The 45,092-nt window shown below is 29.3% G+C and carries 36 protein-coding genes, 4 tRNA genes and 1 other annotated feature; all 40 genes read right to left on the minus strand.

Annotation, left to right across the window (positions count from 1 at the left end):
• A partial coding sequence (locus IC213_RS17955) for a GTP-binding protein (RefSeq protein ID WP_131072429.1) occupies positions 1-110 on the minus strand: 110 nt, incomplete at its 3' end.
• Positions 111-183: 73 nt separating this feature from the next.
• Positions 184-831, minus strand: a complete 648-nt coding sequence (gene sigH / locus IC213_RS17960; RefSeq protein ID WP_227437057.1) for an RNA polymerase sporulation sigma factor SigH — start codon at positions 829-831, stop codon at positions 184-186.
• Between the two features lie 64 nt (positions 832-895).
• Positions 896-1,423: an NYN domain-containing protein gene (locus IC213_RS17965; RefSeq protein WP_227437059.1), complete on the minus strand. Its 528-nt coding sequence runs from the start codon at positions 1,421-1,423 to the stop codon at positions 896-898.
• Between the two features lie 6 nt (positions 1,424-1,429).
• Positions 1,430-2,164 carry a 23S rRNA (guanosine(2251)-2'-O)-methyltransferase RlmB gene (gene rlmB, locus IC213_RS17970; protein ID WP_227437061.1) on the minus strand — a complete coding sequence of 245 codons (735 nt, stop codon included), beginning with the start codon at positions 2,162-2,164 and terminating at the stop codon, positions 1,430-1,432.
• A 12-nt stretch (positions 2,165-2,176) separates the two neighbouring features.
• Positions 2,177-2,935 carry an FAD-dependent thymidylate synthase gene (gene thyX, locus IC213_RS17975; RefSeq protein WP_227437063.1) on the minus strand — a complete coding sequence of 253 codons (759 nt, stop codon included), beginning with the start codon at positions 2,933-2,935 and terminating at the stop codon, positions 2,177-2,179.
• Between the two features lie 105 nt (positions 2,936-3,040).
• Positions 3,041-3,436, minus strand: coding sequence for a ribonuclease III domain-containing protein (locus tag IC213_RS17980; RefSeq protein ID WP_227863354.1), 396 nt, complete (start codon positions 3,434-3,436; stop codon positions 3,041-3,043).
• Between the two features lie 2 nt (positions 3,437-3,438).
• Entirely contained in the window at positions 3,439-4,836 is a 1,398-nt protein-coding gene (gene cysS, locus IC213_RS17985; RefSeq protein WP_227863355.1) for a cysteine--tRNA ligase, read from the minus strand.
• A 141-nt stretch (positions 4,837-4,977) separates the two neighbouring features.
• Positions 4,978-5,133 carry a hypothetical protein gene (locus tag IC213_RS17990; RefSeq protein ID WP_003421202.1) on the minus strand — a complete coding sequence of 52 codons (156 nt, stop codon included), beginning with the start codon at positions 5,131-5,133 and terminating at the stop codon, positions 4,978-4,980.
• A 221-nt stretch (positions 5,134-5,354) separates the two neighbouring features.
• Complete coding sequence (gene gltX / locus IC213_RS17995) at positions 5,355-6,836, minus strand: glutamate--tRNA ligase (RefSeq protein ID WP_227437069.1); 1,482 nt, start codon at positions 6,834-6,836, stop codon at positions 5,355-5,357.
• 441 nt (positions 6,837-7,277) lie between these two features.
• Positions 7,278-8,723: a proline--tRNA ligase gene (gene proS, locus IC213_RS18000; RefSeq protein ID WP_227437072.1), complete on the minus strand. Its 1,446-nt coding sequence runs from the start codon at positions 8,721-8,723 to the stop codon at positions 7,278-7,280.
• 122 nt (positions 8,724-8,845) lie between these two features.
• On the minus strand, positions 8,846-10,561 hold the full coding sequence (locus IC213_RS18005; RefSeq protein WP_227863356.1) for a proline--tRNA ligase: 1,716 nt from the start codon (positions 10,559-10,561) through the stop codon (positions 8,846-8,848).
• A 63-nt stretch (positions 10,562-10,624) separates the two neighbouring features.
• Positions 10,625-10,833, minus strand: a binding site (T-box leader).
• A gap of 94 nt (positions 10,834-10,927) precedes the next feature.
• Positions 10,928-11,413, minus strand: a complete 486-nt coding sequence (gene ispF, locus IC213_RS18010; RefSeq protein WP_227437075.1) for a 2-C-methyl-D-erythritol 2,4-cyclodiphosphate synthase — start codon at positions 11,411-11,413, stop codon at positions 10,928-10,930.
• Positions 11,410-12,123, minus strand: a complete 714-nt coding sequence (ispD, locus tag IC213_RS18015; protein WP_227437077.1) for a 2-C-methyl-D-erythritol 4-phosphate cytidylyltransferase — start codon at positions 12,121-12,123, stop codon at positions 11,410-11,412. The genes ispF and ispD overlap by 4 nt, the downstream gene beginning before the upstream one ends.
• A gap of 277 nt (positions 12,124-12,400) precedes the next feature.
• Entirely contained in the window at positions 12,401-13,333 is a 933-nt protein-coding gene (locus tag IC213_RS18020; protein WP_227863357.1) for a lipoate--protein ligase, read from the minus strand.
• A 177-nt stretch (positions 13,334-13,510) separates the two neighbouring features.
• Entirely contained in the window at positions 13,511-14,161 is a 651-nt protein-coding gene (locus IC213_RS18025) for a class II aldolase/adducin family protein (protein WP_227834975.1), read from the minus strand.
• 175 nt (positions 14,162-14,336) lie between these two features.
• Positions 14,337-14,810, minus strand: coding sequence for a hypothetical protein (locus IC213_RS18030; RefSeq protein WP_227437083.1), 474 nt, complete (start codon positions 14,808-14,810; stop codon positions 14,337-14,339).
• 29 nt (positions 14,811-14,839) lie between these two features.
• Complete coding sequence (locus tag IC213_RS18035) at positions 14,840-16,195, minus strand: PTS galactitol transporter subunit IIC (RefSeq protein ID WP_227437085.1); 1,356 nt, start codon at positions 16,193-16,195, stop codon at positions 14,840-14,842.
• A 77-nt stretch (positions 16,196-16,272) separates the two neighbouring features.
• Entirely contained in the window at positions 16,273-16,575 is a 303-nt protein-coding gene (locus IC213_RS18040) for a PTS sugar transporter subunit IIB (RefSeq protein ID WP_227437087.1), read from the minus strand.
• Between the two features lie 81 nt (positions 16,576-16,656).
• Positions 16,657-17,121 (minus strand): PTS sugar transporter subunit IIA, encoded by a 465-nt coding sequence (locus IC213_RS18045; protein ID WP_227483625.1) that lies wholly within the window; start codon positions 17,119-17,121, stop codon positions 16,657-16,659.
• Positions 17,096-20,047, minus strand: coding sequence for a sigma 54-interacting transcriptional regulator (locus IC213_RS18050; protein WP_227863358.1), 2,952 nt, complete (start codon positions 20,045-20,047; stop codon positions 17,096-17,098). The genes IC213_RS18045 and IC213_RS18050 overlap by 26 nt, the downstream gene beginning before the upstream one ends.
• A 389-nt stretch (positions 20,048-20,436) precedes the next feature.
• The gene (lpdA, locus tag IC213_RS18055) at positions 20,437-22,167 is read right to left on the minus strand and encodes a dihydrolipoyl dehydrogenase (RefSeq protein ID WP_227863359.1); all 1,731 of its coding nucleotides are present in this window, start codon (positions 22,165-22,167) and stop codon (positions 20,437-20,439) included.
• 157 nt (positions 22,168-22,324) lie between these two features.
• Positions 22,325-23,371: a 2-oxo acid dehydrogenase subunit E2 gene (locus IC213_RS18060; RefSeq protein WP_227834977.1), complete on the minus strand. Its 1,047-nt coding sequence runs from the start codon at positions 23,369-23,371 to the stop codon at positions 22,325-22,327.
• Between the two features lie 12 nt (positions 23,372-23,383).
• Positions 23,384-24,370, minus strand: coding sequence for an alpha-ketoacid dehydrogenase subunit beta (locus IC213_RS18065; RefSeq protein ID WP_227483621.1), 987 nt, complete (start codon positions 24,368-24,370; stop codon positions 23,384-23,386).
• A 24-nt stretch (positions 24,371-24,394) separates the two neighbouring features.
• On the minus strand, positions 24,395-25,357 hold the full coding sequence (locus IC213_RS18070; RefSeq protein ID WP_227437098.1) for a thiamine pyrophosphate-dependent dehydrogenase E1 component subunit alpha: 963 nt from the start codon (positions 25,355-25,357) through the stop codon (positions 24,395-24,397).
• 37 nt (positions 25,358-25,394) lie between these two features.
• A complete protein-coding gene (locus IC213_RS18075) occupies positions 25,395-26,348 on the minus strand; it encodes a sugar-binding transcriptional regulator (protein ID WP_227437100.1) in 954 nt (317 codons plus the stop codon).
• A gap of 932 nt (positions 26,349-27,280) precedes the next feature.
• Positions 27,281-29,458 carry a hypothetical protein gene (locus tag IC213_RS18080; RefSeq protein WP_227863360.1) on the minus strand — a complete coding sequence of 726 codons (2,178 nt, stop codon included), beginning with the start codon at positions 29,456-29,458 and terminating at the stop codon, positions 27,281-27,283.
• A 128-nt stretch (positions 29,459-29,586) separates the two neighbouring features.
• Positions 29,587-30,681 (minus strand): PIN/TRAM domain-containing protein, encoded by a 1,095-nt coding sequence (locus IC213_RS18085; RefSeq protein ID WP_227437104.1) that lies wholly within the window; start codon positions 30,679-30,681, stop codon positions 29,587-29,589.
• An 88-nt stretch (positions 30,682-30,769) separates the two neighbouring features.
• On the minus strand, positions 30,770-31,840 hold the full coding sequence (gene disA, locus IC213_RS18090; protein ID WP_227863361.1) for a DNA integrity scanning diadenylate cyclase DisA: 1,071 nt from the start codon (positions 31,838-31,840) through the stop codon (positions 30,770-30,772).
• A gap of 2 nt (positions 31,841-31,842) precedes the next feature.
• Positions 31,843-33,216 carry a DNA repair protein RadA gene (gene radA, locus IC213_RS18095; protein WP_227437108.1) on the minus strand — a complete coding sequence of 458 codons (1,374 nt, stop codon included), beginning with the start codon at positions 33,214-33,216 and terminating at the stop codon, positions 31,843-31,845.
• A gap of 179 nt (positions 33,217-33,395) precedes the next feature.
• The gene (locus tag IC213_RS18100) at positions 33,396-35,843 is read right to left on the minus strand and encodes an ATP-dependent Clp protease ATP-binding subunit (RefSeq protein WP_227834979.1); all 2,448 of its coding nucleotides are present in this window, start codon (positions 35,841-35,843) and stop codon (positions 33,396-33,398) included.
• Complete coding sequence (locus tag IC213_RS18105) at positions 35,830-36,855, minus strand: protein arginine kinase (RefSeq protein WP_227845180.1); 1,026 nt, start codon at positions 36,853-36,855, stop codon at positions 35,830-35,832. Before IC213_RS18105 ends, IC213_RS18100 begins: the two co-directional genes overlap by 14 nt.
• Positions 36,856-36,870: 15 nt before the next feature.
• The gene (locus IC213_RS18110; RefSeq protein WP_227437113.1) at positions 36,871-37,365 is read right to left on the minus strand and encodes a UvrB/UvrC motif-containing protein; all 495 of its coding nucleotides are present in this window, start codon (positions 37,363-37,365) and stop codon (positions 36,871-36,873) included.
• 6 nt (positions 37,366-37,371) lie between these two features.
• Positions 37,372-37,836, minus strand: a complete 465-nt coding sequence (locus IC213_RS18115; protein WP_227437114.1) for a CtsR family transcriptional regulator — start codon at positions 37,834-37,836, stop codon at positions 37,372-37,374.
• A gap of 491 nt (positions 37,837-38,327) precedes the next feature.
• Positions 38,328-40,256 (minus strand): elongation factor G, encoded by a 1,929-nt coding sequence (locus IC213_RS18120; RefSeq protein ID WP_227437116.1) that lies wholly within the window; start codon positions 40,254-40,256, stop codon positions 38,328-38,330.
• A gap of 239 nt (positions 40,257-40,495) precedes the next feature.
• Positions 40,496-43,927: a pyruvate carboxylase gene (locus IC213_RS18125; RefSeq protein ID WP_227863362.1), complete on the minus strand. Its 3,432-nt coding sequence runs from the start codon at positions 43,925-43,927 to the stop codon at positions 40,496-40,498.
• Between the two features lie 303 nt (positions 43,928-44,230).
• Positions 44,231-44,644 (minus strand): hypothetical protein, encoded by a 414-nt coding sequence (locus tag IC213_RS18130; RefSeq protein ID WP_227437120.1) that lies wholly within the window; start codon positions 44,642-44,644, stop codon positions 44,231-44,233.
• 74 nt (positions 44,645-44,718) lie between these two features.
• A tRNA-Val gene (locus IC213_RS18135) sits at positions 44,719-44,794 on the minus strand.
• 12 nt (positions 44,795-44,806) lie between these two features.
• A tRNA-Arg gene (locus IC213_RS18140) sits at positions 44,807-44,883 on the minus strand.
• A gap of 7 nt (positions 44,884-44,890) precedes the next feature.
• Positions 44,891-44,964: transfer RNA gene (locus IC213_RS18145), tRNA-Cys, on the minus strand.
• A 7-nt stretch (positions 44,965-44,971) separates the two neighbouring features.
• Positions 44,972-45,047, minus strand: a tRNA-Lys gene (locus IC213_RS18150).
• Positions 45,048-45,092: the final 45 nt, after the last annotated feature.

Below are 45,092 nucleotides of genomic sequence, written 5' to 3' on the forward strand. Positions count from 1 at the left end.
TATAATGTTTTTGTTATTGCTGCTGTTAATGTAGTTTTACCGTGGTCAACGTGTCCTATTGTCCCTATATTAACATGAGGTTTTGTTCTTTCGTATTTAGCTTTAGCCATTTTGAATTTCCTCCCTTATCTTTCGATATAAATTAATTTTGCTCACAATAAGCTTATGGTAAGTATTTTACTATTAATCATTTCTGTTTTCAAGATGTTTTTCTAATTTTCTCTTAACCCTTTGTAAAGCGTTATCTATTGACTTTACATCTCTTTTAAGTTTGTCCGCTATGAACTGGTATGACTTTCCATTCAAATACAATTCTAGGACTTCTAATTCCAAGTCGCTTAATAATTCGTTCATCTTTGATTCTATATTTTTTAATTCTTCTTTACTAATTATAAGTTCTTCTGGATCTGTTACTATACTTGTAGCTATTATATCTAAAAGTGTTCTGTCTGACTCTTCATCATATATTGGTTTATTCAAAGAAACATATGAATTTAAAGGTATATGTTTTTGTCTTGTTGCAGTTTTTATAGCAGTTATTATTTGTCTTGTTATACATATCTCTGCAAAACATTTAAATGAATTTGTCTTACTTCCATCAAAATCTCTAACTGCCTTATAAAGGCCTATCATTCCTTCTTGTATTATATCTTCTTTATCTGCTCCAATTAAAAAATATGACTTTGCTTTTGCCTTTACAAAATTTCTGTATTTGGTAATAATATACTCTAGTGCTATCTTATCCCCTTCACTTGCTTTTAATACAATGTTATACTCATCTTGCTGACAATTGTCTATTAACTCATAACTTTTTTCTTTTGCTACCAACATGTAAATCTCCCCCATATATAAAACAAATTTATAGGTATATTATAGTCTAAAGAACCTAGTAATTTCAACGCTTTCTACGAATGTTCTCAAGTTTCGACAATGTTTCTTCATCTAACCTTTCCTCCAACCAATTTCGCTGAATTTTTTTCCTTAAACCGCTATTTTTTTCCTTCATTTTATTCTTGGAACGATCTAATTCTAACTTTAATTCTCTAGCAGACATTCTCATAGCACCTTTTCCTAAAATCATTTGTTGCTCTGCATAGTCATTAGTAGCTACTTTTACATCATCATATTTTGATAGAGAAGTTATAAATTTTTCTATATAACTATCCGCTGTTTGGTGCTCTCTTGTATAAACTATTGTTATGTGTTTTCTTTTTTCAACTTTTTCTCGGGAATTCTTAACATTATAAGCATCAAAAACTATTATAGTCTTATATCCCATGAACTCAGAAAATTCTATAATATCATCAATAAGTTTTTCTCGAGAATCCTCTAAATCCTCTTTCGCCAGTTCTTTTAAATTATCCCACGCATTTATAATATTATAGCCATCTATTATTAAGTAGTGATTTATGTTTCTTCTCATGCTTATTTACTTTTTATCCAGTCTTTGTCTGAATATTTCATATAAAAGTATACCACCTGCTACAGATGCATTTAAAGATGTAACATTACCTATCATGGGCATTTTTACTATAAAGTCACAGTTTTGTTTAACCAATCTAGATATTCCAAAACCTTCACTTCCAATTACTACACCTAGAGGTCCTGTAAGATTTTGTTTATAAAAAGTTTCTCCATCCATATCAGCAGCTGCAATCCACAGCCCTTCATCTTTCAGTCTTTTTATTGTATTGACTATATTGGTTACCTTACAAACTGGCATATACTCTACAGCTCCAGCAGAAGCTTTTGTAACTACAGGAGTTATGTGCACAGACCTTCTTTTTGGGATAATAACTCCATGTGCTCCTACTGCATCTGCTGTCCTTATTATTGAACCTAAGTTATGTGGGTCTGTTATTTCATCTAGTATAATAAAAAATGGGTCTTCATTTTTACCTTTTACTGAGTCTATTAACTCATCTAATTCATAATACTTATATTCACTTGCATAAGCTATTACACCTTGATGCGAATGACTTGTGCTTACTTCATCTAACTTATGTTTATCAACATATTGTATAATTATATTCTTCTCTTTGGCCATTCCTATTATTTTCTTAATTGAACCTTCTTTAGCTGAGTTTGCAATTAATATTTTGTCTATTTCTCTATCACTCTTTATAGCTTCTATTACAGGATTTCTTCCTTCAATACTTGCCAAACTATTCACCACCTACAAGGATTTAAATTTTTCTCTAACTTGAACTATATCACCACAAGTCATAGTTCCTTCTGGACAACTTCCATTTACACAGCTTGGACCAGTCTTTTTAAATAATATAGGAGCAACTTTTTTAACTTCTCTTAACATTTCTACAGCTAAGTTTCTTATTTCCCATTGTGCTCTTTCACAACATCTATGTTCAAAGAAATTAAATAAACTTCTAGCGTTTATAGTAAATACCATTTTTGTTTCACATGCATTTGGAAATACATATCTAGCATCCTCTATTGCTTTTTTCTCAGCTTGTCTCTTTGCTGTTTTCTCATTTTTTCCTTCTTTTATTAGTTCATCATAATGCTTATCAAATAATATCTCCACTAATTTGTCATAATCTTCTTGGTCCTTTTTCATTGAGTTAACAAATAACTCTTTTGCTTTTTCTATTTTATCTATTTCAGGAGGAATTATGTACTCAAATTGGTCTAATTTAACATATCTTTGACTTTGTTGTGAAAAACTAGCTATACGATGTCTAACAATTTGATGCGAACAAGCTCTTGAAATACCTTCTATTGAAAACGTAAAAGATGCATGTTCTAATATTGAACCATGCCCTATATTTAATAACATATTTAAAAATTTTTCTATACTTTCTTCTGTTAAGTCTTTTTCTATTTCGTCTGTCCCAACTGGTGAATAACATAACTTAGCTGCCATAGCTATTACTTTTTCGGGTTCAGGTGTATGTGATATTAATTTTACTTTCATAAATTTTTGTCCTTTCTTATTACTAATTTCTATATATTTATTATACATTAGTTATAAAAAAAGTGTTGCCTTATTAATTATTATTAAGACAACACTCTTTAATATTTACATATCTCTTTCAATAATTTTAATTCCTTTATTGATAATATATTGAAGTCTCTCTATTTCATTATTCAAATACAAATATCCAATTAATGCTTCAAATCCAGTTGCATGTTTATAGTCTATAATATCTGCATTTTTAGGAGAAGTGTTTGATTTTTGATTTCTTCCCCTTTTATAAATTTTACTCTCTTCCTCTATTAATTCACTTTCGATTTCATGAATTATTGATGCTTGAGCTTTAGCCTTTACATACTTTATGGCTAACTTATGCAAATCATTAACTTTTCGCTGTGTATTTTGTCTAATCAAGTGTTCTCTTATATATGTCTCATACACTGTATCACCTAAATATGCTAAAACTAGTGGTGACATAGTAACTAATTCAGTTTTTTCCATTTTTATACCCTTTTCCACTTAACACCTTGTCTTGTGTCTTCTAGTACAATTCCCATATCTAATAATTGTTGTCTTATATCATCCGCTAATTGGAATTCTTTATTTTTCTTTGCGTCAGTTCTCTTTTGTATTAATTCTTCAATGTCTTTATCTAGCACAGTATCCTTTTTCTTATTTACAATATTCAATACTCCTGTAAGCTCATTAAATTCATCTAAACACTTCTTAGCTAACTCTAAAGAAGAATTTTCGTCTACATTAGAATTTATCAACTTAGCCAATTCAAATATAATACTTACTGCATCTGCTGTATTAACATCATCATCCATAGCATCTATAAATCTTTGTCTAAAGTTATCTAATTCTTTAACAAGCTCTACTTCTTTTTCTGTTAGAGATGATTCTTTTAAATTACTTAATGTAAACTCTAATTTTTCTTTGGTATTATACAATCTTTCAAGACCAGCTTTAGCTTGATTTAACATTTCATCACTAAAGTTTACTGGATTTCTATAATGTGCTGATAACATGAAAAATCTCACTATTTCTAAATCATATAGCTTTGATATATCTCTTACTGTAAAGAAATTCCCTTTTGATTTACTCATTTTTTCATCATTTATATTTATATATCCATTATGCATCCAATATTTTGAGAATGTTTTTCCACTTCTAGCTTCACTTTGTGCTATTTCGTTTTCATGGTGTGGGAATGTTAAATCTTGACCACCTGCATGTATATCAATTGTCTCACCTAAGTATCTCTTAGACATAACAGAACATTCTATATGCCACCCTGGTCTACCTTCTCCCCAAGGACTCTCCCATCCTGGTTCTCCTTCTTTTTTTGCTTTCCAAAGAACAAAATCCATAGGATGTCTTTTTTGGTCATTAACTTCAATTCTAGCTCCAGCCTCTAAGTCTTCTTGTTTTTGGCCTGAAAGTTTTCCATATCCTTCAAATTTATTTGTATCAAAATATACATCGCCATTTACTGCATATGCATATCCTTTATCTTCTAATTCTTTTATAAAATCTATAATTTGTTGTATATTATCTGTAACTTGAGGATGAACAGTAGCTCTCTTAATTCCTAATCCATCACAATCTACAAAATACTCTTTTATGTATTTAGTAGCAACTTCTTCTTGAGATATTCCTTCTTCGTGGCTTCTATTTATAATCTTGTCATCAACATCTGTAAAGTTTTGTACATAAGTTACGTCATATCCTCTATACTCTAAATACCTTCTTAGAGTATCAAATATTATAAATGGTCTTGCATTACCTATGTGGATATAGTTATAAACTGTTGGACCACACACATACATTTTTACCTTTCCTTCTTCTAATGGAACAAATTCTTCTTTTGCTCTAGTTAATGTATTATAAACTTTCACACTCATCACCTCACTGTATTTTTATAAATTATTTTCTTAACATCATATATTATATTATAGTTGAAAATTGCAATAAATAATAGTACTACTATCATTTTTCATACTATCCTTCAAATTACATAATAATACTATCACTATTTTCTATTGTTCCTCTAAAAATATCTTTTTTTGAGAAGAACATTTTTCAAAAGTCTCTTCTGTAATCATTTTTTCGTCTTTTAACTTTTCTAAAATTGTAACATATTCTAAGCATAGCTCCTTTAATTCCTTTTTAACATCATCAATATTACTATACATAGTAATTACCCCCTTAATAATTAAATCAAACTAAAATAATAGATTACCTTCTTCTATGCTTAATATTTTTATTAGTTTATTATTCATATTTTATTTATATTTTTGCTTTGCTTTTTATATATTAAATTTATTGACCTAAATACCTTCATTTTGTTAGCCATATCTTTTCACCAAATACTAACACAAAAAAAGTCCGCATCTAAATTAGCGGACTTTTATGACTATAATATATGATTTTTTACATAAGCTATTCTATTTAAGCAAGTTTCTTTTCCTAAAACTTCCATTACTTTTGGTAAATCTGGGCCATGCATTTGTCCTGTCAAAATTATTCTTGACCCCATAAATAAATTTTTCCCTTTTATTTTATACTCTTTTTGTATCTCTTTAAGCATTGTTTGACCAAACTCAGCATTTAATATTTCTGCTTTTTCTATTTTTTCTTGTAAGGCATCTATTAAAGTAGGTATATGTTCTAATTTTAGGAAGTCACTTCCTTCTTCAGTTTCTATCTCTACATTATCTCCAAAGAATATACTCGCATGCTCAGTAACTTCTTTTACATATTGTAATTTTTCTTTAAGCACTGATATCATACTCTTTAAAAATTCATACTTACTAGTAGCTTCTGCTTCTGTTATAAACCCATCTTCTATTAAAAATGGTATAGCTAAATCTGTTAGGTAAGCATCATCACCGTCTTTTATATAATGTTGATTAACCCAGTTTAACTTTTCAGTATCGAATACCCCTCCACTTTTAGATACTCTTTCAACAGAGAAAGCTTTTTCTAACTCTTCCATTGTAAATAACTCTTGATTATCTTCTGGAGACCAACCAACTAATGCTACATAGTTTACTAATCCTTCTGGTAAATATCCTTTTTTCTTAAAATCTTCAACTGCTACATCACCTTGTCTCTTACTTAATTTTTTCTTTTCTTTATTAAGTATATTTGGTAAATGTACAAATACTGGCGCTTCCCATCCAAATGCTTCATATAAATAAACATGTTTTGGAGTAGATGATACCCACTCTTCTCCTCTTATAACATGTGTAATTTTCATTAGATAATCATCTACCACTACTGCAAAATGATAAGTTGGGAATCCATCTGTTTTCATCAAAACTTGGTCATCTAAATCATTAGTATTGAATTCCATGTCTCCTCTAACTAAATCAGTAAATTTAATTATATGATTTTCTGGTAATTTTAATCTTATAACATATGGTACTCCTGCTTTTATATTAGCTTCTACCTCTTCTTTAGATAGGTTTTTGCAGTGACCATCATATTTAGCAGTTTCTCCTGCTGCCTTTTGAGCATCTCTTACTTCATCCAATCTTTCCTTTGTACAGAAACAATAATAAGCTTTTCCACTATCTAAAAGTTGTTTTATATATTCTTGATATATATCTAATCTTTGAGATTGAATATATGGTCCATATTCTCCTTTTTGTATTACTTTTTCATTATCATCTAATATAACTCCCTCATCATGATTGACGCCAGCCCATTTCATAGCATTAAGCATATTTTCTATAGCACCTTCTACCAATCTACTTTGGTCTGTATCTTCTACTCTTAATATATATTCTCCGCCCATTTTCTTTGCAAATAAATAGTTATATAAAGCAGTCCTTAAACTACCTATATGTACAAATCCTGTTGGACTTGGTGCAAACCTTACTCTTATATTCATTTTTACTTCCTCCTGATATTTTATTCAATATAACTATAATATTAAACTAGTACATTGTTTTGCAAGTTTATTTTTAATCAAACTTAATAATAATATCCTTTTTATTCAAAAATACACATGTTTATTATATCAGAAAATACTAGATTTAATTTCATAAATCTTTCTTTTAATCCATTTATTTTTCCAAAAATTAAAGGTATTATTTATAACTATTCATAAATGCTTCTTGTATATGTTTCTTGCGATTAGAATCGTCTTTAACATCATTTAAAGATAAAGTTTTACTTTTAAAATTTTTAATCTTCTCATTCATATTATTATCACCTATTAAAATTATTATTAATCTTAACAGAATAGTAAAAAATAAAAAACTGGGATGTAAAGTATTAAATACTTTACATCCCAACTAAATTATTTTTACATTTATTTAAATATATGATTCTAGTATGCTTTTGCCATTACTACCATATGCTCTGCTTCTTTTCCACAATATACACACTTGTGACCTAAGTTTTCTTGTTCAAAAGGTAAGCATCTTATAGTTGCCCCTGTTTCTTCCTTAATCTTCGCCTCACATTCAGCATCTCCACACCACATAGTTTTTATGAATCCTGGTTTTTCTTCCAAAGCTGTTCTAAATTCATCCATATTTTCAACTACAGATGTGTTATCTTCTCTATGTTTTCTTGCTCTTTCAAACATATCATTGTGTATAATATCAAATAAATCATATACAGCATCAGCTAATCCTTCTAAAGGCATAGCACTCTTTTCTAGAGTATCTCTTCTAAATATCATAGCTTGATTATTTTCTATATCTTTTGGTCCAATTTCAATTCTTATTGGTACACCTTTCATTTCCCACTCATTAAATTTCCATCCAGTTGTATAGTTATCTCTATCATCAACCTCTACTGTTACTCCTTTAGCTTTTAAATCTGCATATATTTTATCAACAGTTTCCATTACATTGCCTTTTTTAGCAGCTATAGGAACTATAACAACTTGTATTGGAGCTACTCTTGGTGGTAAGACTAATCCTCTATTATCACTATGAGTCATTATAAGCCCACCTATAAGTCTTGTAGATGCTCCCCAAGATGTATGATATGGATTAGCTAAGTTACCTTCTCTATCTGCAAAAGTAATATCAAACGCTTTTGTAAAGTGTTGTCCTAAGAAGTGACTTGTACCTGATTGTAATGCTTTCCCATCATGCATCATAGCTTCTATAGTATATGTTCTCTCACCACCTGCAAATTTTTCACTTTCACTTTTTTGACCAGATACAACTGGCATTGCAAGCAATTCCTCACATAAAGCTTTATATATTTCTAATTGTTGTATTGTTTCTTGTTGTGCTTCTTCTGCTGTTTCATGTAATGTATGACCTTCTTGCCATAAGAATTCAGATGTTCTTAAGAAAGGTCTAGTTGATTTTTCCCATCTAACAACTGAACACCATTGATTATAAAGATATGGCAACTCTCTATATGATTTTAGCCATTTAGCATACATTGTACATATTATAGTTTCTGAAGTAGGTCTTACACATAGTCTTTCTTCTAGTTTTTTATTTCCTCCATGTGTTACCCATGCAACTTCTGGAGCAAACCCCTCAACATGCTCTGCTTCTTTGTTTAATAAACTTTCTGGTATCAATAATGGAAAATAACAGTTTTTATGTCCAGTTTCTTTGAATTTTTTATCCATAAATTCTTGCATTTTTTCCCATAAAGCATATCCATATGGTTTTACAACCATAAATCCTTTTACTGGTGCATAATCAACTAAATCAGTCTTAGTTATAACATCTGTATACCATTGTGGAAAATCATCTTCCATCTTTGTTATTTCTTCAACAAATTGTTTTTCATTTTTTGCCATCTTAATTACCTCCTCATTTATTATGTTTTTATACAAAAACACCCTTTTATCTTTTTATATAGATAAAAGGGCATTTATAAAGTACAACTCTGATTATCTATACAGTAGCTTTCTTTAAATTATTATCCTAACTTAACATTGTTTTTGATAAATTCTGCTTTTACTTTTTCACTTATTTCTTCTATTTTAATTAATTCTTTATCTTCTTCATATCTAAGTTTAAATTCTACTTTACCTTCATCAATATTTTTACCTACTGTAATTCTCATAGGTATTCCTATTAATTCTGAATCATTGAATTTAACACCAATTCTTTCATCTCTATCGTCTAACAAGACTTCTACACCCATATCTTGTAAATCATTATATATCTTTTCAGCTAATGACATTTGTTCCTCATTTTTCATATTTGCTGGAACTATCACAACATGATATGGAGCTACTGATAAAGGCCAAATTATACCTTTTTCATCATTATGTTGCTCAATTATAGCTGCTGCTGTTCTTTCTACACCTATACCATAGCATCCCATTATTATAGGTTTTGATTTACCATCTCTATCAATAAAGTTTGCATTCATAGCTTCTGAGTATTTAGTTCCTAACTTAAATATATGTCCTACTTCAACACCTCTAGCTATTTCAAGAGGTTTACCACATACTATACATTTGTCACCTTCTTGAACATTTCTAAAGTCTCCAACTATACCCTCAAAATCTCTTCCATAGTTAGCATTTCTTATATGATACTCAGTCTTATTAGCTCCAACAACTATATTTCTTTGCTCAACAATTTCTTTATCTATAAAGACATAATCAGCATTTACTCCTATTGGTCCAGCAAACCCAACCTCTGCATTAGTTACTTTTCTTACAATGTCGTCTGTAGCAAGTGCAAATTCTATAACAGAACCTATTGCATTAGATACTTTAACTTCATTAACCTCTCTATCTCCTCTTACAACAACTACAACTGTTTTCCCATCTGCTTCATATACTAAAGTCTTAGCAAATTTATCTGGAGAAGCATTTAGGAATTCTTCTAATTCTTTTATTGTAGCTGCTCCTGGTGTATGAACTTCTTCTAATTCCTTCATTTCTTCTTTTTCTGATACTGCATTACAAGACTCTGCTCTTTCTACATTGGCTGCATAATCACATCCACTACAGAATACAACTTCATCTTCTCCAACTTCTGATTTAACCATAAATTCAGCTGATGTAGAACCTCCTATAGCTCCTGAATCTGCTTGAACTGGACTGTTATCTAATCCACATCTATCAAATATACTTACATATGCATCAAACATATCTTGATATGATTTATCTAATCCTGCTTCATCTACATCAAAACTGTATGCATCCTTCATTGTAAAAGTCTTAGTTCTCATAACACCAAATCTTGGTCTTCTCTCATCTCTATACTTAACTTGTATTTGATACAAATTAAGTGGTAATTGTTTATATGAAGTAATCTCTTGTCTTATTATGTCAGTAAAAGCTTCTTCATGTGTTGGCCCAAGGCAGTACTCTCTTTCTGTTCTATCTTTTAACCTAAACATTTCTGCACCCATAGCAGTCCATCTTCCAGATTCTTTCCACAATTCTGATGGAAGTAAAGCCGCACATAGTATTTCTTGACAATCTTTTTTATTTAATTCTTCTCTAATTATTTGCTCAATTTTTTTAAATACCCTTAACCCCATTGGTAATTGATTATAAACCCCTGAAGTCATTTTTTTTATCATTCCTGACCTTACCATTAATTGATGGCTTGTAATTTCAGCATCTGCTGGAATCTCCTTCAATGTTGGCATAAACATTTTAGACATTTTCATTAATAAATTCCTCCTGAATATTGTTTTCCTGAAAATATAAAAAACCTCTCATCTCTATACAAGTATAGAGACGAAAGGTTTGATTTCCGCGGTACCACTCTAGTTAGCTATATAAATAGCTCTCTTTAGGGAATGTAACGGTTCCTACCGTAAAGATTTTTATACCTTTAAGCTAAAAGACAGGTTCAAAGACTTCCTCTTGAAAACTCTCACCTCTGTTTTCTCTCTGTGAAGATTTCATCATTTTACTATTTCTTTATCATAGCTAATTTTATATTTATATTAATTTTACTTAAATTCACATATTATAGATATTCTATATAGGCCTATTATTTGATATCCATTAAACTTATTACTAATAATATATTAATTATTCTGACTTGTCAATAATAATAAACAAATACTTTGTGAAGCTATTCCTTGTTTTGCACCTGTAAAACCAAGACCTTCTTCTGTAGTTGCTTTTATATTTATGTTTTCAATATCTGTATTTAAAACTTTTGCTATATTTTTTCTCATATTCTCAATGTGGGGAGCCATCTTAGGACTTTGAGCAATTATAGTACTATCTATATTTCCAATTTTATACCCTTTGCTTGTTATTAGATTATATACATGTTCTAGTAATTTCATACTATCTATTCCCTTATATTTTTTATCTGTATCTGGGAAATGCTTACCTATATCGCCTAAAGCTAGTGCCCCCAAAATAGAATCCATTATTGCATGTATCAATACATCAGCATCAGAATGACCTAGTAAGCCCTTATCATGTGGTATCTCTACTCCACCAATTATAAGTTTTCTTTCTTCTGCCAATTTGTGTACATCATATCCCAATCCTATTCTCATATAATTCTCCTTCTACTATTCACTTCATCTCTTTTTTCCATGTTTAATATTTGTTCTGCTATATTTAAATCTTCTGGACTCGTTATTTTTATATTTTCATAAGAACCCATTACCATCGTAACACTTTGCCCTATATTTTCTACTAGCATTGAGTCATCTGTTCCATAATAATTAGTCTTATACGCTTGTTCGTAAGCATTTATTATAAGATTATATTCAAAAGTTTGAGGGGTTTGTGCCGCCCACAATAGTCTTCTTTCTGGAGTTTCTTGTACTGTACCATCAGATACTATTTTTATAGTATCACTTACTGGTACACCTACAACTACGGCCTTTTTTTCTTTAGCCATTTTTATAGATTCATTTATTATTCTGTGGTCTACAAAAGGTCTCGCTCCATCATGAATAAGTACTATATCACAATTTTTATCTAGTTTTTTTAATCCATTATATATTGAGTCTTGTCTTTCTTTTCCGCCATATGCTATTTTTATATTTTTAAAGTTATATTTATTTATTATATTTTCCTTAAAAAAATCTTCCTCTTCTTTTTTTATACATACCACAATTTCATCTATATTTATATTTTCGTAAAAAACTTGAATTGTATGCGCTATGATTTCTTTTTCTCTTAATTTTATGAACTGCTTATTTACGTCTAAGTTCATTCTCCTTCCACTTCCTGCCGCAACAATTATAACACTATACATGGTATCACCTCGTATTTTATTTTTACCTATCATTTATTAAAACTTTTAATGTTTTTATATTTTAACCATCTGATTAATTATATATTAAATTTTCAGTTGTATAAATAGGTAATATCCATTTTCTAACCTAAAATATGTGCATCTGTTGCAAATTATATTGATTTTTCAATAACTTCATCTTTTTATTTTACAACTTTGTAACAGTTTGTATATCTATAAAAAATGTTTAAACCTCTAGATTGATATAAAACAAGTTTATCAATCTAGAGGTTTTGTATTAGAATATTAAATTAATTAAATCTATGTAATTCGGATAATTTTCTAAAATATTGTTTTTTATTTCTTGTTTATCAAAATCTACTTCTATCAATTTATCCATATTGACTATACCATCTATAAAAGAAATAAAACATTTTGATATTTTCCATTTATTAACATGTAAATTGATTTTCCTTCTATTGTCAATTGGTAAAACTATTTGAAACTTAGGCGTTTTATTATATATCCATTCTGTTTTTTTATATTTATCTTCTACCAGATTGTATATACTTTTGATATCATCATCGTCTAATTCAATTTCTTTTATATTTTTTATATTATTTTTTATATAATCAACACAATAATCTAAAAAATAGTTTATATCTTTTTTGAGTAGAAAATTAATATTTGTAACTTTACTTGAAACAGACTTAGTTGCCTTTGATTCTGTTGATTTATCTGAATTTAAATACTTAGTTAATTTATTTAAATCTGAATCATAAAGAAGAGTTCCATGATAAAGAGAATTTTGCCTTTTTATAGATTGTGCAGAACCAGAAATTTTTTTACCATTTAAAAATAAATCTTTTCTTTCTGTTATAGATACATTTAATCCCAATGATAAAAGCATACTTTGCATAAATTTAGTATGTTCTAAAAAATCGATTTCATGAAGATTCCTATTTTTTTGTATAAATGACATATTGATATTTCCTAAGTCATGATACACAGTACCTCCACCAGATATTCTTCTTAAAATGGGAATTTCACCATTTTCAATAACATCATAATGTATCTCCTGATATGGATTTTGATTTTTTCCTATAAAAATGGATTCTTCATTTCTCCATATGATTATGATATCATCATTATATTTCTCATTTAAAAATAGATACTCTTCTAGAGCTAAATTAAAGTAAGGATTGGTGTTTTTGTTTAATAAGTAATACATAAAAATTCAGACTCCTTTTATATTTTATCTTACTATTTATTTTAAATTAAAATAAGTTTATATAGTATTTAACTTTAAATTATTCTTTCTAAATCATTAAACCTATTATAACATAATACAACTCCTTACTATTACTGAACATCTGTGTTTTTTATTATTCTGAGAGTTTTATTAAATTTACTTATCCTGACCATACACATTAAGAAATACATTTCTAGCTCTTTGAACTTCTTCATCTGGTAATAATACTGGTGTCCCAATTGATTTTGCTAAATAATATACTTTTGCTGCATCTTCTAACATTACAGCTGCGGTAAGTGCATGCTTTACAGATGGACCAACTGCAATCACTCCATGATTTGCCAAAAGACATGCTCTCCTATTACCTATTACATCAATAACACATTTTCCCATCTGATTAGATGTTGGTGGTGAAAATTTTGCAACTGGAACTGAACCTCCTACCTCATTTGCAAGAGTTGTACTTGCACACTCTATAGACTCATTTAAAATTGCAAAGCAACTTGAATATGTAGAGTGTGTATGTATTATACTATTTATATCATCTCTATGTTTATATATATATAAGTGGTCTGGTGAATCTACTGATGCCTTCCATTTACCATCTACAGTATTTCCATCTATGTCTATTAAAACAATATCACTTGGTGTAAGATTTCTATAATCCATTCCACTTGGTGTGATTGCTATATATCCAGTTTCTTCATCTCTTCCACTTACATTTCCTCCTGTCAATGTAACTAAATTATAGTTTAGAAGGTCTAAAGACGCTTGTAATACCTCTTTTCTCAAATTTTCTAATAACATTAGCTAAATCCTCCCATTTATTAGAAACATAGTTCTATATGTTCCTGTTATATATCTTACACAATAAGATTTTATTTCCGCTATTTTGATTGAAAATTCTAAAAAACCTTTATAAGATTTAAACTTATCTCTTTATACTAAACATAAGCCAATTTTAATTTGAAATTTTCATTTTTTATAGTTCATTACTCTTTAATCTTTTATTTCTAAATTTTAATGATTCTGGATGCAAACATTCTTCTAATTCAATAAAATAATTATATAGTTCTGTATTGTCATTAAACATGTTTGTTTTTATCCAATATCTCCCCTTAATAAAACTACCATCATTAATTTTTAGATACATTTTTTTGTCATGAAATTCTCTTATTCTTATTTTTTTTATATCTTTAATTTCATACTCATGTATAGAATTAAATGAACTAAAATATATATATTTATTGTCCATAGTAATCATGTTAGGATTACTTGAGGATACAAAAGTATTAAATATTCCATAAGTACAAATAACTATCATCAAGCTATATATATTAATACTAGGATTTATATAATTATTAAATAGTGCATAAATCAATATTAAAATCATAAAAATCCCTGGTATTGTTACACTAACTATATATCTTTTAGAATCATATATATATTTTTTCATAATTTATACACTCCTTAATAAAATTACATTTAAGCTTCATCTTGTGTAGATAATACTTTATTTTCCTTTATTATTCTACTTCTATTATAGATAGCCATCCCTAAAGCTATAACTGCCAAAATTATTCCTCCAATTACTTTGTAATTCATAATTTTTACAAATACCCAGCTTAATGGATTTGCTCCATCACAAATACTTGAAATCATAGTTGCTCCTTCAGGCATTTTAAAGCTTGCATTTAAAGCCATTTGAGTAAATAGTGGTGCTAAATTAGTTGCTATTAATAGCCCAGAAGTAATAATAACTATTCCTATTATTAAAGTTCTAAATACATTTCCTTTTGTAATTGGAACGATTAAAACAAGTGCAAATGGTATTACAGCTAAATCTGCAAATGGTAAAACTTTATTACCTGGTAATATAGCTGCTATAACTATAGTTAGAGGCACTAGTACTAATGCAACTGACAATGTAACAGGGTGTCCTATTCCTACTGCAGAATCTAAACCGATGTATATTTTACCTCTATTTTTAAATCTCTTTTCAATAAATTCTTGTGCTGCCTCTGATACTGGCAACAAACCTTCCATTAATAAAGCCGCCATTTTGGGAATTAGTATTAAAACAGCTCCCATAGTTATCCCTAACTGCAATATACCTTTTATATCATACTTGGCTGCAATACCAATTATTATCCCTATTAAAGACCCCATTATTAAAGGTTCTCCAAATAGGCCAAATTTTTTTTGTAATGTATCAGCATTTATTTCAATTTTATTTATCCCTGGAATCAAATCTAATACTTTATTTACAACTATAGCAATTGGAACAAATGCTTGTGTAAATCCATGAGGAAGAGATATACCTGGCATCCCTAAGTATTCTTCTATCCCTGGGGCTGTTAAGTCTGCCATTACTAAAACAATTACCATATTTGCTACTGCTGCAAATACTCCCCACATAACACTTTGCGTAGCCCCTGCCACCAAAGCTCCTGTAAATGCAAAATGCCAGTAATCCCATATATCTACATCGACAGTTTGAGTTGTATTAGTAATTAACATAACTATATTTACTACAAGTCCTATTGGAATAATTAAAGCACCCACTGTTGATGCAAAAGCTATAGCTGATGCTGCTGGCCATCCAACATCTATTATGGATAGGCTTAATCCTAAGTTCTTAACCATTTGTTGTGTAGCTGGACCTAAGTTATCTGTTAACAAAGCTATAATAGTATTAAGACCTATAAATCCAACTCCTACTGTTAAACCAGCTCTTAAAGATTTTCCAAGCTTTGTACCTAATATCAAGCCAAAAATACATATTATTATTGGCATCATTACTTGTGCACCCAAACCAACAATGAAATTTAATATCGCCATCTAAATTTCCTCCTTCATTTAATTTTCAGTCTCTAAAACCGCAAGATTTTAGAGACTATTTCATTTAAAAATTCAAATTATAATTCTAATTTTTCAAGAACTTCTTTGATTAATTTATCCATTCCTACTCCAGTTAAAAAAGGCAGTCCATTTATTACAGGTGTTTTTATACTACTAGATATTTGTGTAGTACAGATTATTAAATCATAATCTGGTGCTTTTGAAGCTACCTCTACTACTTTACATTGTGTAATACTAACCCTATCTAATTTACCAGCTTCTTCTAATGCCTTCTTTAACTTGTTTATAGCAATTGTTGAAGTACATACTCCTGTTCCACATGCAACTAATATTTTTTTAGCCACATTATTCACCCCCATTAAAATTATTTTATTTTTAAAGATATCTGTAATTAGAAATCTTTGATAACTTTTTATATTTTTAATACTATTTTTGTATGTTTAATTATTCAACTTATAATTTAATAAATTACTTAAACTTTCTTCTCTTAAATCAATAATATTATTTAACATATTTTCATCTTGGAATATGGTCATAAGTCTTTCTAATAGTTGTAATTGCTCTTGTGGCTCTTTAACTGCCAGCATAAATATAACCTTTACATCAATTTCAGTGTCATCTGTACCCATCATTATGAATTTTACAGGTTTATTTAATATGCCAATAGCTATCCCTGGTTCATTTACATGGACTATATCTGTATGCGGTATTGCTACTCCATAGATTCCTGTTGGCAGTCCTGTAGCATATTTTTTCTCTCTTGCTATAACTGCTTCTATATAACTTTCTTTTACATATTGTTCGTCAAACAAACGTTGTCCTAAAAACTTCAAAGCATCTTCATTACTTGATACCTCAATATCTTTAAAAATTAAATTACTACTGATTATTTGCATTGACTCCATCTAATATCATCTCCCTAATAAAATCTCTATCTTTAATGTTTTTAATTTTTTTAAATTCATCTGTTTCTATAAATGTAAGTAGAGTATTCAATGGATTAAAACATTTCTGGTCTACAGCTAGTAGAAGTATTATTTTTACTTTGTTTTTACTCCATACAATAGGATTTTTTAAGATAGCTATGCTTATTGCTGGTCTGATTACATCAATTCCATCTGTATGAGGTATTGCTATTCCGTCTGACAACTCAGTTGGAAATAAATTATCTCTTTCCACTACTTTTTTATAGAAATTTTTTGTTACATAGCCTTTTTCTCTAAGTTTTTTGCTCATGTATTTAAGTACTTCTTCTTTTGATTTAATTTCTAAATCTACAAATATGTCTTCTTTTTGGATTAAATCAGATAATTCATATTTTTTATTTGTTTTAGCAATTTGATTTGTATCAATTAAGTTATTTATTTGATTTAATTTTGTTTTATCATTAATGTCTACTAGGCTAAAAAATGGGATGTTTGGTATCTGAGGGTCAATTGTTCCAACTATTGCGATTACATTTTTTTCATTACTTATTTGTTTTATCTCTAAATCAAGACTTGGATATTCAATCATACCAATAGTCTCTATATCAACCTTTTCATTTATCCCTTTAATGCTTTCCTCTAAACTTTGCTTTATCTTGCAAGCTCCTCCTAATCCAGTAATACATAATGTTACAATTATAGGCTTTCTATTGTCTACTTTTGAGTTGTTCTCTTTGCTAACTTTATCTTTTACTAATGGCTCTATATTTTTAACTTCATCAACTATCTCATCTATTGTTAAATCTGGTAGAACTGCTCTTCGTATGACTTCTATACAGAGTAATGTATCAAATCTAGATATTGTTCTTATATCAATCCCTGTTTTTCCAGAGATAATATCTCCAAAGTACGAAAGGGAACCCATATCAACTAATATAATTACTCCTCTTCCTTCATCAATATCTTTTATTACAGTAGTAGCTTCTTCAATCATTTCTTCTGGCTTTTTCTCAAATGGCATATCCAAATACCTTGCATGATTAATACCTAATAACTTATTGGTAACCTCACATACAGATGACGCAACTCTTCCATGAGCCATTAGAAGTACACCTATCTTTTTTTGTTCAGAAATTTCTCCTCTACTACTCATTTTAAAATATATTGCTATTATACCTATTTCTTCTTTTGGCAAATTTATATTGTATCTTTCCTTTAAATGTTGTGCTACCTTTTCTGCTACAGAATACTCTAATGGATAGTTTCCTATTATCTCTTTTAAATGAGCATTTGATATTACTTTTCCTTCTTTTAATCTTTCAAAAGCTGCTTTTAAATGAATTGCTAGACATAAGTGTAGATTTGGTTCTAATGAATTAAGATACTGTGATGCTATTTTGATTACTTCACAAGTTAACTCTACAATGTATTTTCCAACAATCGGACTTATATCAGGTAAATTCTCAGTGATAGAAACTTTCTTAACTTGTTTTATGTACTTCTGAATACAGCTTTCTAATTCTCCTCCAACAATCCTGTTAATAACATCAAAGTCTAAACCTTGTTCTAATAAATCAATGTGTCTCCTTTCAGTAAGCTTGTATATTTCATCTGGGAAAGTATATATATCTTCATTTTTCTTTTCTATCTCAACTTGAAGGTCTGAATCTATAATTAAATCTCCATCTACATAATTTTCTATCTTTCCTCTACAATTTCTTATCCTTATTAGACCTTGTTTCACATACCCAGGTACATCTGATATATTTATAGTTACTTCTTTTTGTTTATTTGTAAGTTGATTTAATAGTCCTCTAGCACAAGCTACTTGAATATCACTTCTAAGCTGACCTACATTTCCTATACAATCATAAAGCATAAGAGCTTTTAAGACATCTGATTTTATGTGTATGTTTGCTCCCATTCGTTGGGCTTCTATCAAGAAAAATTTGTTTATAATGTCAAATCTTTCGTTTAATGGTCTTGCAACTAATTCTGGGATTTCAATTGTCACAGGTATACGTCTTTTAAAGGTATTAAGTAAATGAGAATCTATTGGCTCAGAAGTTGCAGAAATAATCATTACATTTATTTTATTTGTAAGCTTTGTTTCTCCTAATTTTCTAACCATTCCTTTATCAATCAATTGAAAGAGTATTTCTTGACCTTCATAAGGCAATCTATGTATTTCATCTATAAACAATATACCCCCATCTGCTTTTGATACTAATCCTTCTTTAGTTTCATCAGCTCCTGTAAAAGCACCCTTAACATGACCAAATAATTGAGATAACAAAAGTTGTGGATTTTCTGAGTAGTCTGCTGCATTGAAAACTATAAATGGTGCATTTTTAGGAAATCTAGATGATTCTACTGCAAAGTTATACATGCACTCTGCTAACTCGCTTTTTCCAACACCAGTTGGACCCATAATAATAGTATGCAACCCATGGGGAGGATAAAGTATAGCTGCCTTAGCTAATTTGACGATTGTACTTAAACTTCCAGTACTTCCTATTAATTTATCAAAGGCCACATCTATTTTTTCTTCTTTAGCATTTAGTTCCTCTTTTTTATCATCATTTTCTTTATCATGTTTTAAATCACCAGAATCTTGGATTTCTTTTAAATACTGTATAACTGTAAATCTTGATACAGTAAATCCAATACTATTTAATCTTCTTGTTATATCATTTTTATTTATATTTTTTTCTTCTTTTACAATATCTTTTATAACTTTAATCAAAACAACTTTTCTTCTTTGTCTAGAATCTTCTATTTTTAATTCATTTCTTAAAAAGGTAACGTCTTCTCTTCGAATATTTAACATACTTGAAATTGCTTCATCTGTTAAAGGATTTTTCTTATCTTCATTTTCAATTAAGCTTTTTATTCTTTGCCTCATTTCTAATTGTCCCTCCTTACTATTTATATAAGCAACTTACATGCCACATAGTGTTTTTTTTGTGCCATTTTTTACTTCATAAACTTATAACGTTTAAATTAAGCTATTCTTTTATTTAAATATTAAGAAAATTTTTTTTATTTTTCACAAATAATACTTTCGTAAAAAACAAAAAAATCTTTTCTCTTAAATTTTTCTGTAATAAATCTAAAATGACACCCTTATTCTATATTACTATCTTTTTTGTACAACAAAAACTACAAATAACCTTATGATATATTTTTCCAAAAAGAAACCCCTTTTGTATAAATAAATACATTTATACAAAAGGGGTATGGCTAAGTGAGTTTTTAAAGATTTTATATATTATATAAACTTAGGTTAATAGCTTATTTTTTTGGTAAATGTAAGCATTCACCACTTACATCTGCTAAAGCTTCCATCAGAGCTTCTGAAGTACATGGGTGACCAAAAATCAAGTCACTAGCTTCATCAGCAGGTATTTCTAATGCTTTAAATGATGCTGCATGATTTATAAGTTCTGCTACACCATATCCAAACATATGCACACCTAAAATTTCCCCATACTTAGCATCTGATATTACTTTTACATATCCTTGCTCTTGTCCAGAAGCTAAAGCTCTTCCATTTCCAGCAAAGTTAAATTTACCAATTTTTATATTATATTTTTGTTTAGCATCTTCTTCTGTAAGTCCAACTGATGCAACCTCTGGAACTGTATAAACGCAACTAGGTAATGCACTTAAATCTGCTTCTTCATCCATACCTAAAGCATTTGAAGCTGCTACTTCTCCCATTTTAAAAGCTGCATGAGCTAGCATTATACCTCCAGTAACATCACCTACTGCATATACACTTGGTACACTTGTTTCCATTTTACTATTTACAACTATTGAACCTCTATCTATTTTAATATCTAAGTCTTCTACACCAGATAGATTAGCTTGTCTTCCTATAGCATATAGACCTAAATCTGCCTTTATTGGTTCTTCTCCTTCAATACATACTATTATTTTATTTCCTTCTTCTTTAAATTCAGAAACTTTCTTTTCAGTTAATATAGTTATTCCCTTTTTCTTAAGTGAATCTCTTAAAGACTGGCTCAATTCTTTGTCCATTCTTGGAATTATTCTGTCTTCCATTTCTATTATAGTTACTTTAGAACCTCTTGAGTTGAATATCTCTGCAAATTCACAACCTATTACTCCACCACCAATTATTACTAACTCTTCTGGTACTATGTCTAAATCTAAAGCTTCTGTACTAGTTATTATTAATTTTGATTCTATTCCTTTTATTGGTAAGATTCTCACCTTAGAACCAGTGGCAATTATTGTATTTTCTGTATCTAAAACTTTTCCATCTGATAGTATTACTTTATGGGCTTCTTTAACAGTAGCTTTAAGATTAAAGACATCTACACCTCTGCTTTTTAACAACCCACCAACACCAGCTGTAAGTTTTTTTACTACTCTATTTTTATACTTTATAGCCTTTTTTATATCTTGTTCCTTATCAACAGATACTTTTACACCTCTTTTTGATAATTGTTCAATTTCTTCTAATATTTCTACTGTTTTTACATAAGTTTTTGTAGGAATGCAACCTCTATTTAGGCAAGTTCCTCCTAATGTGTCCTCTTCTACTAATGCAACTTTGCCTCCTAATATAGCTGATTTTAGTGCTGATAAATACCCTCCAGGTCCTCCACCTACTACTATCACATCATAATCATGATTACTCTCTTTTTTAATTGTCTTTTCTTCTTTTATTTCTATTTTTTCTGTTTCAACAATTAAATCTTCTTTTGATACGCTTCCAGATAAGTATTTAGCCTTTATTTCTTCTTGCTTTTCTCCCTTTTCTGCTATTACACCTATTACTGTAAATACTGGTAATACTTCTCCTTCTTCTTTATGTATAATTGCAGCAAGTATACCTTCTCCTTCTGATTCTATTTCCATGTTGACTTTATCTGTTGTTATCTCTAGTATAGGTTCTCCAATTTTTACTTCTTCGCCTTCTTGTTTTAGCCAAGATACTATAGTACCTTCTTCCATAGCTACTCCAGCTTTTGGCATTATGACTTCTACTGACATAGGCTATCCTCCTATTTATTTTTTATATATTTTAGTTAATCATCTTATATTCATACAGATATCTTTTACATACAATAATTTTAAATCTAGTAAAATTAAATACATCTTTTTATGTGGTCTATTCAATCTATTTACATAAAGAGTAAAATATCAAAACCTATACAAGCATTGCTAATGGATTTTCTAATAATTCTTTTAAATCTTTTAAGAATTTTGCTGCTACTGTACCATCTATTATTCTATGGTCTGATGTTAATGATAAATTCATTATAGGTTTTATTTTAGCCTCTCCATTTACTGGCACAAACTTATCTTGAGTTGCTCCTACCCCAAGTATCGCACTTGAAGGCATATTTATTATAGGTGTAAATGTCGTTATACCATACATTCCAACATTGCTTATAGTAAATGTATTACCTTCTTGGTCTGCTGGTAGAAGCTTTCCTGTTTTTACTTTTTCAGCAAGTTCTTTGCTTTCTTTGGCTATTTCTTTTAGCGATTTTTCATTTACATTTTTTACTACTGGGACATATAAACCTTCATCTAGTCCAACAGCAATAGCTATATTTATATCTTTATATCTAAATATTCCATTATCTGTCCATGCTGAATTTAATGCTTGATGCTTTGGAAGTACTCTAGATACAGCCATTACTATTAAATCTGTCATTGTTAATTTTACTCCAGTTGATTCTTTTACTGTATCTATTAATTTTGCTCTAAGTTCTTTAAGTTCTGTAGCATCTACCTCTATATTGAATGTAAATACAGGAGCACTGAAGTAGCTTTCTGACATTCGTTTTGCTACAGTTGCTCTCATTGGATTTGGCTTTTCGAACTCTCCTTCTACTGTATTAAACGTACTTAAATTCTCATGTTTTGATTTTATTTCTTTTGTTTCGTTAGATTTAGATACATCAGTTGATACGATAGTCTCTTGTGTATGTGCCTTTTCTATATCTGATTTTTTTATTTTTCTATTGTATCCAGTACCTACAACATTTTCTAAATCTATATTTAAATCCTCTGCTATCCTTTTTGCTAAAGGAGTTGCTTTTACTTTATTATTTTCTAGATAGTTTAACACATCCACTAGATGTATTCTTCCATTTTCTCCACTTCCAACCAGCCAATCTAACTCTATATTGTCTTTTCTTGCTTGGTTTTTGGCTGCTGGTGTGGCTTTTACTTTATTTGCCACCATTTCTATCCCCCCTTATCTAACAATTAAAGATTTTATTGCATCTTCTATTTCATCAATTCTTGGGACTACTGCTTTTTCTAGCTCTGGATTATATGGTATTGGCACATCTTTTCCACATATTCTTTTTACTGGTGCATCTAAATAATCAAATGATTCACTTTCTGTTATTAATGCTGATATTTCTCCACCTAGACCACCAGTCTTAGCTGCTTCATGGCAAATTAAAACTCTACCAGTTTTACATACACTCTTTATGATTGTCTCTTTATCTAATGGATATAAAGTTCTTAAATCTATAATTTCTACATCTATATTTTCTTTTGATAGGTTTTCTGCAGCTTCTTCAACACTTTGTAACATCCTTCCATAAGTGATTACTGTAACATCAGAACCTTCTTTTTTAATATCTGCCTTTCCAATATCAATTACATAATCTCCCTCTGGGACAATTCCTTTTTTTCTATATAACAATTTGTTTTCAACAAATATTACTGGATTATTGTCTCTTATAGCTGCTTTTAATAATCCCTTAGCATCTGCTGGTGTTGAAGGTGCAACCACTTTTACTCCTGGTACATGACAAAACCATGCTTCCAAACTTTGTGAATGTTGTTCTGCTGAACCAGTTCCAGAACCTCCAGGACATCTAACAACCATTGGAACCTGAGCCTTCCCACCAAACATATATCTCATTTTTGCTGCTTGATTTACAATCGCGTCCATAGATATTGTAACAAAATCCATAAACATTACTTCCATAATTGGTCTTAACCCAGTTGCCGCTGCACCTGCTGCTGCACCTGCTATAGCTGCCTCTGATATAGGAGTATCTCTTACTCTTTCTGGGCCAAATTCATCTATCATTCCCACTGATACGCCAAATGCTCCTCCATATATCCCTATATCTTCTCCCATAAATATTACATTTTCATCTCTTCTCATTTCTTCTGACATTGCTTCTTTTATTGCTTGTGCATATGTTAATTCTCTTGTACTCATTTTTATTTTCCTCCTTTACTATTTTTAGTCTGCATATACATCATCTAATAAAGATTCTATTTTTGGATTTGGGCTATTTTGAGCAAATTCTACTGCATCTTCTATTGATTTTTTAGCAAAATCTTCAATTATATCTAATTCATTTTCATTTGCCATATTATTTTCTATAAGATAATTTCTTAAAAATTTTATAGGGTCTTTTGCCTTCCACGATTCTATCTCTTCTTTCGTTCTATATACATTTGCATCTGATTTTGAATGACCTAGCCATCTATAAGTCCTACTTTCAATTAATACAGGCCCTTCCCCTCTTCTACATTTTTCAGCAGCTTTTTGTACTGTTTCATATACTTCTATTGGATTATATCCATCTATTGATATTCCTTCTATACCATAAGATGCTGCTCTTGTTGCAACACTATCTATATTCATGTGACGTTTTATACTTGTTGACATGCCATATAGGTTGTTTTCACAATAAAATATTATTGGTAATTTCCATATTGATGACAAGTTTATTCCTTCATGAAATGTACCTTCATTTGATGCACCATCACCAAAACTACATAAAACTATTTTTCCTGTCTTTTTATATTGTTGTGTAAGTGCAGCGCCAGGAGCTATAGTAAGACCTCCACCTACGACTCCATTTGCTCCTAAGTTACCTGACTCAATATCTGCTATATGCATTGAGCCTCCTTTTCCTTTACAAAATCCAGTTTCTTTTCCCATAAGCTCAGCCATCATTTTATTTAAATCTATTCCCATTCCTATAAATTGGCTATGACCTCTATGAGTTAATGAAACCAAATCTCCTTTTTCTAATGCCATTACTGCGGCTACACTTGAAGCTTCTTGACCTACTGATAAATGAGTTGTTCCATGTACCATACCTCTTGCAAAAAACCAACTAACTTTCTCTTCAAACTTTCTAGCTTGATTCATTCTCTTATACATTTCAAGTAATGTTTCTTTTGATAATGTCATATCAATTCCCTCCTATTAATTTTTATCTATATTTCTATTAGTCACAATCTTCTAATAATTCAAGTGCTAAACTGTGATTAATTGCTAAGCTATTTATAAATTTGGCTTTTAATGATGCTTTTATTGCTTCTATCTTTTCATCTCCTGAAGCAACACCTATTGTTCTTTTTATCTTTTTTAAATCATTTAGTTTTACCCCTAGTACCCTTTGATTAAATTCAAGTATAGAAGTTTTTCCTTCCTTATCAAAAGCTTGCAAACAAATTGCGCCTATTGAGTTATACTTTTTTAAATCATCTATATCTTCTTCATGCATATATCCAGAAGCCATTATTGTTGAGTTTAAACTCATAGGATTTCCTATACCTACAATTGCAATAGTTGTTTTATCTATTAAGTCTAGTACTTCTTTAATTTTTTCATCCTTACAAAGCTTTTCTTTTGTAGATAAATCAGACATCACAGCAGGAGCATGTAATAACTTAAAATCTCCTCCAAAAGCTCTTGCTAAACTTACAGCTATTTGATTTGCGTGTATATCTATTTCATTATCTCCAATTCCTCCTAGTAAAGGTATGAACGTAACATTTTTACAGTTGCTTTTTTCTACATATCTAGGAATTTCTTTTAGAGTTGTTCCTATGGAAACCCCAATTATATCATTTTCTTTTACTACTCTGGTAAGATATTCAGACACAGCTCTTGCTAATTCTTGTTTTTGTGTTAATGAGTCTTGTTTATCATCTACCACTATTACTTCTTTCAATTTATATTTTCTTTCTAAACTTCTTTCTATTTTTTGATAGTCATTTTTTAAAACATCAACTATTTGTATTTTTACTATTCCTTGCTCAAAAGCTTCTTTTAATATTCTTGATATTGTTGGTCTTGATATTCCCAATTGATTCGCTATTTCTTGTTGATTCAAATTATCTTCATAATAAAGTGAACAACACTTCATCATTAACCTTAAGTCTCCAATTTTTTTCATTTTCCTTCCTCCAAAATCAAGATTTTTCAATTATTTTTACATTTGTTCAATGATTTTACTTAATTTCAATAACATTATAGAAGGGGTTCGTATAAAAAGTCAACTGTTTTTTTTGTATAATTAAAAATAAGTTGTTACATTAAGTTAAGGAATACTTTTTTTATTTCTTGTTTGACTGCTTTACCTGATAATTTGCTCAATAAGTATTTTGTCTAAAGGAAATTATACAATCGCCAAAAAAGATTTTACTAAAGATGGTAAACTAAAATTGTACTATTTTATGTATAAAGAAATTATTATAAATATAAAGGCATTAAGCAATAAACTTTAAGAAACTGAGATTGAACGAGAATAACTTGAAGTTTCAAAAACTCATTGACTTGCTGATATATCACAGGATTTGAAAACACTATTATCATATATCACAGGATATTCATATCTAATGCTTAATAAAAACTACCGCTTTAGTGAAGAAGAAAGTATAATATTTTTAGATAATATATATAAAAAGTGAGTATATAATGAAAAGTTAATAGACAATTTAAGTCTGACATTTTTTATAGATTTTTCTGGAAAAATACAGCTTAAACATACACAATTTGAAATGATTGCCTTTCTTCAAAACCTTATTGCCAATGTTGCCAATAATCCAAAATCTGAAAAGCAGATATTTGGATTTCATACAGATTTAGAACATTTACATTAATACTACTGACAATGGTGTTGGAATAAACACGGAGAAAAGGTACATCATTTCAAATTACATTAAAACAAGATAAAGTTTAAATTATTATATAAAAATCCCAAGTTAAAATAAACTTGGGATTTTTGTGTAATAATTAATTTTTGTAAAATTTTTTCTTTAAAGTTATTTCGTCAAAATAAATTCAAATTAACATATCATCAATATTTATATAGAGACTATATGTAACTTATTCTTTTAATACTATCAGATTTATACTTAATATAATCATAGCTACAATTACATAAATAAAAGCTGTAGCTGATGACACAATTCCAGAATCATTTACTAAAAGAGTTACAAAGCATCCTGCTATTGACGCTATAAATCCTTTAAATACGACTGGGTATTCATCAATTAATTGTTTAAAGTATCTAATCTGATTAATCATAAGAACTAAAATTACTCCGATTCCAGTTAGTAGTATATTTACCCATGCACTGGTTTGAGCTAGCTTCAAGTTCATCTCTATCTTTCTGCCAAATGTTTGTATTATTTCTCCTGGTCCATTAAAGTAAACTTCTTTTACAAACATACCTAAATGTGAGTTACTTCCTGAAATCATATCTATAGCTACAAAGGCGCCTAAAACAAGCAATACTGCTACACCTAATAATACAACTTTTTTAAAGTCTATTTTTACATTATATATCAATAGTATAAATAGTAAAAATGCAACACATTCAGAAATAGCAGTTCCAACATTTGCACCCATAGCTGGAGATGCACTCGTAATTAAGATAACTAAAGAAAATACTATTACAGACCACTTTGGTATCTTTTTATATGTAAGCAAAATCGCAAATGTAAATATTGCACTACCTATTGCCACTCCTTGATATTCATTTCCTACTCCGTAGTATCTAGCCCCAATTATACAATCATAACTCATTACATTACTTTTCATTAAATATGAACCAAATGCAGAATCAATAACCATAATCAATATAGTTAAACCTGTAAAGAATAACATATTTTTTAAATCATTCTTTATCAGAACTTTGCTTATTAAGTATATAGTAAGTGTTATTATAATTATTCCTAAAGATATTGCTACTGGTGTTTTAAAATTCATTATTGGAGTTATCATAAATGATAATGGCATTACTATTCCTATTTTTAGAAATTCTTTTAATATAAAAAATATTGTTTCTTTGTGATTTTTCGATATATGCTTTCTAAATAGAATTAGAATCATAGCAACTATCCATGACAAAAATACTATACTTACAAATCCATTAAGTATTGTAGACCTTATGCTTGAAACAGATACTATCTTTTGGTATTCATCCATCAGATACTCTTTATTATCATCTCTGTTAATAAGTTCATACTTCTTTCCAACCATATTTTGATTTTTTATATCAAAGTTATTTAATATCTCAGCTCCAATATCTAGATTAGTAACAATACCTTCTCTTCTAGTAGTTGAAGATGATAACATCCCTTTTCCATTGCCATTTAATTTTATTATTGGAGAAAGCCTTCTTTTATTTTTATAATCTAAATCACTTGGAAATGCACTAGCTATGTAAACAGTATCATTTTCTCCAACCATAGAAAATATATTTTTTAAATATTCATCTATGTTTTTTTCTATCTTGTCTTTCATGTTTTTATATGTTTTTTCATTCAAGTTAGATTTATATAAATCTAACCTATATGTATCTCCAAGTTCTACAAAAACTACATCACTATTTTTATAAGCTTCTTTAGTTTCAGCAACAAGCTTAGTGTAATCAGTTGATATTCCATAAGGCATAGATAAATCTTTTTTATTGATATTATCTACATTTCCGTAAGAAATTCTACCATACTCATCCATAGCTGTTAAGCATAAGTTTCTATTTTTTACAAGTTTACCATTTTCAACTATATCTGCATTTCCTAATACAGATGTTTTTAATTTATTTTCAGATAAACTTTGACCTAATGAACCTAATGTAGAACCATATTCTCCAAAGTTTAGATTCTCATTTATTGACATATTTATAGTCAAATCATTTATACCTTTTGCTTTCTTACCTGTAGCTGATTCAAAAACTATATTTCTATCTTTGCTTGAGCTTTCAAAATTAATATCTTCTTCATTAGCTACATTGGCTCTTCCTCCAGCACCCATACTGGCATATGACCTTCTATCATCACTACCTTTATCGCCTCTTATGTTCATCAAGCCAATATATCCTCTATCTTCTAGCTCTTCTCTCAATGATTTTATTCTTAACATATTGTTCATACTAGTTCTATTCATATCTATAAATATTACTTTTCCATGCGTTGGTATATCATCTGCAAAGCTATACTGGCTCATCGATGTTAATATTATGATAAATGTTGCTAAGAAAGATATAATCTTTTTTCTCATAAATTCTCCCTGCTTTCTGATTTAAATCCTCACACTTAAGAATACATTAAACATTGTCGTTATAAACAAATAAATTTGGACCATCTATTTATAATAAACAGCCCAAATTTTAGGTTTATTTGAATATATCAATTTTTAGGTTTTGCAAATATCATTCTACCAGCAGGAGTTTGAAGAACAGAAGTTACTAAAACTTTTATAGTCTCATTCATATGTTTTCTTCCTCCATCAACAACTATCATAGTTCCATCATCTAGATATGCAACACCCTGTTGAGCTTCTTTTCCTTCTTTAACCACTTGGACAACCATATCTTCACCTGGTATTGCAACTGGTTTTATAGCATTAGCCAACTCATTTATATTTAATACTTCAACACCTTGAAATTGAGCAACCTTATTTAAGTTATAATCATTAGTAACAACTTTTCCATTTAATACTTGGGCAAGCTTTAATAATTTACTATCAACTTCTGCTATATCATCAAAGTCCCTTTCACTTATTTCAACCTCTATATTTAATTCTTTCTGAATTATATTTAATATATCCAGACCTCTTCTACCTCTTACTCTTTTCAAATCATCTGAAGAATCTGCAATATGTCTTAATTCTTCCAAAACAAAAGCAGGAATAATAAGTTTTCCTTCTATAAATCCTGTTTTACAAATATCAGCTATCCTTCCATCAATTATTACACTTGTATCTAATACTTTTGGAGGTATCGCCTTTACTTCTTTTTTATTATCTTTATCCTTATCCTTATCTTTAATAGGATTTGCCAATCTTCCTAATTTTCCAATATTAAATAAATCATTTTTACTTTTAAGCGCAACTTTCATTCCAAGATATCCTAGGAATAAATATAATAGTAATGATAATATTCCACCTACTATTGGTATTCTATTTACTAGCCCACTTAATAAATATGCAATTACAAATCCTACTATAAGACCCATAGATCCTAATAATATATCTGTTTGAGGATATTTTGATAGTTCTTTATCCACAACTTTAGCAATTTCTTTTGTTCTATTCACAACCCATGGCTCTATAAGATATCCTAAAATAGCTATTACTATACCTGCTACTACAGCTGCTATATAACCATAAGTTTCTTTTCCAAATGTTAATATTTCAAAATCTCTCATCAATGTTAAATAGGTCGTTATACCTATCGTAAATCCAAGTAAAATAAACAATATCCTTGTTACTTTCCTTATCAATGCTTCACCCCCTAGTTATACTTATCTATTATAGACCAAAGTGTATATTATATTCAAGAAAAAAGTAGTAAAATTCACTTAAAATTCATTATATGTGTCTATCTAATAATACTAATTGTTTCATTTTTATAAGTCCATTTTTTATATATGTTGCTCTTATTTCACCTATTCCTTCAACTTCATCTAACTCTTCAATAGACGCATCCAATATTTCTTGAAAGTTTTCAAAATAATTTACTAAGTTTTCTATTATTGCTGTTGGTAGTCTATGTATTTTGCTAAGAATTCTATAGCCTCTTGTTTTTATAGGCATATCCATACTTTCTGAAAATCCACTATACCCTAATAGTTTTGCCATATTAAATAATTCTATTAGTTCTTCTGAATTTAAATTTTTAACTTTTTTCATAAGTTCTTTTATTTCAGTATTTTCTTTGTTATAATCTTTGAATATTAATTTCTGATCTATTCTAGTTGTACCCATTAATTCCTCTAATTGCATGCTTACTAAAGTTCCTTCATCCCCCAATTCTATCACATATTTTTCAATTATACTTGTAACTCTCATTACCATTTCCATTTTCTGCATGACTAACGCTACATCATAAATAGTTACCAAATCATTAAACTCTAAAGCACTTAAATTAGTTATAGCTTGGTCTAATACTGTTTTATATTTTTCTAAAGTTTGTATTGCTTGATTTGCCTTAGTAAATATCTTAGATATATCTTCGACCACATACTTCTCATTTCCTCTATAAACTGTTATAACATTTCTTCTTTGTGAAATTCCTATGACTATAGCACCAGTTTGTTTTGCTACTCTTTCCGCCGTTCTATGTCTAGTTCCAGTTTCTGATGTTTCTATAAAGTAATCTGGTATAAGTTGTGCATTAGCAAATAATATTTTCTTTACATCACCACTTAAAACTATCGCTCCATCCATTTTGGCTAATTCATATAGATATGATGGTGAATACTCTGCATTTATAGCAAATCCTCCATCTACTATTTTCATTACATCTTCATTTGTTGCAATTACAATTAAACCGCCAGTCTTAGCTCTTAGCACATTGTTTAGGCCTAATCTAAGAGGGGTTCCAGGAGATATCATTTTTAATGCATATAGCATATTTTTGTTATCCAAAAAATTCTCCATATTTATTGATTCCTCCCAAGTACTATATTTATAGCTTGTCTTAAGTTGTCTACTGGCCATATTTCTATACCTTTAGTATCTTTTACAACATCATAATTACTTCTAGGAACTACTATCTTTTTAAAGCCAAGTTTTTTGCACTCAGCAATTCTTTTTTCTATAAAGCTTACTGATCTAACTTCTCCTGTAAGTCCTACCTCTCCTGTAACAGCTATATCTTCATCTATAGGTATATTTCTAAAGCTAGATGCTACAGAAATAGCTATTCCTAAGTCAATCGAAGGTTCATTTATCTTTATACCTCCAACTATATTTATATATACATCTTGGTTTTGTATTTGCAGACCAACACGTTTTTCTAAGACTGCTAATAACATACCAACTCTATTATAATCTACTCCTGTAGATGTTCTTCTTGCTATACCAAAACTTGTTGGTGAAACTAATGCTTGTAATTCAAGTAGCATTGGTCTTGTACCTTCTACAGTGGATATTATGACTGAACCTGCTACATCTTTTGGTTTTTCAGATATCAAAATCTTAGACGGGTTATCAAGCTCTACTAATCCCAAATCCCTCATTTCAAATACTCCAAGCTCATTTGTTGAACCAAATCTATTTTTAACAGCCCTTACTAATCTATATGTATTATATCTTTCACCTTCAAAATATAAAACAGTATCAACCATATGCTCTAATAATTTTGGACCTGCTAGTGAACCTTCTTTGGTTACATGACCAACTATGAATGTTGAAATTCCCATTTTTTTAGAAATCTTCATGAATTTTGAAGTACCTTCTTTAATTTGGCTGACAGTGCCTGGTGCTGAAGATATTTCTGGACTAAAGACAGTTTGAATTGAGTCTAGAATTATTAATTGTGGATTTACACTTTCTAAATAAGATTCAATTATACTCAAATTATTTTCAGCAAATATATATAAATTTTCTGAATTAATACCTAATCTTTTTGCTCTCATTTTTATCTGTGATTCTGATTCTTCTCCAGTTATATATAAAACAGTCTTTCCTAAATTAGCTACATTACTAGAGACTTGAATTAAAAGTGTGGATTTACCTATACCAGGGTCTCCACCAACAAGTACTAGAGAACCTTTAACTATCCCTCCACCAAGCACTCTATCTAATTCTTTTATATCTGTTGTAAACCTTTCTTCTTCTTTACTCTCTATTGAAGTTATACTAACTGGTTTAGATGAAGATTTATCTATTATAAAGACCTCTTTTTTTGTGCTTTTTTGATCTACTTCTTCTACAAATGTATTCCATTTTGTACACTCTGGACATTTTCCAAGCCACTTAGCTGTTTCATATCCACAAGATTGACATACATATTTAGTTTTTATTTTTGCCATATTTTAATCATCCTTAATTTATTATTATATACTATAATTTTAGCATATGTGAAAGATAATAGGTAAAGATTAAAAAAAATAATTAAGGGCAATGAATTATTTTAGATTCATTGCCCTTAAAATTTTCTTTAAACCCTAAAGCTTATATCTATAAGATTTTAAAATGCAACTCTATTGAATTATTTAGTTTCAAAAACTATTTTTTCATCTTTAACTTTTGCTATTATATTACTTCCTTTTTTTACATCGCCTCTTAAAATCGCTTCAGATAACTCATCTTCTAGTTCTTTTTGTAAGGCTCTTTTAAGAGGTCTTGCTCCATATTCCAAATCAAATCCAGATTTAGAAATTAATTTTATAGCTTCATCACTCATTTCTAGTTTTATATCCATATCTTTTAGTCTTTCTTGTAATTTATCTACCATTAAAATTACTATTTTAGATATATGCTCTGTATTTAATGAATGGAAAACTATTATATCATCTATTCTATTTAAAAACTCTGGTCTGAATCTTTGCTTTAATTCACCCATTATGTTTTCTTTCATTTTTTCATATTGAGACTTTTCTTCTTCATCTCCTTTAGCTATACTAAACCCTAAAGTTTTTTGTCTACCAATTGTAGATGCACCAACATTTGATGTCATTATCACAATAGTATTCTTAAAGTCAACAGTTCTTCCTTTTGAATCTGTTAATCTACCATCATCTAGAATTTGTAATAGAATATTAAACACATCTGGATGAGCTTTCTCTATCTCATCAAATAAAATAACTGAATATGGGTTTCTTCTTACTTTTTCAGTTAATTGACCTCCTTCATCATGACCTATATAACCAGGAGGTGAACCTATCATTCTTGATACAGCATGTTTTTCCATATATTCAGACATATCAATTCTTATTATTTGATTTTCATCTCCAAATTGCACTTCTGCTAATGCCTTAGATAACTCTGTTTTCCCTACTCCTGTAGGTCCTAAAAATAAGAATGAGCCGATTGGTCTATTAGGGTCCTTAAGACCTGCTCTTGACCTTCTTATTGCCTTGGAAATAGATTTTACTGCTTGCTCTTGACCTATAACTCTATTGTGTAAGATTTCTTCAAGTTTTAAGAGTCTATCAGCTTCTTCCTCAAGAATTTTATTAACAGGTATTCCTGTCCATAAACCTACTACTTCAGCAATGACTTCTCCATCAACTAAATCAGAATGTTTAGATGACTTATTCCATCTTTCTCTAACATCTTCTAATTGTTTTTTAAGTATGCCTTGTTCATCTCTTATTTTTGCTGCTTTCTCAAAATCTTGGCATCTTACTGCCTCTTCTTTTTCTTTATCTATATTTTCTATTTCTAATTCTAATTTTTTTATTTCGGCTGGAGGAGTATTTTCCTTTAGCCTCACTTTTGATGCAGCTTCATCAATCAAATCTATAGCTTTATCTGGTAGATATCTATCTGATATATATCTAGTTGATAATTCTACAGCTGTTTTTATAGCATCATCAGTTATTTTAACTTTGTGATGAGCTTCATATTTATCTCTCAATCCTTCTAATATTTTTATTGAATCTTCTTTACTTGGTTCATCCACCATAACTGGTTGGAATCTTCTTTCTAGTGCAGAGTCTTTTTCAACATGCTTTCTATACTCATCTATTGTTGTTGCACCTATAACTTGTATTTCTCCTCTAGCTAATGCAGGTTTTAATATATTTGACGCATCTATAGATCCTTCTCCTGTAGACCCAGCTCCTATTATGGTATGCATCTCATCTATAAATAAAATTATATTTCCATTTTTAACAACTTCATCTACAACTTCTTTAATTCTTTCTTCAAATTCTCCTCTATACTTAGCACCAGCTAATAATGAACCCATCTCTAAAGAATACAAAGTTTTACTTTTTAGTGTTTCTGGAACATTTCCTAATGCTATATTTGTTGCTAAACCTTCAGCTATAGCTGTTTTACCTACTCCTGGATCTCCTATTAGTACAGGGTTGTTTTTAGTTCTTCTACTTAATATTTGTATAACTCTTTGTATTTCTTTTTCTCTTCCTATAACAGGGTCTATTTTATTTTGTTTTGCATATAGTGTAAGATTTCTTCCATATTTATCGAGAATCTTGGACTCTGTTTGATTTTGGTTGCCCGTGTAACTATTTTCTGATTTATATTGATTATTATCACTCATACCCATCATATCAATTGTTAATTGGGCTAGAGTTCTGTCATTTACACCTGCATAGTTCAAAACTTTATTAGCTATTCCTTCACCTTCTTGAATAATAGCTAATAATATATGCTCAGTTCCTATATAATTTGTTTTTAATTTATTTGCAAACATTCCTGATAGTTCCAATATTTGTTTACTTCTTGGGCTTAATACTATGTCTTCTGGAATTCCTTCGCCCTTACCTTCCATATCAATTATTTTGCCTTCTAAATAAGCCTCTGTAAATCCAACTTTACTTAGAACTTTGGCAGCTATTCCTTCTTCTTCTTTTAAAAGCCCTAAAAGTATATGCTCACTTCCAACAATATTATGCCCTAAGTTTTTAGCAGACTCAAACGCTAAATCAATTGCTTTTTTAGCTCTTTGTGTAAATCTATTGAAGTTCATAATTTATCCCTCCTCTTAATTTTTCCAAAGTTTCTCTAATGTATGTTGCTCTATTTATATCTCTATTTTCAACATCATCACTCTTATACATTATTGACTGATGTGCTGGTTGTATACCTATCATAAGTTGTTCTATAGCTTTTAAATCTAGTTTTTTTATATAGTTCATTTCTATTCCCATTTTTATATTAGATAGATGGCTCATTGCCTCTGAACTACTCATTACCCTTGAATTTTCAAGTGTTCCTATTGACCTAAATATTTTATCTTCTAATTTTATACCCAATTTTTTTTGTAATATTTCTCTGGCTTTCACTTCTTTTGAAATTGCATCCTTTGTAAGACCACTTACATTCTCTATAATATTAGACTCTGTTCTTCCAAGCGTAAGCTGATTAGATATTTGGTATATATTTCCCAATGCTTCTGTTCGCTCTCCATATATACCTCTTATTGCTATACCTATTTGTGATGAAATCTTATAAAGTTCATCCATATAGCCTAATTGACTCAATGCAGGCAAGTGCATCATTACAGAAGCTCTCATTCCAGTTCCCGTGTTAGTTGGGCAAGATGTTAGATAACCCAAGTTTGTGCTAAATGCATACTCTAAATTTGATTCTAATAAATCATCTATCTCATTTGCTATGTTATAAGCATTTTCTAAATTTAAATCATCACACATAGTTTGTATTCTTATATGGTCTTCTTCATTTATCATTATACTTACAGTTTTATCTTTTTTTACTATAACAGCACTTTTATCATTTTCTGCTAAGTCTGGACTTATCATATGCTCTTCAACCATGAGCATCTTTTTAGATTGGTCTAAATCTTCAATCTTATAGAAATCAAACTCTTCTTTATGTTCTAAACTAGAATTCATAAATGCATTTTTTACCTTTTCTATTATTTCCATAGCACACTCTTTATCTAACCTATTTGGAAAAGGATAATTGCTCAAGTTCCTAGCCAGCCTAACTCTTGATTTCATGACTATATTCTCTTTCATAATATCACTCCAATCTTAGTCAATAGAGCCTTTTAAATACTTAATCTTATCTCTAAATTGAGCAGCTAATTCATACTCTTCATTTTTTATAGCTCTATCCAAATCTTCTTTTAATTCTCTAATCTCATTTTCTACACTTATTTTATAAAAAGATTTTTTAGGTGCCTTACCTATATGTTCTATATGACCATGTATATTTTGAAGCATCGGATTTACTTGGCTACTAAATGCATTGTAACATTCACTGCATCCAAATCTTCCATTATTCTTAAATTCACTATATGTCATATTACATTTTTGGCAAACTAACTTTTCTTCAAGCTCTTTTTTAGGTTGAAATCCTAAGTTGGAAAATATATCCATCATTGAAAAAGGCATATCTAAATTAAAATTCATCTCTGTATTTTCTTTAGCACATTCACTACACAGATACATTTCTGTCTTTTCTCCATTGACTATTTTATTATAATATACAGATGCTTTATTTTTATTGCATTTTTGACATAGCATAAATTATCACTCCTCTATACTAAATACTCCTATTATTATATTCTTTAAAACATTAGACCTTACCTTCTCTTTTAATTCATATACTGGCATACATAATGATTTATCATCTATTGCATATAATATTAGTTTTAATTCTCTTTCACTAATTAAGTCTGATTCTCTCAAACTTTCCACCAACTCTTTTGCTTTCTTATAGGATATTTGGCTTCCTATTCTTTCGTTTAGTATTTCTCTAATATGTCCATCTTTGCTTCTTCGTATTTTTTCTATCTGAACATATCCTCCGCCACCTTTTTTGCTTTCTATATAATAACCTTTATCTATGGTAAACCTTGTTGTTAAAACATAATTTATTTGTGATGGTGCACAACTAAACAAGTTTGCTAGTTCATTTCTTTGAATCTGTATACTATTATCCTCTTCCATCAAATCTTTAATAAATTTTTCAATTATATCTGTCATAGTTGCCATTTATATCACCACACACCTTTTTATTTTGACTTTCTTTGACTACTATTTTACACCTATTATTTAAATTTTTAAAGCCCTAAATTGTGTAAATTTATTTTTTTCATAATAATTTAAATAAGGTGTCCATCTTTTGTTAAATATAATCTTCTACTTCTTACATTTATAACAATTAAGTCTTAAAATTATTGATTATTAATTGATTTTCAATGTATCTATACCTTGTATTTGTAAATATACCTTCATATCATTATTATTAAACATTTCTAAAAATAATAATATAAAAAGATACTTTCTTTTATTAAAACAGTTTAAGAAAGTATCTTTTATTCTTCACATTTTTTATTGCTTTAATTTGTTTTTTTCTTGTTTTTTATAAAAACACATAAAAACTAGATATACACTTCTTTAAAATAAGTATATACCTAGTTTTAATTACAAAATTATTTTACATAATAGATGGATATTAATTATTTAATGTTCTATCTTCTTTATTACTTTGCAGTAGCTAGTCCAATTATTTTTTCTGCAAATTGTGATGGAACCTCTCCATATCTTTCTAATTCCATTTCAAAATACCCTCTACCTTGTGTCATTGCTCTTAAATCTATTGCATATTTAAATGTTTCTGCTTGTGGAGCCTCTGCAAATATTATTTGTTTTCCTTTGTTATCTGGCTCCATACCAAATATTTTTCCTCTTCTCTTGTTTATATCTCCCATAACATCTCCCATATATTCTTCTGGAACAGTTATCTTAAGTTTCATAATAGGCTCTAATAATATTGGATGAGCTTCCTCCATACCTTTTTTAAATGCTGCACTTGCTGCCATCTTAAAAGCCATTTCAGAAGAGTCTACATCATGGTATGAACCATCATAAAGTGTAGCCTTTATATTTGTAACAGGGAAACCAGCCAATACTCCTTTTTGCATAGAATCTTTTAACCCTTTTTCTACTGCTGGTATATATTGTTTTGGTACAGACCCACCAAATATTTCTTCTGTAAATTCAAAATCAGATTCACATCTTTCAAATCTTATCTTTACATCTCCATATTGACCATGGCCACCTGATTGTTTCTTATGCTTACCTTGTACATCAGCTGTTTCCTTTATAGTTTCTCTATAAGGAACTTTAAGGTCATTTAATTCAACATCTACCCCGAACTTATCTTTCATTTTATTTTTAATTGTTTTTATATGAAGCTCCCCTTGTCCTCCTAAAAGAGCTTGTTTTGTCTCTGTATTTCTATACCAATGTAATGTAGGGTCTTCCTCTACAAGTTTGTTTAATACAGCAGCTACCTTTTCTTCATCACCCTTATTCTTAGGATTAACAGCATAATATATTTGTGGTTTAGGGAAGTCTATCTTATCTAAAGCTTCTGCATCTTTATCTACAGATATAGTATCTCCTGTCTTTAGAGAATTAACTTTAGTTACAACTACTACATCACCAGCCTTAGCTTTGTCTATTTCAACTAACTCACTATTTCTCAATGTATATATGTTAGCTATTTTTTCTTTTATGTTTTTGTTTATATTAAAAACTTCTTTATCTTTAGAAATTGCACCTTGAGTAATTTTTATATATGACATTTTTCCTACAAATGGGTCAACCATAGTTTTAAATACTAATCCTTTAAATGGCTTACTCTCTTCTGTAAATATAGGTTCTAGATAATTTGATATTGTATCTAAAATTTCTTTTGTTCCTATATTATTTATAGTTGAACCACATATTACAGGTATAATATCTCCTCTTTGTATACCTATAACAATACCTTTTTGGATTTCTTCTGTAGTTAACTCTTCTCCATTAAAATACTTATCTAATATTTGATCATCTGTTTCTGCTATAAGTTCCATTAAAGCTTCTTTTACACTCATAGCTTGTTCTTTAAATTCACCTTCTAAATCATCTATATTTTCAAATACATTATGTAACTTGACAAAGTTTTTATCTTTGTATATAGGACTTATCATTGGAACTATCTTATTATTGTATTTTTCTCTTAACATTGCTATTGCATCTTTATATCTTGCTTTTTCATTATCTATTTTATTTATAAACATTATCTTAGGAATACTCTCAGTTAGTTCTAATGATTTCTCTGTACCAACTTGAATAGGTGCTGTTGCATCTATTACTATTATTGCTGCATCACTTGCTCTAAGAGATGATACAACGTCTCCGCTAAAGTCAAAATATCCTGGTGTATCCAATAAGTTAAACTTATAGTCATTATATTCTATAGGTATTAATCCCATACTATAAGTCATATTTACCTTGTCAGTTAATTTAGGTATCTTATTAGTGTTTGCTGTGTAAGCTATAGTTTCGATTAGATTTGTTTTACCACATCCGCTATGTCCTAATACTGCTACATTTCTCAACATATTACTATCATAAACCTTCATATAAGCACCCACCTTTTAAATTTATGTATTTTCTCTTAGCTGTTATTTCCTAAGAAATAGTCTAGAAAATGTTTATTATTTTTAGAATTTTTAGATAACATTTTCCTTACTAGCTTTATTTCTACATATGGATATAATTTTCCTCTTTTTTTTAACAAATATTTAATTTAAACAAATAAAAACACTCTAAATATTTAATAAAAATATTTTAGAGTGTTTTATAAGTTGTTTCAATTCAATTATTTCATTATCATTAATAGTTGTTTATCTTCAACCATATCATCTTCTTTTACTTTAATTGATTTAATTACTCCATCAGTTTTAGCAACTATTATAGTTTCCATTTTCATTGCTTCTATAACTATTAATGGTTGATTTGCTTTTACTTCATCTTCTTCTTTAACCATTATTTTTATAACTTTTCCTGGTATACTTGCTCCGATTTGAAGTGGATCATTCATATCAGCTTTCTCAACATTAGTAACTTTTCCAGAGAAGTTTCTATCTTTTATTTCCACTTCTCTAACCATTCCATTTAATTCAAAGCCTATAGTTCTAAATCCATCTTCTTTAACTTCACCAATTTCAACTAATCTTATTGTTAATACTTTACCTTCTTCTATTTCTACTTCACATTCTTCATTTTTATTTAATCCATAGAAGAATACATCACTTTCAAGTTTAGATATATCATTATAATGTTGTAAATGTTTAATATAGTCTTCATAAACTTTTGGATATAAAGCATAACTTATAACATTTCTTATATTTGCATTTATATCATATTTTTCATTTAGATATTTTGCTATGTCATCAAAATCTTCTGCTGGTAATAGTGAACCAGGTCTTACTGTAATAGCTTCTTCACCTTTTAAAACTACTTCTTGTAAATCTTTTGGTACTCCACCTTCTGGTTGACCAATCATACCTTTACAGTAGTCTACAACAGAATCTGGGAATGATAAGTTCTTACCTTCTTCTATTATATTATTTTTATCTAATTTATTTTTAGTCATAAAGATAGCTAAATCTCCTACAACTTTTGAAGATGGTGTTACTTTTATTATATCTCCTACAACTTCATTAGCTTCTTTATATTTTTCTTTAACTTCATCAAATCTATTAACTAATCCTAAACTATCAGCTTGAGGTTTTAAGTTTGTATATTGACCTCCTGGTATTTCAAAATTGTATATTTCTGCACAAGAGTTAGTTAAGTCACTTTCAAATTTATTATAGACTTTTCTTAAATCTTTATAGTATTTTCCTAACTCATCATATCCAAATAAATCTATACCTGTATCTCTTTCTGTATTTTTAAGAGCTTCTACTATTGCATTAAGTGATGGTTGACTTGTAAGTCCTGCCATAGATTCTAATGCAGCATCAATTATATCTACACCAGCTTCTGATGCCATCAAACAAGTTGCCACACCATTTCCACTTGTATCATGAGTGTGTAAATGTATTGGTGCTTTTACATTTTTCTTTAGTTCTTTAACTAATGTATAAGCAGAATATGGTTTAAGAAGTCCTGACATATCTTTTATTGCTATTATGTCTGCTCCTAAACTTTCTAACTCTTTTGCCATCTTAATATAATATTCTAAGTCATATTTAGTTTTAGTCTTATCTAATATATCACCTGTATAGCACATAGTTGCTTCAACTATTTTTCCAGTTTCTAGAGCTGTATTAATAGATGGTTTCATATTTTCAACCCAGTTTAATGAGTCAAATATTCTAAATACATCTATTCCTTGTTTAGCAGACTCTTTTGTAAATTCTTCTATTACATTATCTGGATAGTTTTTATATCCAACTCCATTTGATGCTCTAAGCAACATTTGGAACATTATACTTGGTATTTCTTCTCTTAGTTTTTGTAATCTACGCCAAGGTGACTCTTTTAAGAATCTATATGCAACATCATAAGTAGCTCCACCCCACATTTCAAGTGAGAATAAATTTTTTTGATATTTTTCTGTTGGTTTAGCAGCTTTTAATAAATCATATGTTCTTAATCTTGTTGCCAATAATGATTGATGTGCATCTCTCATTGTTGTATCTGTTAATAATAGTCTTTTATCATTTTTTATTTTTTCTATATATGCAGATTTACCTAACTTATCAAAAAGTATCTTACTTCCTTCTGCCTTTGAACCATCTTTATTCATTCTTGGTTCATGTAACGCATCAAATAATGGTTTTTCTTGACAAGCGTTATCATTTACAATTACATCACCTATAAATTGAAGTAATTTTGTTCCTCTATCTTTACTTTCTGTTATTTCAAATAAATCTGGATTTTCATCTATAAATTTAGTACTACATTTACCATTTGAGAATATAGGATTATTTAAGACATTAACTAAGAATCCTACATTAGTCTTAACACCTCTAACTCTAAGTTCTTTTATAGATCTTATAGTTTTGTTTATTGCTCCTTGGAATGTTCTATCCCAAGATATTGTCTTAACCAGTAAACTATCATAGTGAGGACTTATGTTTGCTCCTGTAAATCCATTTCCACCATCTAGTCTTATACCAAATCCTGAACCAGTTCTATAAACTTGAATTTTACCTGTGTCTGGCATAAATCTATTTTTAGGGTCTTCTGTAGTTATTCTACATTGGATAGAATACCCTCTTATTTCAACATCATCTTGTGATTTTATATTTATTTCTTCACTATCTAGGCTGTATCCTTGAGCTATTAATATTTGACTTTGAACTATATCTATTCCTGTAACCATTTCTGTTACAGTATGCTCAACTTGTACTCTTGTATTCATTTCTATAAAATAATGACCACCATTTGCATCTACTAAGAATTCTAGTGTCCCTGCATTAGAATAGCCTACATATTTTGATAACTTGACTGCATCATCACATATTTCTTTTCTTACTTTTTCATCTAATGAAAATGCTGGTGCATATTCTATTATCTTTTGATGTCTTCTTTGAACAGAACAATCTCTTTCGTATAAATGAACTATATTTCCATAGTTATCCCCTAATATTTGAACTTCTATATGTTTTGGGTCAGCTATATATTTTTCTATGAATATAATATCTTCACCAAAAGCTTTTCTTGATTCACTACAAGCAGTTTCATATTCAAGCTCTAAATCTTTTTCATGATGTACGATTCTCATACCTCTACCGCCACCACCATTAGATGCTTTTATCATAACAGGATAACCTATTTTATTTGCAACTTCTTTTGCTTCTTCAGTACTTCTTATTGCTTTTTCCACCCCTGGTATAGTTTGAACATTAACTTCTTTTGCAATTTTTTTAGAATTTATCTTATCGCCCATCATATTCATTACTTTAGATGATGGACCTATAAAAGTAATTCCATTTTCTTCACATTTACGAGCAAATTCTGCATTTTCTGCTAGAAAACCATATCCTGGATGTATAGCGTCAACTTTTTTTCTCTTTGCTAAGTCTATTATTCCATCCATATCTAAGTATGCATCTATTGGACCTTTGCCTTCCCCTATTAAATATGATTCATCTGCTTTTGTTCTAAATAATCCGTATTTATCTTCTTTACTATATATACCAACACTTTTTATCCCCAATTCTGAACAGGCTCTAAATATTCTTATAGCTATTTCGCCTCTATTAGCTACTAGTATTTTATTAAACTTTTTAAGCATACTCTATTCTTCTCCTTTATTGTTTGTGTAATATTAAAGATTATAGACTAAAATACTTTATTTTTGAAGATGTTTAAGCAAGTTCCTTAATTAATAAGATAAATTTATAAATATATATAATTTTTAGACTGTATAAACTCAATTTACCTCACTAAAATTAAGGGGTTTTTTATGGGATTTCAGACAAACTTGTGTGAAAATTTCTACAATTGACCTTATTTTATACTATTTTTTTCTCTGTTTACATAATTATTTTCATCTTTACGTAATATTTCACATACTTTTCTCAATATAGTTCATATCTTAATCTATCTGTCTTAACAAACGTTTTATTACATCAGAAAGTTTTAGATGACCTAAATCTGCATATGCTATAACTAGTATTATTTTTACTACTCCTTCTACCTCATCTAATTTATATGCTCTAGCATTTATTATTGTGTACTTTGGCATAAGTTCTTCTAAACCTAGTGCAAGTTCATCAGATAAAGTCATATATTCATCAAATTTTTCCTCATCAGATAAGGTGATATATTCATCTTGCTCACTTATAATAGTATCTAAATAATCCATATTTATACTTAATTGATAAGCTATTATGTCCTCTCTTTTTGTGCTTTTACTCAAATCCTTTTCAACTTTGAACTTACTATTCTTATCTATTATTATTTTAAGTTCTTCACTATCAACTATTTCATTTCCTATAATTATATACAAACTTTTTACCTCCTAAATATAAATCTTTTTTAATCAAAAATAAAACCTCTAGTAAAATTACTAGAGGTTTGCACTGGTGGGATTAACAGGGCTCGAACCTGTGACCCCCTGCTTGTAAGGCAGGTGCTCTCCCAGCTGAGCTATAATCCCTCGATGTTTATATGGTGCGCCCAAAGGGACTCGAACCCCTAACCTTCTGATTCGTAGTCAGACACTCTATCCAGTTGAGCTATGAGCGCATTTTATTGGAGGCGACACCCAGATTCGAACTGGGGATCAAGGAGTTGCAGTCCACTGCCTTACCACTTGGCTATGTCGCCACCTTTTTGGTGATCTATCCGCGACTCGAACGCGGGACACCCTGATTAAAAGTCAGGTGCTCTACCGACTGAGCTAATAGACCATATTAGTTGGGGTGGATAATGAGAGTCGAACTCACGACCTCCAG

It is taken from the genome of Clostridioides sp. ES-S-0049-02, from assembly GCF_020658465.1.
Taxonomy (GTDB): Bacteria; Bacillota; Clostridia; order Peptostreptococcales; family Peptostreptococcaceae; genus Clostridioides.

Coding starts and splice junctions, on each gene's coding strand:
- sigH (WP_227437057.1), bottom strand. CDS start 831: ATGTTGGTAGCAAAAGAAAAAAGTTATGAGTTAATAGACAATTGTCAG.
- IC213_RS17965 (WP_227437059.1), bottom strand. CDS start 1,423: ATGAGAAGAAACATAAATCACTACTTAATAATAGATGGCTATAATATT.
- thyX (WP_227437063.1), bottom strand. CDS start 2,935: ATGAAAGTAAAATTAATATCACATACACCTGAACCCGAAAAAGTAATA.
- IC213_RS17980 (WP_227863354.1), bottom strand. CDS start 3,436: ATGGAAAAAACTGAATTAGTTACTATGTCACCACTAGTTTTAGCATAT.
- IC213_RS17990 (WP_003421202.1), bottom strand. CDS start 5,133: ATGTATAGTAATATTGATGATGTTAAAAAGGAATTAAAGGAGCTATGC.
- gltX (WP_227437069.1), bottom strand. CDS start 6,836: ATGAATATAAGAGTAAGGTTTGCACCAAGTCCAACAGGATTTGTACAT.
- proS (WP_227437072.1), bottom strand. CDS start 8,723: ATGGCAAAAAATGAAAAACAATTTGTTGAAGAAATAACAAAGATGGAA.
- IC213_RS18005 (WP_227863356.1), bottom strand. CDS start 10,561: ATGAAAATGTCTAAAATGTTTATGCCAACATTGAAGGAGATTCCAGCA.
- ispF (WP_227437075.1), bottom strand. CDS start 11,413: ATGAGAATAGGATTGGGATATGATGTACACAAATTGGCAGAAGAAAGA.
- ispD (WP_227437077.1), bottom strand. CDS start 12,123: ATGTATAGTGTTATAATTGTTGCGGCAGGAAGTGGAAGGAGAATGAAC.
- IC213_RS18020 (WP_227863357.1), bottom strand. CDS start 13,333: ATGTATTACTTATTAAACAAAAACACCAATCCTTACTTTAATTTAGCT.
- IC213_RS18025 (WP_227834975.1), bottom strand. CDS start 14,161: ATGTTATTAGAAAATTTGAGAAAAGAGGTATTACAAGCGTCTTTAGAC.
- IC213_RS18030 (WP_227437083.1), bottom strand. CDS start 14,810: ATGAAAAAATATATATATGATTCTAAAAGATATATAGTTAGTGTAACA.
- IC213_RS18035 (WP_227437085.1), bottom strand. CDS start 16,195: ATGGCGATATTAAATTTCATTGTTGGTTTGGGTGCACAAGTAATGATG.
- IC213_RS18040 (WP_227437087.1), bottom strand. CDS start 16,575: ATGGGGGTGAATAATGTGGCTAAAAAAATATTAGTTGCATGTGGAACA.
- IC213_RS18045 (WP_227483625.1), bottom strand. CDS start 17,121: ATGGAGTCAATGCAAATAATCAGTAGTAATTTAATTTTTAAAGATATT.
- IC213_RS18050 (WP_227863358.1), bottom strand. CDS start 20,047: ATGAGGCAAAGAATAAAAAGCTTAATTGAAAATGAAGATAAGAAAAAT.
- lpdA (WP_227863359.1), bottom strand. CDS start 22,167: ATGTCAGTAGAAGTCATAATGCCAAAAGCTGGAGTAGCTATGGAAGAA.
- IC213_RS18060 (WP_227834977.1), bottom strand. CDS start 23,371: ATGGTGGCAAATAAAGTAAAAGCCACACCAGCAGCCAAAAACCAAGCA.
- IC213_RS18065 (WP_227483621.1), bottom strand. CDS start 24,370: ATGAGTACAAGAGAATTAACATATGCACAAGCAATAAAAGAAGCAATG.
- IC213_RS18070 (WP_227437098.1), bottom strand. CDS start 25,357: ATGACATTATCAAAAGAAACATTACTTGAAATGTATAAGAGAATGAAT.
- IC213_RS18075 (WP_227437100.1), bottom strand. CDS start 26,348: ATGAAAAAAATTGGAGACTTAAGGTTAATGATGAAGTGTTGTTCACTT.
- IC213_RS18080 (WP_227863360.1), bottom strand. CDS start 29,458: ATGAGAAAAAAGATTATATCTTTCTTAGCAACATTTATCATAATATTA.
- disA (WP_227863361.1), bottom strand. CDS start 31,840: ATGGAGAATTTTTTGGATAACAAAAATATGCTATATGCATTAAAAATG.
- radA (WP_227437108.1), bottom strand. CDS start 33,216: ATGGCAAAAATAAAAACTAAATATGTATGTCAATCTTGTGGATATGAA.
- IC213_RS18100 (WP_227834979.1), bottom strand. CDS start 35,843: ATGAACTTCAATAGATTTACACAAAGAGCTAAAAAAGCAATTGATTTA.
- IC213_RS18105 (WP_227845180.1), bottom strand. CDS start 36,855: ATGAAAGAGAATATAGTCATGAAATCAAGAGTTAGGCTGGCTAGGAAC.
- IC213_RS18110 (WP_227437113.1), bottom strand. CDS start 37,365: ATGCTATGTCAAAAATGCAATAAAAATAAAGCATCTGTATATTATAAT.
- IC213_RS18115 (WP_227437114.1), bottom strand. CDS start 37,836: ATGGCAACTATGACAGATATAATTGAAAAATTTATTAAAGATTTGATG.
- IC213_RS18120 (WP_227437116.1), bottom strand. CDS start 40,256: ATGAAGGTTTATGATAGTAATATGTTGAGAAATGTAGCAGTATTAGGA.
- IC213_RS18125 (WP_227863362.1), bottom strand. CDS start 43,927: ATGCTTAAAAAGTTTAATAAAATACTAGTAGCTAATAGAGGCGAAATA.